Origin of the sequence: Nonomuraea sp. NPDC049419 (assembly GCF_040676995.1) — a bacterium.
GTDB classification, from domain to species: domain Bacteria; phylum Actinomycetota; class Actinomycetes; order Streptosporangiales; family Streptosporangiaceae; genus Nonomuraea; species Nonomuraea salmonea.
The window spans coordinates 676,686-732,522 of the sequence record NZ_JBFAQB010000001.1; the positions used below are offsets into that span (position 1 = coordinate 676,686).

At 72.5% G+C, this 55,837-nt stretch carries 52 protein-coding genes and 1 pseudogene (2 of these 53 only partly in view); 27 read left to right on the top strand and 26 right to left on the bottom strand.

What is annotated here, in order from left to right:
- Window positions 1-164 carry the beginning of a LysE family translocator gene (locus AB0K12_RS03220; RefSeq protein ID WP_364555206.1) on the bottom strand. 463 nt of this gene lie to the left of the window's left edge, so the window shows 164 of its 627 coding nt (coding positions 1-164); it begins with the start codon at window positions 162-164; its stop codon lies beyond the left edge, outside the window.
- Between the two features lie 32 nt (window positions 165-196).
- The gene (locus tag AB0K12_RS03225) at window positions 197-1,057 is read right to left on the bottom strand and encodes a LysR family transcriptional regulator (protein WP_364555207.1); all 861 of its coding nucleotides are present in this window, start codon (window positions 1,055-1,057) and stop codon (window positions 197-199) included.
- Between the two features lie 217 nt (window positions 1,058-1,274).
- On the opposite strand from AB0K12_RS03225, the gene AB0K12_RS03230 reads away from it, so the two are divergent.
- Window positions 1,275-1,748 (top strand): cysteine dioxygenase family protein, encoded by a 474-nt coding sequence (locus AB0K12_RS03230; protein WP_364555208.1) that lies wholly within the window; start codon window positions 1,275-1,277, stop codon window positions 1,746-1,748.
- Here AB0K12_RS03230 and AB0K12_RS03235 read toward each other — a convergent pair.
- Window positions 1,745-3,100, bottom strand: a complete 1,356-nt coding sequence (locus AB0K12_RS03235) for a dipeptidase (protein WP_364555209.1) — start codon at window positions 3,098-3,100, stop codon at window positions 1,745-1,747. The genes AB0K12_RS03230 and AB0K12_RS03235 overlap by 4 nt on opposite strands.
- Before the next feature lie 275 nt (window positions 3,101-3,375).
- Between AB0K12_RS03235 and AB0K12_RS03240 the strand changes: the two genes are divergently transcribed.
- Complete coding sequence (locus tag AB0K12_RS03240; protein ID WP_364555210.1) at window positions 3,376-4,758, top strand: aspartate aminotransferase family protein; 1,383 nt, start codon at window positions 3,376-3,378, stop codon at window positions 4,756-4,758.
- A 52-nt stretch (window positions 4,759-4,810) separates the two neighbouring features.
- Window positions 4,811-5,920: an alanine dehydrogenase gene (gene ald, locus AB0K12_RS03245; RefSeq protein WP_364555211.1), complete on the top strand. Its 1,110-nt coding sequence runs from the start codon at window positions 4,811-4,813 to the stop codon at window positions 5,918-5,920.
- Between the two features lies 1 nt (window position 5,921).
- Here the strand turns inward: ald and AB0K12_RS03250 are convergent, their stop codons facing one another.
- The 7 genes from AB0K12_RS03250 to AB0K12_RS03280 all read right to left on the bottom strand — a co-directional run bounded on the left by AB0K12_RS03250 (window position 5,922) and on the right by AB0K12_RS03280 (window position 10,623).
- The gene (locus AB0K12_RS03250) at window positions 5,922-7,280 is read right to left on the bottom strand and encodes a sel1 repeat family protein (protein ID WP_364555212.1); all 1,359 of its coding nucleotides are present in this window, start codon (window positions 7,278-7,280) and stop codon (window positions 5,922-5,924) included.
- Window positions 7,281-7,352: 72 nt separating this feature from the next.
- Window positions 7,353-8,477 (bottom strand): sulfite exporter TauE/SafE family protein, encoded by a 1,125-nt coding sequence (locus AB0K12_RS03255; RefSeq protein WP_364555743.1) that lies wholly within the window; start codon window positions 8,475-8,477, stop codon window positions 7,353-7,355.
- The gene (locus AB0K12_RS03260) at window positions 8,420-8,620 is read right to left on the bottom strand and encodes a hypothetical protein (RefSeq protein WP_345396828.1); all 201 of its coding nucleotides are present in this window, start codon (window positions 8,618-8,620) and stop codon (window positions 8,420-8,422) included. Before AB0K12_RS03260 ends, AB0K12_RS03255 begins: the two co-directional genes overlap by 58 nt.
- A 90-nt stretch (window positions 8,621-8,710) precedes the next feature.
- Window positions 8,711-8,998 carry an SHOCT domain-containing protein gene (locus tag AB0K12_RS03265; protein ID WP_364555213.1) on the bottom strand — a complete coding sequence of 96 codons (288 nt, stop codon included), beginning with the start codon at window positions 8,996-8,998 and terminating at the stop codon, window positions 8,711-8,713.
- A 144-nt stretch (window positions 8,999-9,142) separates the two neighbouring features.
- The gene (locus AB0K12_RS03270; protein WP_364555214.1) at window positions 9,143-9,898 is read right to left on the bottom strand and encodes a class I SAM-dependent methyltransferase; all 756 of its coding nucleotides are present in this window, start codon (window positions 9,896-9,898) and stop codon (window positions 9,143-9,145) included.
- Between the two features lie 103 nt (window positions 9,899-10,001).
- On the bottom strand, window positions 10,002-10,457 hold the full coding sequence (locus tag AB0K12_RS03275) for a Clp protease N-terminal domain-containing protein (RefSeq protein ID WP_364555215.1): 456 nt from the start codon (window positions 10,455-10,457) through the stop codon (window positions 10,002-10,004).
- A gap of 10 nt (window positions 10,458-10,467) precedes the next feature.
- Window positions 10,468-10,623, bottom strand: a complete 156-nt coding sequence (locus AB0K12_RS03280) for a helix-turn-helix domain-containing protein (protein ID WP_091081925.1) — start codon at window positions 10,621-10,623, stop codon at window positions 10,468-10,470.
- A gap of 99 nt (window positions 10,624-10,722) precedes the next feature.
- Between AB0K12_RS03280 and AB0K12_RS03285 the strand changes: the two genes are divergently transcribed.
- A complete protein-coding gene (locus tag AB0K12_RS03285; RefSeq protein ID WP_364555216.1) occupies window positions 10,723-12,165 on the top strand; it encodes an FAD-dependent monooxygenase in 1,443 nt (480 codons plus the stop codon).
- On the opposite strand, the gene AB0K12_RS03290 is transcribed toward AB0K12_RS03285, so the two are convergent.
- Window positions 12,146-12,793: a response regulator transcription factor gene (locus AB0K12_RS03290; protein ID WP_364555217.1), complete on the bottom strand. Its 648-nt coding sequence runs from the start codon at window positions 12,791-12,793 to the stop codon at window positions 12,146-12,148. The two genes, AB0K12_RS03285 and AB0K12_RS03290, sit on opposite strands and share 20 nt — an antisense overlap.
- Window positions 12,790-13,896, bottom strand: a complete 1,107-nt coding sequence (locus tag AB0K12_RS03295) for a sensor histidine kinase (protein ID WP_345396843.1) — start codon at window positions 13,894-13,896, stop codon at window positions 12,790-12,792. Before AB0K12_RS03295 ends, AB0K12_RS03290 begins: the two co-directional genes overlap by 4 nt.
- Window positions 13,897-13,990: 94 nt before the next feature.
- Here AB0K12_RS03295 and ggt point away from each other — a divergent pair, with 94 nt between their 5' ends.
- Window positions 13,991-15,730 (top strand): gamma-glutamyltransferase, encoded by a 1,740-nt coding sequence (gene ggt, locus AB0K12_RS03300; RefSeq protein WP_364555218.1) that lies wholly within the window; start codon window positions 13,991-13,993, stop codon window positions 15,728-15,730.
- Between the two features lies 1 nt (window position 15,731).
- Here the strand turns inward: ggt and AB0K12_RS03305 are convergent, their stop codons facing one another.
- Both AB0K12_RS03305 and AB0K12_RS03310 read right to left on the bottom strand, forming a co-directional pair.
- Entirely contained in the window at window positions 15,732-17,186 is a 1,455-nt protein-coding gene (locus tag AB0K12_RS03305; RefSeq protein WP_364555219.1) for an NAD(P)/FAD-dependent oxidoreductase, read from the bottom strand.
- A gap of 141 nt (window positions 17,187-17,327) precedes the next feature.
- Window positions 17,328-17,501: a hypothetical protein gene (locus tag AB0K12_RS03310; protein ID WP_364555220.1), complete on the bottom strand. Its 174-nt coding sequence runs from the start codon at window positions 17,499-17,501 to the stop codon at window positions 17,328-17,330.
- Between the two features lie 104 nt (window positions 17,502-17,605).
- On the opposite strand from AB0K12_RS03310, the gene AB0K12_RS03315 reads away from it, so the two are divergent.
- Window positions 17,606-18,391, top strand: coding sequence for an SURF1 family protein (locus AB0K12_RS03315; protein ID WP_364555221.1), 786 nt, complete (start codon window positions 17,606-17,608; stop codon window positions 18,389-18,391).
- Window positions 18,392-18,393: 2 nt separating this feature from the next.
- On the top strand, window positions 18,394-18,705 hold the full coding sequence (locus tag AB0K12_RS03320; RefSeq protein ID WP_364555222.1) for a DUF3817 domain-containing protein: 312 nt from the start codon (window positions 18,394-18,396) through the stop codon (window positions 18,703-18,705).
- Between the two features lie 48 nt (window positions 18,706-18,753).
- On the opposite strand, the gene AB0K12_RS03325 is transcribed toward AB0K12_RS03320, so the two are convergent.
- The 3 genes from AB0K12_RS03325 to AB0K12_RS03335 form a co-directional block, all read right to left on the bottom strand.
- Window positions 18,754-18,945, bottom strand: coding sequence for a hypothetical protein (locus AB0K12_RS03325; RefSeq protein WP_355411560.1), 192 nt, complete (start codon window positions 18,943-18,945; stop codon window positions 18,754-18,756).
- A gap of 127 nt (window positions 18,946-19,072) precedes the next feature.
- Complete coding sequence (locus AB0K12_RS03330; RefSeq protein ID WP_364555223.1) at window positions 19,073-20,140, bottom strand: protein kinase; 1,068 nt, start codon at window positions 20,138-20,140, stop codon at window positions 19,073-19,075.
- Between the two features lie 39 nt (window positions 20,141-20,179).
- Window positions 20,180-21,034, bottom strand: a complete 855-nt coding sequence (locus AB0K12_RS03335; RefSeq protein WP_364555224.1) for an arylamine N-acetyltransferase — start codon at window positions 21,032-21,034, stop codon at window positions 20,180-20,182.
- A gap of 72 nt (window positions 21,035-21,106) precedes the next feature.
- Here AB0K12_RS03335 and AB0K12_RS03340 point away from each other — a divergent pair, with 72 nt between their 5' ends.
- Genes AB0K12_RS03340 through AB0K12_RS03365 form a run of 6 tightly spaced genes read left to right on the top strand, consistent with a single transcriptional unit; the run spans window position 21,107 to window position 29,512 of the window.
- Window positions 21,107-21,790, top strand: coding sequence for a response regulator transcription factor (locus AB0K12_RS03340; protein WP_364365500.1), 684 nt, complete (start codon window positions 21,107-21,109; stop codon window positions 21,788-21,790).
- Window positions 21,787-25,248: a DUF4153 domain-containing protein gene (locus tag AB0K12_RS03345; RefSeq protein ID WP_364555225.1), complete on the top strand. Its 3,462-nt coding sequence runs from the start codon at window positions 21,787-21,789 to the stop codon at window positions 25,246-25,248. Before AB0K12_RS03340 ends, AB0K12_RS03345 begins: the two co-directional genes overlap by 4 nt.
- An 8-nt stretch (window positions 25,249-25,256) precedes the next feature.
- On the top strand, window positions 25,257-26,783 hold the full coding sequence (locus AB0K12_RS03350) for an amidohydrolase family protein (RefSeq protein ID WP_364555226.1): 1,527 nt from the start codon (window positions 25,257-25,259) through the stop codon (window positions 26,781-26,783).
- A gap of 56 nt (window positions 26,784-26,839) precedes the next feature.
- Window positions 26,840-27,916, top strand: a complete 1,077-nt coding sequence (locus tag AB0K12_RS03355; protein WP_364555227.1) for an alanine racemase — start codon at window positions 26,840-26,842, stop codon at window positions 27,914-27,916.
- Between the two features lie 9 nt (window positions 27,917-27,925).
- A complete protein-coding gene (locus AB0K12_RS03360; protein ID WP_364365512.1) occupies window positions 27,926-28,306 on the top strand; it encodes a Rid family detoxifying hydrolase in 381 nt (126 codons plus the stop codon).
- A 9-nt stretch (window positions 28,307-28,315) separates the two neighbouring features.
- Complete coding sequence (locus AB0K12_RS03365; protein WP_364555228.1) at window positions 28,316-29,512, top strand: hypothetical protein; 1,197 nt, start codon at window positions 28,316-28,318, stop codon at window positions 29,510-29,512.
- A gap of 66 nt (window positions 29,513-29,578) precedes the next feature.
- On the opposite strand, the gene AB0K12_RS03370 is transcribed toward AB0K12_RS03365, so the two are convergent.
- The gene (locus AB0K12_RS03370) at window positions 29,579-30,643 is read right to left on the bottom strand and encodes an FAD-dependent monooxygenase (RefSeq protein ID WP_364555229.1); all 1,065 of its coding nucleotides are present in this window, start codon (window positions 30,641-30,643) and stop codon (window positions 29,579-29,581) included.
- Between the two features lie 73 nt (window positions 30,644-30,716).
- Here AB0K12_RS03370 and AB0K12_RS03375 point away from each other — a divergent pair, with 73 nt between their 5' ends.
- Window positions 30,717-31,205 carry a TetR family transcriptional regulator gene (locus AB0K12_RS03375; protein ID WP_364555230.1) on the top strand — a complete coding sequence of 163 codons (489 nt, stop codon included), beginning with the start codon at window positions 30,717-30,719 and terminating at the stop codon, window positions 31,203-31,205.
- 11 nt (window positions 31,206-31,216) lie between these two features.
- Here AB0K12_RS03375 and AB0K12_RS03380 read toward each other — a convergent pair whose 3' ends face one another.
- Together AB0K12_RS03380 and AB0K12_RS03385 are read right to left on the bottom strand one after the other, a co-directional pair.
- Window positions 31,217-31,771, bottom strand: coding sequence for a TetR/AcrR family transcriptional regulator (locus AB0K12_RS03380; RefSeq protein WP_364555231.1), 555 nt, complete (start codon window positions 31,769-31,771; stop codon window positions 31,217-31,219).
- A 5-nt stretch (window positions 31,772-31,776) separates the two neighbouring features.
- Window positions 31,777-32,391: a LysE family translocator gene (locus AB0K12_RS03385; protein WP_364555232.1), complete on the bottom strand. Its 615-nt coding sequence runs from the start codon at window positions 32,389-32,391 to the stop codon at window positions 31,777-31,779.
- A 103-nt stretch (window positions 32,392-32,494) separates the two neighbouring features.
- Between AB0K12_RS03385 and AB0K12_RS03390 the strand changes: the two genes are divergently transcribed.
- The gene (locus AB0K12_RS03390; RefSeq protein WP_364555233.1) at window positions 32,495-35,248 is read left to right on the top strand and encodes an AAA family ATPase; all 2,754 of its coding nucleotides are present in this window, start codon (window positions 32,495-32,497) and stop codon (window positions 35,246-35,248) included.
- Window positions 35,249-35,252: 4 nt separating this feature from the next.
- Here the strand turns inward: AB0K12_RS03390 and otnC are convergent, their stop codons facing one another.
- From otnC to AB0K12_RS03405, 3 genes are all read right to left on the bottom strand, one after another.
- Window positions 35,253-35,873, bottom strand: coding sequence for a 3-oxo-tetronate 4-phosphate decarboxylase (gene otnC / locus AB0K12_RS03395; RefSeq protein WP_364555234.1), 621 nt, complete (start codon window positions 35,871-35,873; stop codon window positions 35,253-35,255).
- On the bottom strand, window positions 35,870-37,102 hold the full coding sequence (gene otnK / locus AB0K12_RS03400; RefSeq protein ID WP_364555235.1) for a 3-oxo-tetronate kinase: 1,233 nt from the start codon (window positions 37,100-37,102) through the stop codon (window positions 35,870-35,872). Before otnK ends, otnC begins: the two co-directional genes overlap by 4 nt.
- An 87-nt stretch (window positions 37,103-37,189) precedes the next feature.
- Window positions 37,190-38,233 carry a hypothetical protein gene (locus AB0K12_RS03405; protein ID WP_364555236.1) on the bottom strand — a complete coding sequence of 348 codons (1,044 nt, stop codon included), beginning with the start codon at window positions 38,231-38,233 and terminating at the stop codon, window positions 37,190-37,192.
- A 306-nt stretch (window positions 38,234-38,539) separates the two neighbouring features.
- Between AB0K12_RS03405 and AB0K12_RS03410 the strand changes: the two genes are divergently transcribed.
- Window positions 38,540-39,688, top strand: coding sequence for a DUF418 domain-containing protein (locus tag AB0K12_RS03410; protein WP_364555237.1), 1,149 nt, complete (start codon window positions 38,540-38,542; stop codon window positions 39,686-39,688).
- Here the strand turns inward: AB0K12_RS03410 and AB0K12_RS03415 are convergent.
- Window positions 39,662-40,603: an AraC family transcriptional regulator gene (locus AB0K12_RS03415; protein WP_364555238.1), complete on the bottom strand. Its 942-nt coding sequence runs from the start codon at window positions 40,601-40,603 to the stop codon at window positions 39,662-39,664. The two genes, AB0K12_RS03410 and AB0K12_RS03415, sit on opposite strands and share 27 nt — an antisense overlap.
- Before the next feature lie 123 nt (window positions 40,604-40,726).
- Here AB0K12_RS03415 and AB0K12_RS03420 point away from each other — a divergent pair, with 123 nt between their 5' ends.
- The 5 genes and pseudogenes from AB0K12_RS03420 to AB0K12_RS03440 all read left to right on the top strand — a co-directional run bounded on the left by AB0K12_RS03420 (window position 40,727) and on the right by AB0K12_RS03440 (window position 45,201).
- Complete coding sequence (locus tag AB0K12_RS03420; protein WP_364555239.1) at window positions 40,727-41,284, top strand: NAD(P)H-dependent oxidoreductase; 558 nt, start codon at window positions 40,727-40,729, stop codon at window positions 41,282-41,284.
- Between the two features lie 292 nt (window positions 41,285-41,576).
- Entirely contained in the window at window positions 41,577-42,017 is a 441-nt protein-coding gene (locus AB0K12_RS03425; protein ID WP_364555240.1) for a MarR family transcriptional regulator, read from the top strand.
- Window positions 42,014-43,438 carry an MFS transporter gene (locus AB0K12_RS03430; protein WP_364555241.1) on the top strand — a complete coding sequence of 475 codons (1,425 nt, stop codon included), beginning with the start codon at window positions 42,014-42,016 and terminating at the stop codon, window positions 43,436-43,438. The genes AB0K12_RS03425 and AB0K12_RS03430 overlap by 4 nt, the downstream gene beginning before the upstream one ends.
- Before the next feature lie 2 nt (window positions 43,439-43,440).
- A pseudogene (locus AB0K12_RS03435) lies at window positions 43,441-44,027 on the top strand (isochorismatase family protein).
- A 301-nt stretch (window positions 44,028-44,328) separates the two neighbouring features.
- On the top strand, window positions 44,329-45,201 hold the full coding sequence (locus AB0K12_RS03440; RefSeq protein ID WP_364555242.1) for a helix-turn-helix transcriptional regulator: 873 nt from the start codon (window positions 44,329-44,331) through the stop codon (window positions 45,199-45,201).
- A gap of 74 nt (window positions 45,202-45,275) precedes the next feature.
- Here AB0K12_RS03440 and AB0K12_RS03445 read toward each other — a convergent pair whose 3' ends face one another.
- A complete protein-coding gene (locus tag AB0K12_RS03445) occupies window positions 45,276-45,488 on the bottom strand; it encodes a DUF397 domain-containing protein (RefSeq protein ID WP_364555243.1) in 213 nt (70 codons plus the stop codon).
- Between the two features lie 164 nt (window positions 45,489-45,652).
- On the opposite strand from AB0K12_RS03445, the gene AB0K12_RS03450 reads away from it, so the two are divergent.
- The 6 genes from AB0K12_RS03450 to AB0K12_RS03475 are packed head-to-tail and all read left to right on the top strand — an operon-like array spanning window position 45,653 to window position 53,061.
- Window positions 45,653-46,738, top strand: a complete 1,086-nt coding sequence (locus AB0K12_RS03450) for a bacterial transcriptional activator domain-containing protein (protein ID WP_364555244.1) — start codon at window positions 45,653-45,655, stop codon at window positions 46,736-46,738.
- Window positions 46,735-49,089, top strand: coding sequence for a hypothetical protein (locus AB0K12_RS03455; RefSeq protein WP_364555245.1), 2,355 nt, complete (start codon window positions 46,735-46,737; stop codon window positions 49,087-49,089). The genes AB0K12_RS03450 and AB0K12_RS03455 overlap by 4 nt, the downstream gene beginning before the upstream one ends.
- A 23-nt stretch (window positions 49,090-49,112) precedes the next feature.
- Window positions 49,113-50,333 (top strand): hypothetical protein, encoded by a 1,221-nt coding sequence (locus AB0K12_RS03460; protein ID WP_364555246.1) that lies wholly within the window; start codon window positions 49,113-49,115, stop codon window positions 50,331-50,333.
- Between the two features lie 7 nt (window positions 50,334-50,340).
- A complete protein-coding gene (locus tag AB0K12_RS03465; RefSeq protein WP_364555247.1) occupies window positions 50,341-51,219 on the top strand; it encodes a vWA domain-containing protein in 879 nt (292 codons plus the stop codon).
- Entirely contained in the window at window positions 51,219-52,652 is a 1,434-nt protein-coding gene (locus AB0K12_RS03470; RefSeq protein ID WP_364555248.1) for a hypothetical protein, read from the top strand. The genes AB0K12_RS03465 and AB0K12_RS03470 overlap by 1 nt, the downstream gene beginning before the upstream one ends.
- 4 nt (window positions 52,653-52,656) lie before the next feature.
- Window positions 52,657-53,061, top strand: coding sequence for a hypothetical protein (locus AB0K12_RS03475; RefSeq protein ID WP_364555249.1), 405 nt, complete (start codon window positions 52,657-52,659; stop codon window positions 53,059-53,061).
- 85 nt (window positions 53,062-53,146) lie between these two features.
- On the opposite strand, the gene dnaE is transcribed toward AB0K12_RS03475, so the two are convergent.
- Window positions 53,147-55,837: the 3' portion of a DNA polymerase III subunit alpha gene (gene dnaE / locus AB0K12_RS03480; RefSeq protein ID WP_364555250.1), read on the bottom strand. Its footprint extends 864 nt past the window's final position; 2,691 of the gene's 3,555 nt are visible here — the last part of the coding sequence; its start codon lies off the right edge, out of view; the stop codon is at window positions 53,147-53,149.

Sequence of the window (55,837 nt, forward strand, 5' to 3'; positions counted from 1 at the left end):
ACGTGGACGAGGGAGCCGGCGTGCACGCCGAGCACCGAGATGATGCCCGCGCCCCGGCCCTGGGCGACGCTCCTGGTGACGATGTAGAGCACCGCCGGTCCCGGGACGATCAGCAGCCCGAGGGTGGCCGCGCAGAAGAGGGCGAGGGTGGTGATGTCCGGCATGAGGCCATCGTAGAAACGGCGTCAACGACTTTTCAGAGGCTCTGGGTGAGGGCGGTGAGGAGGGCCTGGGTGGCGGGCGGGTGGGGTGGTTCGCCGTAGACGGCGGCGTACACGTGTCGCACCGAGCCGGGCACCTCGCGTACCCGCACCTCGGGATGGCGGTGGGCGGCGAGCGCGAGGCCGGGCAGCAGCGTCACGCCCAGGCCGGCGGCCACCAGCGCCTGTACGGCCACGATGTCGTCGCTGGTGAACCCGATCCGCGGCTCGAAGCCGGCCTTCGCGCACACGTCGAGCAGGTGGCTGCGGCACCGGTCGCAGCCCGCGATCCAGGACGACCCGGCGTGGCCGGCGGGCGCGCCGGGCTCGTCGGCGGCCAGCAGATAGCTGGGGTCGTCGAGCAGGTGGACGAGGTGGAGGCCGTTGTCCTCGGGCGCGGTGTCGTCGTACCGGAAGATGACGGCGACGTCGACCCGTCCGGCTCGCAGCAGCCGCAGGGCCTCGGGCGGCTCGACCTCGGTGAGCTGCAGCCGCAGCCCGGGATGGGCGTCGGCGAGCAGCGTGGCGGCCTTGGGGATGAACGTGCCGAGCGCGGAGGGGAAGGACGCCAGCCGGACCCGCCCGGACCGCAGCCCCACGTGCGCGGCCAGCTCCTCGGCGGTGGCGTCGAGGCGCTCGATGATGTCGGCGGCCCGCTCGGCGAGCAGCCGGCCCGCTTCGGTGAGCCGGATGCCGCGCCCGGCGCGCTGGATGAGCTTGGCGCCGGTCTCGGCCTCCAGCCTGGCCAGGTGATGGCTGACCGAGGGCTGGGAGTAGTGCAGCTCCTTGGCGGCCTCGGTCAGCGAGCCCTTGCGGGCGACCGCGAGGAGGACGCGCAGACGAGCGACATCCAGCATTCATCAAGCATATCTATCGATCAACCACAAGACATCTGTTGGACCTATCAGTCGAGGTGAGGGACCGTGGAAGGGAAGGCAGCGGACGGACCTCGGCAGGGGGTTCACCATGAAGACCGCCACCACCGGACCAGGCACCGGACCAGGCAGGGGACCAGGCGCCGGACCGGGCACCCGACCAGGCACCCGATCAGGGCTGGACGTCCTCGTGACGGGCGTGTCGCGCATCGTCGCCCGCGACCTCGGCGCAAGACCGACCGCCTTCGCGGTCGCCGACCTGCTCCGCGACCACCTGCCCGACCTCGACGTGCTCACGCCCCACGAGCGCGAGGGCTCGCCCGGCGGCTACGTCTCGCACGTCCTGCACGCCGAGGACCGCTTCTCGATCTGCGGCGTCGTCTGGCGCCCCGGCCAGGAGACCCCGGTGCACGACCACGTGTCGTGGTGCACGTTCGGCATCCTGAGCGGCATCGAGGACGAGATCCTCTACCGCGACATGGGCGACCACCTGATCGAGATCGGCCGGGCCGCGAACCACCCGGGCGAGGTCAGCGGGTTCGCCCCGCCCGGTGACATCCACAAGGTGCGCAACACCAGCGACGAGGTGGGGGTGTCGCTGCACGTGTACGGGGCGGACGTGGCCAGGCTGGGCAGCAGCGTCCGCCGCGTGTACGACCTTCCCGTGCGTTAGACCCCGAGCGCGGACGGCAGGCTCAGCTCGTGCAGGAACAACGCCTCAGTCGTGGCGACCCGGCGCAGCTCCTCAAGATCGACCCGCTCGTTGGGCGCGTGGATGGCGGCCTCCTCGTCCTCCGCGCCGAACAGCAGGATCTCGGCCGCGGGGAACTGCTTGAGCAGGGTGCTGACCAGCGGGATCGAGCCGCCGGCGCCGACGTCCCTGGGCGGGCGGCCGAAGGCGCGCTCCATGGCGCGGTTGAGCGCCGAGCGGGCCTTGCCGCCGGAGTCGGCCTGGAAGCCGGCGCCCACGGTGTGGTCGCCGAACGACACCTGCACGCCCCACGGCGCCACCTGGCGCAGGAAGTCGGCCACGGCGTCGATCGCGGTCTTGGGGTCGCTCGCCGGAGGCACGCGGACGGTCACCCTGGCCCGCGCGACGGGCTGGACGGCGTTGATGGCGCCGGAGACGGTCGGCACGTCGAGGCCGGTGACGGTGATCGCGTACGACGACCAGAGCCGGTCGGCCAGCGACCCCGACCCGACGAGCGAGACGCCGTCGAGCACCCCGGCGGTCCTCCTGAACTCCTCCTCCGACGGACCCTGCCCGAGGAACGACCCGCGGGGCAGGCCGGGCACGCGCACGTCGCCGTTCTCGTCGTGCAGCGCGGTCAGCATGCGCATGAGGGCGGCCAGCGCGTCGGGCGCGGCGCCGCCGAAGGAGCCGCTGTGCACGGGCTCGCGCAGCGTGCGCACCTCGATGGTGAACGCGGCCATGCCGCGCAGCGAGGTGGTGACCGCCGGGTCGGCGACGCGCGGATTGCCGGTGTCGGCGACCACGATGGTGTCGGCGCGCAGCAGCTCGGGGTTGCGCTCGACGAACGCCTCAAGCCGGTCGCCGGCGTATTCCTCCTGGCCCTCGATGATCACCTTGATGCCGACGGGGAAGCGCCCCTGGAAGGCGCGCAGGGCGGTGACGTGGGAGATGACGCCTGACTTGTCGTCGGCGGTGCCGCGGCCGTAGAGGCGGCCGTCGATCAGCGTCGGCTCGAACGGCGGTGTGCGCCACGCGGCGGGGTCGCCGGCGGGCTGCACGTCGTAGTGGGCGTACAGCAGCACGGTCGGCATGCCGGGCGGCGCGGGGGCCTCGCCGTAGACGGCCGGGAAGCTGCCTTCGACGGGCACCTGCTGCACGCGCGGCAGCCCGGTGGAGCGCAGCAGCTCCTCCGTCATCTTGGCGGCGGCGAACACCGGCTCTTCCGGGTGCCCGGGGAAGGCCACGGAGGGAATGGCGGCCAGCCGCTTGAGCTCCTCTACGGCCTGCGGCATCGCGGCGGAGACAGCGTTCTCGATCTGGTCAGGAGTCACGGGACGGTCCCCCGGGGGTCGTTCTCAACAGTCGCGCCCGTCGCCGGGCGCTCACGGCAGTTTCGGTCTCATTGGACCACAACCGGTCCTGTCCTGCGGAAACGGGACAGGTCGCGGTCCTGACCCGCGGGCTAATCTACCTGCGGATTTCGTCGTGGTTACATAAGGGTTCTGCGGATCCCGATTTTCCTGCATATTGCTGCGACCGATTCGCTTGGCAACCCCGCAGGTGAACGTGCAGACTGTGGGGAGTTCAGACACGAGGGAAGATAACCATGACGCAGCCGGAACTCGACGTCCTGAAAGCCGCGCAGGACAACCTGTGGTTGCACTTCACCCGACACAGCGCCTACGAGCAGTCCGAGATCCCCACCATCGTGCGCGGTGAGGGGTCCTACATCTACGACATCCACGGCAAGCGCTACCTCGACGGTCTGGCGGGGCTCTTCGTCGTCCAGGTGGGTCACGGCCGGCAGGAGCTGGCCGAGGCCGCCGCCAAGCAGGCGCAGGAGCTGGCGTTCTTCCCGCTCTGGTCCTACGCCCACCCCAAGGCGGCCGAGCTGGCCCAGCGGCTGGCCGCCCACACCCCCGGCGAGCTCAACCGCGTCTTCTTCACCACCGGCGGCGGCGAGGCGGTCGAGACCGCGTGGAAGCTCGCCAAGCAGTACTACAAGCTCGTCGGCAAGCCGCTCAAGCACAAGGTCATCAGCCGGCAGATCGCCTACCACGGCACCCCGCAGGGCGCGCTGTCGATCACCGGCATCCCGGCGTTCAAGCAGATGTTCGAGCCGCTCGTGCCGGGCTCGGTCAGGGTGCCCAACACCAACCACTACCGCGCCGACGAGATCACCGGCGTCCCCGGCATGACCCCCGAGCAGTACGGCCGGTGGGCCGCCGACCGGGTGGCCCGCGCCATCGAGATGGAGGGCCCCGACACGGTGGCCGCCGTCTTCGCCGAGCCCGTCCAGAACGCCGGCGGCTGCTTCCCGCCCCCTCCCGGCTACTTCCAGCGGCTGCGCGAGATCTGCGACGAGTACGACGTGCTGCTCGTCTCCGACGAGGTCATCTGCGCCTTCGGCCGCCTCGGCACCATGTTCGGCGGCGAGAAGTTCGACTACGTGCCCGACATCATCACCTGCGCCAAGGGCCTGACCAGCGGCTATTCCCCGATCGGCGCCATGATCGCGCACGAGCGGCTGTTCGAGCCGTTCAAGGACGGCGACACCATGTTCGCCCACGGCTACACCTTCGGCGGCCACCCCGTCTCCGCCGCCGTCGCGCTGGCCAACCTCGACATCTTCGAACGCGAAGACCTGCTCGGCCACGTCACCGCCAACGAGCCCCGCTTCCGCCAGACCCTCGACGACCTGCGCGACCTGCCGATCGTCGGCGACGTGCGCGGCTCCGGCTACTTCTGGGGCATCGAGCTGGTCAAGGACAAGGCGACGAAGGAGACGTTCGACGCCGAGGAGTCTGAGCGGCTGCTGCGCGGCTTCTTGTCGAAGGCGCTGTTCGACGCCGGCCTCTACTGCCGGGCCGACGACCGCGGCGACCCGGTCATCCAGCTCGCGCCGCCACTGATCGCCGGGCAGAAGGAGTTCGACGAGATCGGCGAGATCCTGCGCGGCGTGCTCACGGAGGCGTGGGCACGGCTATGACACCCTCCCATCCGGTACGACGACGTGCCGGTTCCCGAAAGGAACCACCGCAATGAAGATCGGCGTCCCAGCCGAGGTCAAAAACCACGAATACCGTGTCGCCGCCACTCCGGCGGGTGTGCACGAGCTGGTGCGCAACGGGCACGACGTCTCCGTACAGCGGGGCGCCGGCCTGGGTTCGCAGATCACCGACGAGGAGTATCTGGCCGCGGGCGCCAAGATCATCGACTCCGCCGACGCCGTGTGGGCCGAGTCCGACATGGTGCTCAAGGTGAAGGAGCCCATCGCCGAGGAGTACCACCGGCTGCGCGAGGGGCTGGTGCTGTTCACGTACCTGCACCTCGCCGCCTCCAAGCCGTGCACCGACGCGCTGCTCGATGCCCGCACGACCGGCATCGCGTACGAGACCGTGCAGGTGGGCAACGCCCTCCCGCTGCTCGCCCCGATGTCGGAGGTCGCCGGGCGGCTGGCGCCGCAGGTGGGGGCGTACAACCTGATGCGCTTCAACGGCGGCAGGGGCATCCTGCCGGGCGGCGTGCCCGGCGTCGCCCCCGCGAAGGTCGTCGTCATCGGCGGCGGCGTCTCGGGCCTGAACGCCGCGCAGATCGCCGTCGGCATGGGCGCCGACGTCACCGTGCTCGACACCAACATCGACCGGCTGCGCCAGATCGACGCCATCTACCAGGGCCGGCTCAAGACCGTCGTGTCCACCTCGTACGCGATCGAGCAGGAGGTCCTGCGGGCCGACCTCGTCATCGGCGCGGTGCTCATCCCCGGCGCCAAGGCCCCCACGCTGGTCTCCAACGACCTCGTCTCCCGCATGAAGCCGGGCTCCGTGCTCGTGGACATCGCCATCGACCAGGGCGGCTGCTTCGAGGACTCCCGGCCCACCACGCACGCCGAGCCCACCTACAAGGTGCACGAGTCGGTCTTCTACTGCGTGGCCAACATGCCCGGCTCGGTGGCCAACACCTCGACGTACGCGCTGACCAACGCGACCCTGCCGTACGCGGTCAAGCTGGCCAACCTGGGCTGGCGCGACGCGCTCAAGAGCGACGCGGGGCTCGCGGGCGGGCTCAACACGCACGGCGGGCGGCTCACGAACGAGCCGGTCGCGCAGGCGCTCGGCCTGCCGTACACGCCGGTCTCCGAGGTTCTCTAAGTCAGCGGACCCCGAGGCGGCGGCGCAGGTCGCGGGCCGTGGTCAGGACGTGCTGCAGCTCGCCCTGACCCGGCCACGGCGCGCTGCCGGGACGCAGCAGCGTGCCGCGCACCGACGCCAGGTGCTCCACCGCGCTGAGATGCACGCCGCTGCGCGCCACCAGCCAGGCCACCACGTCGGAGTGGTCGTGCAGCGGCCGGGTGACGACGTCCCACGTGCTCAGCACCTCGGCCAGGTCGGCCACGGCCGGCGGCTCACCGCCGCCCCGCCCGATCGCCGCGGCGGCCAGCTCGGCCCTGGCCGTCAGCTCAGGCTCGGCCGGTCGCGCCCACGCGGGCGGCGGCGGGTCCGACAGCCACGCCTGCGCCTCGCCGTGCTCGCCCGCCACCGACAGCAGGCCGCCCAGCTCGACGGCGGCCTCGTGGTGCCCCGCCTGCGCGGCCTGGCGGAACCAGTGTCGCCCGCCCGCCAGGTCGCCGAACTCGGCGATCAGCAGCAGCCCGTAGTTGTAGGCGGCCTCGGCGTCGCCGCCCGCCGCCGCACGGCCGAACCAGTGGCTGGCCGCCGCCGTGTCGCCCAGCTCCACGCAGACGAACCCGGCCATCCGCTGGTCGCACGCCCGCCCGGCGGCCGCCGCCTGCTCGAACCAGCCCCGCGCCGTGCGCAGGTCGCCCCGCGACAGCGCCACCCCGCCCAGGCGCGACGCCGCGCCGGGGTGCTCGCTGCGCGCGGCCAGCCGGTAGTACGCCTCCGCGCCCTCGGGGTCGCGGCTCGCGTCGAGATAGAGACCCAGGCAGTACGCCGACTCGGCGTGGCCGCCCCTGGCCGCGTACTCCCACCAGTGCAGGGTCTCGGCGTCGTCGCCCGCGCAGTAGGCCAGGAACCCCAGGTCGTGGGCCGAGGCCACGTCGCCGTCGGCCGCCGCCCTGCGATGCCACTCGCGGGCCGCGCCCAGCTCGCCCGTCTCCTCGCACATCAGCGCCAGCCGCCGGGCCGCCGCCCGGGACCCGGCCGTCGCCGCGCTCTCGAACCACACCCTCGCCGCCCCAGGGTCGCCGCGCTGCTCAAGCAGCAGGGTCGCGAGGTGCGTCGCTGCCTCGGCGTCGCCGGTGCTGGCCGCCGCCTCGTACCAGGTGACGGCCTCCTCCAGGCTGCCGTGCTTCTCGTGCCAGATGCCCAGGTTGTACGCGCTGTCGACGTTGCCGCCCGCGGCCGCCCGCTCCCACCAGTGCTTGGCCGCCGCCCGCTCGCCGTGCTGGGCGTAGAGCTTGCCCAGCCGGTGCGCGGCGCGGGCGTCGCCCGCCCGCGCGGCGGCCAGCAACTCGGGCTCGTCTCCTGCGCGCGGCGCTGGTACCGCCACCTCTCCTCGCCAGGCCATGGCGACAGACTGGCACGTGATCAGCCGATCGCGAACCGTAATCGCCCTAAGGCTTCACGAGAAGTTGATGAAGCCCGCGTACATGCCCATCCCGCAGACGTAGCGCAGGGTGCCCGGGGGCTGGGGCGGCAGGCGTACGGTGGCGGGCAGCGCCACGTCGCGCCCCTCGATGACGACGGTGCCGGTGCAGCCCTGGTCGAGTACCTTGAAGACCACCTCGACGGGGGCGTTCGCCCGGGCGTCGACCATGGCGGGGCGGTAGCCCTCGCGGGTCGCCCACACGGTCACCGACGTGGGCCTGCTGCCCTGCGAGGTGGCCTGGGCCGGGGCGGGGGCGGCCAGCCAGCCGCCGAGGTTGACGCCGGTCCCCGCCGTCCACAGGCCGGCGGCGATCGCCACCACCCCGGCCAGCCGGGCCAGGCGGGTCCTGGAGACGCGCCGCAGGACGTACCCGAGGAGCGCGAACGCCGGCGCGGTGCCCGCCACGAACCCCGCCATGACCGCCGCACCCGCGAGCGGCGAGCCGCTGGTGATCGCGACCATCTCCATGCTGAGCGTGACCCCGCAGGGCACGAGGACGGTGACCGCCCCCAGCAGCGACGCGCGCCGCCCGGAGGCGCGACGGGGCTCGGCGGTGGCAGGCCCGCACTCGCCGCAGACCGTCGGCTCCGCTTCGAGTTCCGCGCCCGCTTCGAGTTCCGCGCCCGCCTCAAGCGTCGCGCCCGCTTCGAGTTCCGCGCCCGCTTCAAGCGTCGTGTCCGCCGCCGGCTCCGCGTCGGCTGTGGGCGCCGCGTCTGACGGCGGGTTCGCGCAGGGTGTCCGGTCGCGTCGGATCAGGTGGACGGCGAAGGCGATGACCGTGAGGCCGGCCGCGACGAGCAGTACCGCCCGCGCCTGCGGCGGCAGGCTGACGGCCGAGCCGAGCAGCCCGAGCAGCGCCCCCGCCGCCGTGTGCGAGGCAAGACGCCCCGCGAGGAACCAGCCGACCAGCGCGGGATCACGCCCGCGGCGCCCGTCGGCGAGCCCGATGAGCAGCCCGCCCTGCGCCGCCGTACAGGTCGCGGTGCCCGCGAGCAGACCGGCGGCCGCCCCGCCGGCCAGCAGGGTCAGGACCTGCGCGCTCAGGGTACGAGCGCCAGGCTGTCCAGAGACCCGCTCTTGGCGGCCTCCACGATCGATTCGAACTGGTCGAGGCTCATCTCCACGCGCTGCCCGAAGTCGTCGACGATGACCACCTGGCGTTCCTCAGGCGCCGTGTGATCGACGAACAGCTCGGGGCAGCCGCAGCTGCACTGGCCGCAGAACTTGGCGATGGACCGCATTCTTGTCCCCACTTCCGATGAAGGCGTATACGAAACGTAACGCGACGCCATGAACGCGACCAGTGACAGTTCTTTGCCTCCGGGTGACGCTTATGCAGCTCCGCCGCGGAGCACGGACATCTTCTCGAAGTACTCGTCGTCCGTCATCTCCCCGCGGGCGTACCTCTCGGCGAGGATCCGCTCCGCGGTGGCGGTCGGCTCGGTGGGCGCGCCCGGGGTCGCTGCGGCCGCGCGCCTGGGCCCCCACCAGCCCTTGCGGAACCCCGTGACGGCGAGCGCGATGACCGCCACCCACAGCAGCCCCCAGGCGAGGGGGAAGATCGGCCAGAAACCCGCGGCGGGACCCCAGTGAGGCGCCGACATGGCGATGGTGTGCATGTTCTCCTCCTTCGAACGCTGTGATTCAAGGGTCCTGCGCAGGAGGCCGCGGCGAATCGCACGCCGGGCTCTGTCGCGACTGCGCCCGGGGGAGTGCGCAGGCCGCGGTCGCGTACGACGCCGGGGGTAGGCCGGGGGAGCGCCTCAACCGATCGGTTTGCGGGCGTCGATGAGGAAGCGGGCCGAGTGGGCCACGAACGGCCCCCGCGACTCGATCAGCTCGTGCAGCTCGCGCAGCCGGTCGTGGTAGCGCTCGGCGGAGAAGCCGGGCACGATCCAGATCACCTTGCGCAGGAAGTAGATCACCGCACCGACGTCGCGGAACTCCATGCGGAGCCGCTCGGAACGCAGGTCGACGACCTCCAGCCCGGCCGCCTCGGCCGCCGCCCTGGCCGCGCCGACGTCGCGGGTGTGGGAGTGCTGCGGGCCGAGGAAGAACTCCGTCAGCTCGCCGGCGGTGCGCGGGCCGATCTGCTGGGAGAAGTACGCGCCGCCGGGCCGGAGCACGCGGGCGATCTCCGTCCACCACGTCTGCACGGGGTGGCGGCTGACGACCAGGTCGAAGACGGCGTCGGCGAACGGCAGGCGCGGCTCGTCGTCGTCGTGCACCACCCACGCGCCGCGCGGGCGCAGCCGGGAGGCGGCCAGCTTGAGGTTGGGCGGCCACGACTCGGTGGCCACGGTCACCGGCGGCAGGGTGGGCACGCCGGCCAGCACCTCGCCGCCGCCGGTCTGGACGTCGAGCACGCTCCGAACCTTGGCCATGCGCTCGCCGAGCAGCTGCGAGTAGCCCCAGGACGGCCGTTCTTCGCTGGCCCTGCCGTCGAGCCAGGAGAAGTCCCACCCGGCGACGGAGACGGATCCGGCTTCCTGCACCAAGTCGTCAAAGCTGCGCCCCATCCCTCGACCTTCTCAACGCCCCGGCCCTCGCTCAACCGAATATCTCCACCCGCGCGGGCGGCCGCCGCCGGAGGAGATCTGGTCGCGGGCCGCGCAGGGGCTGTCAGGTGAGCTTGGCGCGGAGGGCGGGGCGGTCCAGGGCCAGGTGGTCGATGAGGTGCGCCACCGGGTCGGGGTGGCGCTGGTCGAGCAGGGTGAGCGCCAGGTGGCGGGGCATCTCCGCGTTCCTGGCCTTCGCGGTCGTGGCCTTGATGGCCTGGTTGAGCGCGGCGCGGGCGCTCGACGTGAGCGCCGTGGCGGGGACGGCCGGGTGCTTGCGCGGCGTCGCGGGCAGGTCGCCGACCTCCAGGCCGAGCATCCGCAGCGCCGCCCGGTCGAGCTCGTCGAGCGCGGCGCGGGCGGCGGCGAGGTCGACGCCGAGCGCCCGCGCGGACTGCTCGTGGTGGAGCAGGCCGAGCAGCAGGTGCTCGGTGCCGAGCCGCCGGTCGCCGCGCAGCCGCGCCTCCTCGAACGCGGCCTTGACGATGACCGTCACCGCGCCTTTCTGCTTGCCGAACATCGTCAGCTCCTCACTTGCCGTATTTGGCGTGCACGGACTGCCGTGACATGCCGAGCGCGTCGCCGATCTGCTCCCAGGTCCAGCCCTGCTCCCTGGCCAGGGCCACGGACACCGCCTCGACCTGCTCGGCCAGCCGGTGCAGCGCCCCGACCGCGCGCAGCCCCATGGCCGGGTCATTGGCCCTGATCCGCTCGGACAGCTCTGTAACGTCCACGCTGTCAGGCTAGATTGACAAGCGGAGATATGTCAACCTAGCCTGACAGGCATGAAGGATGTGCTGATCGTAGGAGCGGGCCCCGTGGGGCTGATGCTCGCGTGCGAGCTGCGGCTGGCCGGCGCCCGCCCGATCGTGCTGGAGAAGCGGGCCGAGCCCGGCGAGCTGCCCAAGGCCAACGGCCTCGGCGGGCAGATCGTCGAGTTACTCGACCACAGAGGGCTGCTGGAGCGCTTCAGCGCGGGCAGCCCGTTCGCCTGGCGCGCGCCCGGCTTCCCGTTCGGCGGGGTGCCGCTGCGCTTCGCCGGCATCGACGACATCCCGCTGCGGCTGCTGCTCATCCAGCAGCCACAGCTCGAACGGCTGCTCGCCGAGCGGGCGCGCGAGCTGGGCGCCGAGATCAGGCGTGGCTGCGAGGTGCGCGCGCTCGCGCAGGACGAGGAAGGGGTGACGCTCGACACCTCGCAGGGGCCGATCAGGGCGAGGTACGCGGTCGGCTGCGACGGCGCCGGCAGCCTCGTACGCGACCAGGCCGGCATCGCCTTCCCCGGCGGCACCGACGACGAGGGCCTGCTGATCGGCCACTTCACGGCGGGCCCCGAGGTGTTCGCCGCGCTGGAGGCCGCGGGGCTGCAGCAGGGCTGGAACCGCCGCCCGCACGGCCGCGTGCTGTTCACCTCGCTGCGCGAGGGCGTGCTCATCGCGGGGGTGCGGGAGGGCCGCGCATCCGGGTACGACCCCGTGAGCCTCGCCGACTTCCAGGCCGCCGTACGCCGGGTGCTCGGCCGCGACCTGCCGCTGGGCGAGCCGATCTGGCTGTCCCGCACGGCCGCGCAGGCCAGGCTGGCCGAGCGCTACCGAGCGGGGCGGGTGTTCCTGGCGGGCGACGCGGCCCACCTGTTCCCCGCGGGCGGCTCGGCGCTCAACGCCGGCATGACCGACGCCGCGAACCTCGCGTGGAAGCTGGCGGGACGGCTGCGCGGGCGGGTGACGGACGAGGTGCTGGACACCTACGAGAGCGAGCGCAGGGCGGTAGGGGAGCGCACGCTGCTGCAGACCAGGGCGCAGGCCGCCATCGACAGGGCGGAGGGCGAGGCGGGCGAGGCGCTGCGGGCGCTGCTCACCGAGGTCTTCGCCTTCGAGGCGCCGGCCCGCCACCTGGCGACCCTGCTCCACGACGCCGGCGTCCGCTACCCGAGCCCGCCGGACGCGCATCCCCTGGTGGGGCGGTTCGTGCCGGACCTGGCGCTGCACGGCGGCACGCGGGTGGCCGAGCTGATGCACGAGGCTCGGCCGGTGCTGCTCGACCTGGGCGGCGGCGCCACAGTGGAGGCCGACTGGGTCCGCGTGATCAAGGCGACCTGCGCCGACCCGCCCGCCGACACGCTGCTCATCCGCCCCGACGGCTACGTGGCCTGGGCGGGCGCCGACGGGGCCGAGGAGGCGGCCGAGCGCTGGTTCGGGGGCAGCGCCGTCAGAGCCAGCCGGGTTTGACCAGGCCGGACTCGTAGGCGATCACCACGAGCTGGGCCCGGTCGCGGGCGTGCAGCTTCATCATGGCCCGGCTCACGTGCGTCTTGGCCGTCGCGGGCGACATGAACAGCTTGGCCGCGATCTCGTCGTTCGTCATGCCGGTGCCGACGAGGGCGAGCACCTCGCGTTCGCGCTCGGTGAGCTGGTCGAGGCCGTCGGCGACGACCGGCTCCTTGGCCCGGGAGGCGTACTCGGCGATGAGCCGGCGGGTCACGCTGGGCGACAGCAGCGCCTCGCCGGCCGCCACCACCCGCACGGCCTGGATCAGCTCGGCGGGCTCGGTGTCCTTGACCAGGAAGCCGCTCGCGCCGCCGCGCAGCGCCTCGAAGACGTACTCGTCCAGCTCGAACGTGGTCAGGATGATGATGCGCGGCCCCTGCGGCATGCGGCGGGTGGCGGTCAGGCCGTCGGTGCCGGGCATGCGGATGTCCATGAGCACCACGTCGGGGCGGTGCTCGGCGGCCAGGCCGACGGCCTCCGCGCCGTCGGACGCCTCGGCCACCACGGTCATGTCGGGCTGGGCGTCGAGCAGCGCCTTGAAACCCGCGCGGACCAGCGCCTGGTCGTCCGCCAGCAGCACCTTGATCATGAACTCTCCTCGGGTAGGGGCAGCCGGGCCTCGACCTGGAACCCGGCTCCGCTGGGACCGGCGACGAGGGTGCCGCCGAGCGCGGAGGCCCGCTCGCGCATGCCGGGGATGCCGTTGCCGCTGCCCTCGTCGGACAGCGGGGCGGGGCTGGTGGCGCCGGTGTCGGTGACCCGGATGACCAGCTCGTCCTGACCGTATTCGAGCCGCACCCGCACGTCGGCGCCGGGCGCGTGCCGGCCCGCGTTGGTGAGCGACTCCTGCACGATCCGGTACGCCGCCCGCTCCACCTGCGGAGGCAGCGGCCTGGCGCCGTCACGTTCGAGCGTCACCCGCTGTCCCGAGCGCTCCACCAGCTCGTCGAGCCGGTCGAGCCCGGCGGTGGGCGAGCGGGGCGCGCCCTCGCGCAGCACGTTCAGCACCGAGCGCATCTCGCCGAGCACCTCCTTGGAGGCCGTCTTGATCGTGGCCAGCGCGGTCCTCGCCTGCTCGGGGTTGGCGTCGATGAGGTGCAGCGCGGTGCTGGCCTGGACGTGGATGAGCGAGATGTTGTGCGCGAGCACGTCGTGCAGCTCCTGCGCCATGGTCAGGCGCTCCTCGCTGGCCTGCCGCCTGGCCTCCTCCTCGGCGGTGCGCTCGCGTTCGAGCCGGCGCTCGTTCACGATCCTGACCAGCTCGGCCACGACCATCAGCAGCATGACCGCGGTGATGATGGCGCCGCTGTGGAAGAAGTCCCTGGTGCCGGTCGTCCAGGCGTAGCCGATGAAGGACAGCAGCGTCAGCCCTGCCATGCTCCAGGCCATCGTCCGCCGGCCCCGTACGACGAGGAGGAACAGCAGGACGGACGGGCTGATGAAGGTCGGCCCGTAGGCGTAACCGGCGACGAGGAACGCGTCGCACGCCGCCAGCGCGCCGATCGTGGTGAGCAGCGGGAAACGGCGGTGCAGCAACACCATCACGGGACCGACCGCGAGCAGCGCGAACGCGCGGCCGTCGAGCGGCTCGCGCCAGCCGGCCTGCCCCCAGGACGCGCCCCTGGCGATCACCATCTGGGCCACGGCCACGATCAGGGCGAGATAGGGGTCGAAGCCGGACTTCCTACGCACGGGACCACGCTAAGTCAAGCTTCTGACCAGCGCATCACCCTGATGTGTGACCAGGCCCTACCACAACGGGCGTAGCTGGGTCATCGTGGGAACCATGCGCCGTGCGATCTTCTCCGCAGCAGCAGTCCTCCTCTCCCTCGCGTCCGCGCCCGCCGCGGCGGCTCAACAGCAGCCCCACCAGCCCCAGAAGGCGCCCGTCGCCGAGGGGTACGGCGGCGCCGTCGCGACCGTCGACCTCGACGCCACCAAGGCCGCCATCTCCGTGCTCAGGAAGGGCGGCAACGCGGTGGACGCCGCGGTCGCCGCGGGCGCCGTGCTGGGCGTCACGGAGCCGTACTCGGCGGGCCTGGCCGGCGGCGGCTTCATGGTCTATTACGACGCCGGCAAACGTAAGGTCTTCACCATCGACGGCCGGGAGACCGCGCCGCGCGCCATGACCAGCAGGTCGCTGGAGGGCATCCCGTTCGACGAGGCCGTCACGAGCGGCCTGTCGGCGGGCGTGCCCGGCACGGTGGCCAACTGGGACGTCGCACTCAAGAAGTTCGGCACGCTCTCGCTCAAGCAGGCGCTGCAGCCGGCCATCGAGGTCGCGTCCAAGGGCTTCGTGGTCGACCAGACCTTCCACGACCAGACGGCGGCCAACGCCGGCCGCTTCAAGGACTTCACCTCCACCGCCCGCCTCTACCTGCCGAACGGCGCCCCGCCGCCGGTCGGCTCGGTGTTCAGGAACCCCGAGCTGGCCGCCACCTACCGGGAGCTGGGCAGGCGGGGCCCCGGCTGGCTGTACGGCGGCAGGCTGGGCCAGGAGATCGTGGCCACGGTCAAGAAGCCGCCCGTCACGCCGGGCAGCACCCGTAACGTCAGGCCCGGCCTGATGGAGCTGTCGGACCTGCGCGCCTACCGGGCGCCCCTGCGCGAGCCGACGAAGGTCTCGTACAAGGGCCTGGACGTGTACGGCATGGCGCCGCCGTCCTCGGGCGGCTCGACGGTCGGTGAGGCGCTCAACATCCTGGAGGCGCTGCCGCAGGTCGGCCTGCACGAATACCTGGAGGCGTCGCGGCTGGCCTTCGCCGACCGCGGCGCGTACGTCGGCGACATCCCCCGCGTCCCGCTCAAGGAACTGCTGTCGGACGGCTTCGCCAAGGAGCGCGCCTGCCTGATCGGCCAGACCGCGATGGCCCACCCGGCCGCGCCGGGCAACCCCGACGGCCGCTACGGCGCCTGCGAGCAGCCGACCGGCGCCGCGACCCCGATAGCCAAGGAGGGCCCCGAGACCACCCACCTGGTGGTGGCCGACCGCTGGGGCAACGTGCTCGCCTACAACCTCACCATCGAGTCCACCGGCGGCAACGGCATCGTGGTGCCCGGCCGCGGCGTGCTGCTCAACAACGAGCTGACCGACTTCACCTTCGGCCCCGCACCCGGCGACCCCAACCTGCCCGGCCCCGGCAAGCGGCCGCGCTCGTCGATGGCGCCGACGCTGGTGTTCGACGACGGCAGGCCGGTGCTGGCGGTCGGCTCGCCCGGCGGCTCCACGATCATCACGACCGTGCTGCAGATCCTGCTCAACCGCTACGACTTCGGCATGAGCCTGCCCGAGGCGCTGGCCGCGCCGCGCGCCACCCAGCGCAACACCGAGCAGACCCAGGCCGAGCCCGCGTTCCTGGCCGCGCACCAGGCCGAGCTGGAGGCTCAGGGACACACGTTCGCGCCGAACCCGGAGATCGGGGCCGCCACGGCGCTCGAATTCCTCGGCAGGGGCCGCGTCCAGGCGGTGGCCGAGCCGACCAGGCGCGGCGGCGGCAGCGCGATGGTGGTCTCCACACGCCGCTGAGTCACGGGATGAGCTGGAAAGCGCCGGGTTTCATCCGCTTCGTACGCGCCCAGTACTCGAAGCTGAAACCCGGCCAGATCGTCCGGTTCACCCCGTGCTCGTCCAGGTACCAGGAGCGGCAGCCGCCGGCGTTCCAGACCAGGGGGTCGAGCCGGCGGCGCAGCCGCTCGTTGAAGGCGCGCTGCGCCTCAGGCCGCACCTCGATGGCCCTGGCGCCGGTGCGGGAGAGCAGGCGCAGGCACTCCAGCACGTAGCGGACCTGCGCCTCGATCATGAAGACCACCGAGTTGTGTCCGAGCCCGGTGTTGGGGCCGAGCAGGAAGAACAGGTTCGGGAACCCGGCGGTGGCGACACCCAGATACGCTTCCACGCCGTCCTTCCACGCGTCCTGGATGCTCACCCCGTCGCGGCCGGTGATGTGCTGCTCGGTCAGCGCGTCCACCACCTTGAAGCCGGTGCCGTAGACGATCGCGTCGGCCGGGTGCTCGACGCCGGCCGCGTCCACCAGCGAGCGCGGCCTGATCTCGGTGATGGCGTCGGTGACCAGGGAGACGTCCGGCCTGGTCAGGGCCGGGTAATAGTCGCCGGCGAGCAGGATGCGCTTGCAGCCGATCACGTAGTCGGGGGTGAGGGCGCGGCGCAGCTCGGGGTCGGGGACCTGCTCGCGCAGGTGGCGCAGCGCGAGCCGCTCCTGCGCCTTCATCAGGCGCGGGTGCACGGCGAAGCCGAGCGCCCTGGTCTCCAGGGCCCAGTAGATGGCGTACCGCAGGGCCCTGGCGGCTCCTGGCAGGCGCAGCAGGCGGCGGGCGGCGGGTGGGAAGGCGAAGTCGGGCTTGGGGTGCACCCAGGGGGCCGTGCGCTGGAAGACGGTGAGGTGGCGGGCGGTGCCGGCGAGCTTGGGGACGAACTGGACGGCTGAGGCGCCGGTGCCGATGACGGCGACGCGCTTGCCGGTCAGGTCGATCGAGTGGTCCCATTGGGCGGAGTGGAAGGCGGGGCCGGTGAAGGACGCGCGCCCGGGGATGTCCGGAAATTTCGGGATATGGAGGGCGCCGATGGCGGAGACGACCGCGTGCGGGCGCAGCGTCTCGCCGTCCTCCATGGTGACCGTCCAGGTGCGGGTGGCGTCGTCGTACTCCAGGGAGGTGACGCGCCGGCCATGGCGGATGTGCGGGGTGACGCCGTACGCGGCGGCGCAGGCGCGCAGGTAGCGGCGGATCTCCTCCTGCGGCGAGAACATCCGCGACCAGCCCGGATTGAGGGCGAAGGAGTAGGAGTACATGTGCGACGGGACGTCGCACGCGCAGCCCGGGTACGTGTTGTCGCGCCAGGTGCCGCCCAGTTCGCCGGCCTTCTCCAGGATGACGAAGTCGTGGTAGCCGGCCTCTTTGAGCTTGATGGCCATGCAGATCCCGGCGAAGCCGGAACCGACGATGACGATGCCTGGTCCACTCATTGGCCCTCCCGGCGGGTCCGCCTATTGGACTGTGCATCCAACATAGAGAGGATGTCCTGGCCGGGTCCAGACTACGGGCCGAACGTCCGGGAACGACGAATCCCCGCCACGGCCTCCGCGGCGGGTGATGCGGTCGGCTGACTACTGGAGCAGCAGGAAGGCGACGACGCCGACGACGACGATGGCGGCGACGACCGCGATGACGGGGACGAGCGGCGACTTCTTCGGCTTGGCTGCGGCCTCCTGCTCGCGCGCGTTCGCGAACGCGCGGAAGGCCTGGGTGTTGCCCGCCGGATCGATGTGCTGGTCAGACATGGGCAGCAGCCTAGCGTGATCCCCTGCGTCGTTTGCGGCTTTTGGTGGGATCCATCGGCCAGCCTGATTACGGGACCGCCCCACTCGGCAGATAGCTTTGAAGCATGCTGCGGACCCTGCTGTCGCCCCGTCTCCTGGGGTTGCACCTGCTCACCATCGGGGTCCTCGTCGCGTTCATCCTGCTCGGGCGCTGGCAGCTCGGCGTGTTCCAGGACTCCGGCAAGCCGCAGTCCGCCATCGACCCCGCACCCGTCGCGGTCGCCACGCTCGCCCAGGTGGGCGCCCAGATGAGCGGCGAGTCGGTGGGCCGCAAGGTCACCGCCGAGGGCGTCTACGAGGCCGGCAGGCAGCTCCTGGTCGCCGACCGGCGAGCCGACGTCGACGCGCCGGGCGGCAACGTCTCGCGCGGCCACGGCTACTGGGTGCTGACGCCGCTCAGGCTCGATGACGGCACGCTCATGCCCGTCGTACGCGGCTGGGTGGCCAAGGACAGCGATCCCGCGATCGCGTCCGTGCCGGAGGGCCGGGTCACGGTGTCCGGGCGGCTGCGCCCCCAGCAGGGCACCGACAGTGTGCAGCGGCGGGCCGAGGGGCTGCCGCAGGGCCAGGTGCAGACGGTCTCCACGGGCGAGCTGGTCAACCTGTGGTCAGGCCAGCAGGTCCGCACCGGCTACGTCGTGGCCCAGCCACCCTCGGGCCCGCTCACCCAGGTCAAGGTCGATCCGCCGGTGGTCGGAGGAGAGCTGACCTGGCGTAATCTGGCTTATGCCGCCAACTGGTGGATCTTCGCTGGATTCGCCGTCTTCATGTGGTTCCACTTCGTGCGCGACGCGGTGCGGCGCGACAGGGACCGCGGCACGTCGTCCCCTGAGATGGTTCTGGAAGGTTAACGGTGGAATCGGCTCTCAAACCCTTCCGGGTGCTCGCCTACATCGTCGGCGTCATGCTGCTCGTGCTCTGCGTCGGCATGGTCCTGCGCTACGGCTTCGGCCAGGAGGCCATGTCGAAGATCATCGCCCCCATTCACGGCGGGCTCTACATGATCTACCTCGTCGCCGCGATGAACCTGGGCATGAAGGCCCGCTGGTCGTGGCCGTACCTGCTGGGCGTCATGCTCGGCGGCACGGTGCCGTTCCTTTCCTTCTACGTGGAGCGAAGGGTGACCCAGCGCGTGCTGAACGCGCCGGCCGCGGCGGAGGCGTGACGGCCTCCGCCGCCCGGCGGTGACTGCGCAGGTGGCTGCGCAGGTGACTCAGCGGCCGATGCCGCGCCTGCGTGCCCTCTTGAGGCGCTCGCGCTGCGACGGGTCGAGCATCAGGTAGCCCACCACCGGGGCGGCGACCAGGCCGAGGAGGACCAGCAGGGTGACCCATCCCGGCAGGAGCCACCACGAGAGCAGGACAGCGGCACCCGCGCCGATCAGATACTTCTGGATTGGCGACATCCTCGAAACCCTCCGAACGCGGAGCGCGCGCTCCGCCTCTTTCCACATTCTGCGTCGCCTGTCCAACGTGTGAACCAGGCGCCTTGGTTCCGTCTCGCGATGTATCTCAATCGTTGCACAACGGTCATCACGGGCGGGCGCCGGTGATCTCGCGCAGGTCGCGGCGCAGCTCGTCCAGTGTGGGACGTTCCAACGGGTTGCCGGCGAGCAGCCGGAACAGCACGGGAGCCAGCGGTCCCGCGCGGGTCAGCGCCGCGCCGGGCGCGGGCGGCGCGCCCTCGACGGCCATGAACAGCGTCGCGCCGAGCGACCACAGATCCGCCGCCTGGGTCGCCGCGCCCTCGGGAGCCGAGTACGCCGGGAGCGTTCCCGCCCGCAGCAACGGCATCAGCCTGGCCCGGCCGAACGCGTCGACCAGCACGTTGCCCGGCTGCACCCCGCCGTGGAACTCGCCCCACGCCGCCAGCCGGTCGAGCACGTCGAGCCCGATCGCCGCGACCTGGACAGGCGGCAGCGGGCCCGAGGCGGCGACCACGACGTCCAGCGGGCGATCGACCGCCAGCCGGTCGAGCGTCTCGCGCACCACCTCCATGGACGGCGGCCCCGACGGGTGCAGCATGGCCCGCAGCAGCGACCTGAACGGGTCGGCGCCCTCCGCCGGCACCTGGCCGGGCGGGCGGCCCTCCACCGCGAAGTGCAGCGTGGCCGCCAGCGACCACAGGTCCGCCGACGGCAGCATGCTGAGGCTGGGATGGCCGAACCCGCTCAGCACCGCCCGCCCCGTCGTGGTGAGCAGCACGTTGCCGGGATCGACCCGGCCGTGCACGATGCCGGCCGCGTGGGCGGCGGTCAGCGCCGACAGCAGGCACACGCCCGCCCTGGCCGCCTGGGCGACGGGGAGCGGGCGGCGGGAGCGTACGACCTGCTCCAGCGACGTGCCGGAGACGAACTCCATGACCAGCCACGGCACGCCGTCCTCGATCAGCACGTCGAGCACCCGCACCACGAAGGGGTGCCGCAACCCGCTCGCCCTGCGCGCCTCGAACAGGGCGGCCTCGCGCAGCTCCGGCGGCACCCGCAACTGCCTGACCGCGACGTCGCGGTGCTCCGCCTCGTCGAAGGCCAGGCGCAGGGAGCCCGTGCCAAGCGGATTGAGCAGGCGGTAGCGACCGTTCAGCTTCCTGGTCTCACCCATGTCTAGGTGCACGATAGCGCCAGGAGCAGGGCTCGGCCATCATGAGGCGCCAGCCGACAGCCAGGCCTCCTGCGCGGCGTGCACCCTGCTCCACAGGGCGTCCTTCTCCTGCGCGCTCACGTCGTCGAGCGGCAGGCCGAAGATGTCGGACAGCGCCGCGTAGTAGTCGCGCGCCGAGTCGAGCGTCACCGACAGCGACGTGTTGCCGTAGCGGGTCAGGGTGAGGCCGCGCAGGCAGTCCACTCCGTACGCGTCGCGCCGCTGCACCACCGCGACCCGCACGAACCCGGACGTCGGTGACGTCGTCAAATGCTCGTGCATCGCAGCGAACGCCGACATCTCCGCCGGTTCCGGCGCCAAATCCATGCCCTGGAACGAGCCACTCGGATCGTGGTCCAGCCGCCACCCGCCGGGCGCCACCTCCGAACGCCGCAGCCCGTACGTGAAAGGCCCCTGCTTGTACGAGCCCTCGATCAGCGGCAGCGGCTCGTGCAGAGCGTCACCCAACCCCACGTCCACCAGCCACGCGCCGCCCGGATTGTCCACAGAGGGCAGGTCGCTCACGGTCAGCACCAGATGGTTGGCGGTGATCCCCGGCTCGGAGTTCCGCATCTGCACCCCGCCGACGTGCCGCGTCACCCGGTAGCCCAGCGCCGCGAGCAGCGCCGAGAACGCGCCGTTCAAGTGGTAGCAGTAGCCGCCGCGCCCCCTGAGGATGCGCGCGGCCGAATCAAGGGGATCGACCGTCGTGGGCCGGCCCAGCCAGATCTCCAAAGCCTCATACGGCACCCGCTCGACGTGCGCGGCGTGCAACGCCCGCAGCGCCTCGGCGCTGGGGGGAGCGCCGAGCGACGAGGGCAGGCCGAGACGGGCGAGGTAAGCGGTGGTGTCCATCCGGCAATTCTGCACGGATTGTGCACGACTTCGGCAGTGTCGTCTGCACAGCCCGCTTCTAGGCTTTCGTACGTGGCAGAGCAGCGACGCATCCTCGTGGTCGAGGACGACGTGACGATCGCGCTGGCCGTACGGAACAGGCTGGCCGCCGAGGGGTTCGACGTCAGGGTGGCGGGCGACGGGCAGGACGCCCTCATCCAGTACGGCAGGGCGGAACCCGACCTGGTCATCCTCGACCGGCTGTTGCCCGGGCTCGACGGGCTGGAGGTGTGCCGCCGCATGCAGGCCGCGCGGCCCGTGCCCGTGCTGATGCTCACCGCTCTCGGCGAGGAGACCGACGTGCTCGTCGGGCTCGGCGTCGGCGCCGACGACTACCTGGCCAAGCCGTTCAGCATGCGCGAGCTCGTCGCCCGCATCCACGCCCTGCTGCGCCGCGTCGAACGCGCCGCCCAGCTCGCCGCCGAGGACACCGTGATCAGGGTCGGCGAGGTCGAGATCGACACCGCCGCCCGCCGCGTCTTCGTGCGCGGCGCCGAGGCCCAGCTCACCAGGACCGAGTTCGACCTGCTGCGCCGCCTCGCCGAGCGGCCGGGGCACGTCTTCGAGCGCGACCGGCTGCTGTCGGACGTCTGGGGCTTCTCCGAGGCCGCCGCCACCAGGACCGTGGACAGCCACGTCCGCGCCCTGCGCCGCAAACTCGGCTCCGACGTCGTGCGCACCGTGCACGGCGTCGGCTACGCCCTGGTCGGCCGATGAACCCCCTCGACTTCCTCGGCCGCATCAAGGTCAAGCTCGGCATCGTGATCGTGCTGGCCGTCGGCACCGCGTTCGTCGTGAACGAGGTCGGCATCAACTCCGGGCTCTCCCGCGAGCTGCGCATCGCCGTCGCCGTCGTCCTCGCCCTCATCATGGTGCAGGTCCTCGCCATGGGGATGACCAAGCCGCTGCGCCAGATGGCCCGTGCCGCCCAGACCATCGCCAAGGGCGGCTACAGCCTGCGCGTCAGCGCCACCTCACGGGACGAGGTCGGGGAGCTGGCCCGCGCGTTCAACGCGATGGCCGCCGACCTCGGCGAGGTCGACCGGCAGCGGCGCGAGCTGGTCGCCAACGTCAGCCACGAGCTGCGCACGCCCATCACCGGGCTGCGGGCCGTGCTCGAGAACGTCGTGGACGGCGTCTCCGCCGCCGACCCCGTCACCATGCGCACCGCGCTCGCCCAGACCGAGCGGCTCGGCCGCCTCGTCGCCCAGCTCCTCGACCTGTCGCGGCTCGACTCCGGCGTGCGCCTCATCGAAGCCGAGGCCGTCGCCCTCGCGCCCCTCGTCGAGCAGGCCGTGCGCGAGGCGGCGCTGGCCCGCGAGGACGTCTCCATCCGGCCGTCCGTCCCTGACGACCTCGTCCTGCGGGCCGACCCCGACCTGCTGGCGCAGGTGCTGGCCAATCTCCTCGACAACGCCGTACGGCACAGCCCGTCCGGCGGGACGGTCACCGTACGCGGGGCCGCCGTCGGGCCCGGCGTCCGGCTCGCCGTCGAGGACCAGGGGCCCGGCATCCCCGCCTCCGCCCGTGCACGCGTCTTCGAACGCTTCTCCCGCCTCGACACCGGCCGCGCCGCCGACTCCGGGGGCGCGGGGCTGGGGCTGGCCATCGTCAAGGAGATCGTCGAGCTGCACGGGGGCACCATCCGCATCGACGACTGCGCGGGCTGCCGCATGGTCGTCGACTTACCAGGGAGAACCACGATGGTCCACACCCCCCTGCCTTCCGACGCCCCTGACCTCCCCCGGGGCGTCGCACCGGCGCCCGGTCAGGCGCTCCCGGCCACCGGGGGCGGAGACGGCCCGCTGATGGGCGGTCCGCAGCCGGCTGACGCACCGGCCGCGCATGCCGATGGCCTGGCCGCAGGGGACGGCGAGGTGGATGTGCGTGCCGTCGGCACCGGTGCCAGGACCCCCGATGCGGGCGGGGCCGTGAGCGAGTCCGCGCAGGACGCGGTCCCGGCCGGAGCGGGACTGCCGGCGGCAGGAGACCGCGCTGACACCGCTGTTCGCGCTGAGGCGGGCTTGGGCGGGCGGGAGGCGCATGCGGAAGGCACACGTGCTGATGCCGAGGGGGCGGTGCCCGTGAAGGGGGTCGGTGGTGCGGCGGGGGCCGATGCCGGTGGGCCGTACTCGGGGGTGGGGGCCCTGGCGGCGGGGTTCGGGGGCGGGGCCGGTGGGCTGGCGCGGATGATCGCGGGTGGGGTCGTCGGGGTGCTGGTCGGGTTCATGGTGGGGATGTTCGCCGCCGTGCTGGCCAGTGTGGCCATGGGTGACATGGCGGCGCTGGTCACGCTCATCGGCTGTACTGCGCTGTCGGGCGCTGTCGGTGCGGCCCTGGGTGCGGGGTCGGGGCGGCGTGCGGCGGTGGCGGAGTATCACCGGCGTCAGGTCGCCTACCACCAGAGCACCGCACAGCCCCCGGCCTCCTCGAGCCGGTCGGCCGCGACGGCCGGTGCGACGCGTCAGTCCGATGCGGGGGGTGCGCAGGACGCGACCCAACCCGGCGCGGAGGGCCAGAAGGACGCGATCCAGTCCGGCGCGGGAGGTCAGGACGCGGCACAACCCGGCGTGGGGAGCCGGCAGGGTGCGGGGGCGTCTGGCGGCATGGGGCAGGCGGGTGGGCGGGAGTTGGCGCAGGGGCAGGTTGTGGCGGGGCAGGTGCTGGTGGGGCAGGGTGGGGGGCCGCCTCATGTGCCGCCGTACGTGCCGCCGCCGCTGTTCCCGCGGCCCGAGCTGCCCGAGCCGCCCGGCTGGATGGTGCCGGCGGCGGCCGGGGCCGGGGTGTTCGCGGCGGTGGCGTTGCCCGAGGCGCAGGTGGGGCTGGGGCTGGTGCTGGTGTCGGTCGTGCTGGGCGGGGCGGCGCTGCCGGCGATGCTGCGGCGGATGACGCCGTGGACGGTGGCGTTCGGCGTGACGGCGTACTGGCTGATCTCCATGGCGGCGGTGCGCGACGCGGACTGGCTGGTCGCGCTCCTGCTGATCGCGGGCGCGGGGCTGGGCGCGCTGGCCGTGTCGGGCGCGGGAGCGGGCTGGCTGGGCGTGATCAGGGGCGGCTTCTCGGTGCTGCTGGCGCTGGGCCCGGTGCCGTGGTTCCTGGCGGTGCCGATGAAACGGCTGACGGCGCGGCGCAGGGTGCTGCCGATGCTGGCCGCGCTGGGCATCACGGCGGTGCTGCTGCTGGTGTTCGGGCTGCTGTTCGCGTCGGCCGACGCGGTGTTCGCCTCGTACGTGGACCGCCTGACCGCCACCCCGGCCTGGGCCGAGACGATCCCGCTGCGGATCTTCCTGTTCGCGCTGTTCGGCGTGCTGCTGGCCGCGGTCGTGCTGGTGGCGCTGCGGCCGGTGGCGGACCCGGTGGGGCCGGGGACCAAGTTCCGGGTCAGCACGAGCATCTGGCTGGTGCCGCTGACGGCGGTGAACCTGCTGTTCGCGGCGTTCGTGGCGGTGCAGATCAGGGTCCTGTTCGGCGGCGACACGCTGGTGCTGCGGACGGCGGGGCTGACCTACGCCGAGTACGCCAGGCAGGGCTTCTTCCAGCTCGTGGTGGTCAGCGTGTTCGTGCTGGGCATCGTGGCCGTGGCGGCGGGCCTGCTGAAGGTGGACCGGCGCGAGCGCTGGATGCTGGCGGCGCTGCTCGGCGTGCTGTGCGGGCTGACCATGGTGGTGCTGGCCTCGGCGCTGCACCGGATGAACCTCTACACCGACGCGTACGGCCTGTCCCGGCTGCGGCTGTCGGTGCAGGCGACGGTGTACTGGCTGGGCGCGCTGTTCGCGCTGGTGCTGGTGGCGGGCGCGGCGCGGCTGGCGGGCCGCAGGTCGGGCTGGCTGCCCCGGACGATCGTGCTGGTCACGGGCCTGAGCCTGGGCCTGTTCTCGCTCGCGAACCCCGACCTTCAGGTGGCGCGTACGCAGGTCGAGATCCGCGGCGTCACCAACCTCGACTCCGACTACCTGGGCGACCTGGGCGCGGAGGCGGTGCCGGCGCTGGACCGGCTGCCCGAGCCGCAGCGCAGCTGCGTGCTGCACGACGTCGTCCAGGCCAACGGCCTGTACTACCCCGAACCGTGGAACGGCTGGAACCTGGCCCGCTCCCAGGCGCGGGCCCTGCTGGCCGAGCGCCCTGTGCGGTACCACCCGGACTGCGGAGCGGTGCGGGCCGGCGGCTCTGATTGAATCCTGGAGTGACCTTCGACGTAGTGATCAGCGGCGGCCGGGTGCTCGACGGCACGGGCGCCCCGCCGTTCCGCGCGGACGTGGCGATCTCGGGTGATCGCGTCGCGGCGGTCGGCAGGATCGACCCGGCAGGGGCGGGCGCGGTGATCGACGCGACCGGGCGCTTCGTGGCGCCGGGGTTCGTCGACTGCCACGCCCACGGCGACGCGGCGGTGTTCGATCCGGCGGTGCAGCGGGCGGCGTTGCGGCAGGGGGTGACGACGTTCGTGCTGGGCCAGGACGGGCTGTCGTTCGCGCCAGGCTCGGCGGCCACGGTGGCCTACGCCTCGCGTTACTTCGCCGCGGTCAACGGGGCGCTGACCGACGGGCCGCTGAGCGTGCGCGAGCTGCTCGACGGCTATGACGGGGCGGTGGCGCTGAACACCGCCTACCTGCTGCCGCACGGCACGATCCGCTACGACGTCATGGGACCGTCGCCCGACAAGGCCGCGCCCGCCGACCTCGACGCGATGGTGCGCCGCGTCGAGCAGGGCCTGTCGGAGGGCGCGGTGGGGCTGTCCAGCGGCCTCGAATACCTGCCGGGCCGCTACGCCGACGCAGCGGAGCTGGCCGCGCTGTGCGCGCCGCTGGGCGGGCTCCCGTACGTCACCCACATGCGCGCCTACGGCGAGCGCGCCGAGACGGGCATGACGGAGGTGATGGAGATCGCCGAGCTGTCGGGGGCCGCGGTGCACGTCTCCCACCTGCACGGACCCGCGGACGTGCTGCTGCCGCTGGTCGAGCAGGCGCTCGGCAAGGGCGTCGACCTCACCTTCGACACCTACCCCTACCTGCGCGGCAACACGATCCTGGCGATGGTCGTGCTGCCGCCGTCGGTGCCGGGCGCGGAGCCCGAGGCGGCGATGGAGATGATCGGCTCGGGCGTGCTGGACGACTGGTGGCCGACGCTGGACGCCGTCTGGCCGCGCCTGACCGTCTCGCACGCGCCGGGGCTGGAGTGGGCCGAGGGCCTGACGATGGTCGCGGCGGCCGAGCGGGCGGAGGTCTCGCCGGCGGAGTTCTGCCGGCGGCTGCTGACGGAGACGCGGCTGGAGGCGGGCGTGGTCACGGCCCGCCCCGACGAGGGCCCGCAGGGCGAGCAGTCCGTACGCCGCATGCTCCGCCACCCCTCGCAGACCGGCGGCTCCGACGGCATCTACGTGGGCGGCCACCCGCATCCGCGCGGCCACGGCGCGTTCGCCAGGTTCCTGGCCAGGCACGTCAGGGAGCTGGGCGACTGGACGTGGGAGCAGGCGGTGACGCACCTGTCGGCCCATCCGGCGCGCCGCTTCGGCCTGCTCGACCGGGGTTTGCTGCGGCAGGGCTGCGCGGCGGACGTCGTGGTGTTCGACCCGGCCACGGTGACCGACCTCGCCACCTACCCGGCGCCGCGCACGCTCGCCGAGGGCGTGGACGACGTGCTGGTCTCCGGCGTGCCCGTGCTGGCGCGCGGCGAGCTGACCGGGGCCACCCCCGGCCGGGCGCTGCGCCCGTGAGCGCGCGGCCGGAGAGCCTGGTTGGGATAGGGTCGGACCCGGACGAAGGGGGTGTGGTGCCGGCGATCCTCGGTCAGTCGGTCTTCGACGGCGGCCTCGAGTTTCCCGCGATGGTGGTGCACCGCGACGCGCTGGAGCACAACGTCGCCACGATGGCGGCCTTCGCCCGCGATCACGGCATGGAGCTGGCGCCACACGCCAAGACGCACATGTCGGCGGAGATCGCCGCGATGCAGCTGGCCGCAGGCGCGTGGGGGCTCACGGTGGCGACGCTGCGGCAGGCCGCGACCGTCAGGGGCTTCGGCGTGGGCCGCGTCATGGTGGCCAACCAGGTGGTCGATCCCGCGGGGCTCGCCTGGGCGGCGGCCGAGCTGGACCGCGACCCCGAGTTCGAGCTGCTGAGCTTCGCCGACTCCGAGGCGGGGCTCGACCTGCTCGCCGGGCACGCGGGGAAACGGCCTTTCCGGGTGCTGGCCGAGCTGGGCCACGAGGGCGGGCGGGCCGGCTGCCGGTCGCTGGAGCGGCTGCTTGAGGTGGCCGCGTACGCGCAGCGCACGCCAGGCGTGGAGCTGGCCGGGGTGGCGGGCTACGAGGGCGGGCTGAAGAGCGCGGAAGACGTCCGGAAATATCTGGCGGCGCTGCAGGACGCCGTCGAGCACGTCCGGCTCAAGCGTCCCATCCTGACCGTCGGCGGCAGCCAGTGGTTCGACGTGATCGGCCGCGAGCTGGTCGCCACCCAGGCGCGGATCCTGCTGCGCAGCGGCGCGTACGTCACCCACGACGACGGCTTCTACCGCGAGCGCACTCCGTTCAACCGCATCGACGGCGAGCTGCGCCCGGCGCTGGAGGTGTGGGCGCACGTGCTGTCCACCCCCGAGCCCGGCCTGGCGATCGTCGGCATGGGCAAGCGCGACGCCCCCTACGACGAGGGCCTGCCGATCCCGCGCCGCGGCGGCGTCACCCTCATGAAGATGCAGGACCAGCACACCGTGGTCCGCGCCGCCGGGCTCAAGCCGGGCGACCTGCTGGCCTTCGGCATCTCCCACCCCTGCACCGCCTTCGACAAGTGGCGCGTGCTGCCGCTGGTCGACCGGGATTACCGTGTCGTTGGCACGATACGCACCAACTTCTAGGGAGATCTCGTGAAAAAGGAGCTCAGGACCACAGAGGGCGCCGCTCCGGTCGGCGCCTACTCCCAGGGGCTCGTGGTCGGCGACTTCGTCTTCACCTCCGGCATGGGCCCGCTCGACCCTCACACCGGCGAACTCGTCGGCGACGACGTCGCCACCCAGACCCACCAGGTGATGCGCAACCTCGGCGCCATCCTCGCCGCCCACGGGCTCGGCTACGACGACGTCATCAAGGCGACCGTGCACCTCCAGCACGTCAAGCGCGACTTCGCCGCCTACAACGAGGTCTACAAGTCCTACTTCAACCAGCCCTACCCGGTGCGCACCACCGTGGGCTCCGAGCTGATGGACATCCTGGTCGAGATCGACTTCGTCGCGCACAAGAGCGCCTGAGGTGCGGCTGTGGACAGTTCGGTGTACGTCTTCGTCGAGGACCTGCGCGGCGAGGGCGTCGAGCGGGTGCTCGACAGGCTCAGCGGCTACGGCGTGTCCGGCGTCACCGTCGGCGCCGTCCACCACGCCTCACGCGACGTCACCCCCCACGGGCTGTCCCGGCTGACCCTGCGCCACGACGGCGCCCACTTCACGCCGCCGCCCGAGCTGTTCGACGGGCTGCGGCTGCGGCCCGTGCCCGGCTACACCGACGCGCTCGACGGGCTGGCCGAGGCGTGCGCGAAGCGGTCGATGAAGCTGCACGCCTGGACGGTCTTCCTGCGCAACGCCACCCTCGGCACCGCCCATCCCGACGTGACCGTACGCGACTGCTTCGGCGACCGCGGCTCGCTCACCGACCTGTGCCCGGCGCACCCCGACGTGCGCGACTACGCCGTGGCGCTGGCCAGGGCGGTGGCGCGGCTCGGGGCCGACAGCGTGGTCGCCGAGTCGCTGCACTTCAGGCCGCTCAAGCCGCAGCGCTCGTTCGTGCCGCTCGGGCCGATGGACGCCTACCTGTTCGGGCTCTGCTTCTGCGACTACTGCCTGCGCCGGGCCACCGACCTGGGCGTGGACGCCGAGGTGGCGCGGGAGGAGTGCGCCCGCATCGTGGGCGGCGTCTTCGACGGCGACCCTCCCGCGCAGGGCGAGGTCACCAGGGCGGCGCTCACCGCGTACGCGGGGCCCGACGTGGTGGCCTACGCCCGCGCCCGCTCCGAGACCGTCACCACGCTGGTCTCCGAGGTGGCGTCGGCGGTGGCCGACGAGGGCTCGAAGCTGGTGTTCATCGACTCGACGGGGGCGGTCAAGGGATACACCGACGGGCTGCCCACCCCCGGCCTGGCCGCCCACGACGCCTGGCAGTTCGGCGTCGACCTGGTGGCGCTCGGCGACCTCGTGCCGGCGTTCGGGGTGCTGGCGTACGCGCGGGACGCGGCGCGGGTGGCCGACGACGTGGGCGCCTACCTGCGGTCCGTGGGCAAGGACCGCGAGGTGCGTGCGGTGCTGCGGCCCGGTCACCCCGACAGCGACTCCACCGACCGGCTGGTGGCCAAGGCGCGCGGCGCGAAGGCGGCGGGGGCGATGGCGGTCGACTTCTACGCGTACGGGCTGGTGCCGTACCCGGTGCTCGACCGCATCCCGTCCGCGCTGGCCGAAGCGCCCTGACCGGGCTCACTCCACCGCGCCTCACTCCACCGCGCCTCACTCCACCGCGCCTCACTCCACCGCGCCTCACTCCACCGGGGCGGCCTGTGCGCCGAACATCGCCGCGGCCTCCCTGCCCCTCTCCTGGTTCTCCTCGACGTAGGGGCGCAGCTCCGTCTCGTAGGCGGCGAAGGCCGCCTCGTGGTCGCCGCCCGACTCGGTCAGGCACCGGGCCAGGGTCCACGCGCCGATGAGGGCCTGCGAGGTGCCCATGCCGCTGGTGGGCGCCGCGCAGTAGCCGGCGTCGCCGATCAGCGCCACCCGGCCGCGAGACCAGCCGTCCAGGACGACCTGGCAAGAGGAGGCGAAGTACAGGTCGTCGGCCGCGCTCATCGCGTCCAGCAGCCTCGGCACCTCCCAGCCGCGTCCGGCGAACGCGTCGCGTACGGCCTGTTCCTGCGCACGGCGGTCGCGGCGGTCGAGGTCGGGGCTGGAGGTGGCGAAGGAGAGGCTGACCATGAGCGGGGTCGCCGCGTCGTAGCCGAACAGCAGCACCGCCGAGCCGGGTGAGGTCTGGATCACCGAGCGGTGATCCAGACCGAGGTGGTTGGGGGCGCTGAAGCCGACGCCCGACATGCCGAGGTGGCGCAGCGCGCCGGGCCGCGGGCCGAAGGCCAGCCGCCGGACGATGGAGTGCACGCCGTCGGCGCCGATCACCAGGTCGAAGTCGCGGGTCCCGGCGCGCTCGAACGCGACGGTGACGCCGTCGTCGTGCTGGGTCATCGCGGTGATGGAGTCGTCGAAGACGTACGTCACGTCGTCCGCGGTGCGGCGGTGCAGGATCTTCGTCAGCTCGCGCTTCGGCACCTCCAGCTCGCCGGCGAACGTCTCGTTCGGCAACTCGGCGAGCACCTCGCCGTGCTCGTCCACCACCGTCGTGCCGCGCATCATCGTCTCGTGCTCGCGGACCTCGTCGAGCACGCCCATCTCCGCGAGCACGTCGAGCGCCCGGCCGCGGAAGTCCACCCCGTAGCCGCTGTCGCGCAGGTGCGGGGCGCGCTCGACCACGGTCACGGACCAGCCGTGGTGGTGCAGGAAGTACGCGAGTGCGGGGCCGGCCACGCTGGCGCCCGAGATCAGAACCGTCGTCATGAGGCCCGACCGTACGCGCTTCTTGTCCATTTGGTCAAACCATTTGGGCAAATGTCTCGGTATGCTGCTCGGTATGGGAAACCGGGAGGATCTGCTGGCCGGCGCCAAGCGCTGCCTGATCGAGCGCGGGTGGGCCCGTACGACTGTGCGCGACATCGCCGCGGCCGCCGGCGTCAGCCACGCCGCCATCGGCTACCACTTCGGCTCGAAGGAGGCGCTGCTCACCCAGGCCCTGGTCGAGGCCGTGGACGAGCTCGCGGAAGAGCTGGCCCGCCGGGCCCCGGCGGACCGGTCTGAGGAGCACTGGCAGGCGCTGATCGGCAGCTTCACCACGCACCGGGCGCTGTGGGTGGCTCAGCTCGAAGCCGCGGTGCAGGCCGAACGCTCACCCGAGGTTCGCGAGCACCTCGCGAAGGGCCAGCGGCTGGGACGGGAGGGGATGGGCGGCTCGGTCCCGCTCGCCCTGGTGAGCGGCCTGATGCTGCAGTGGCTCGTGGACCCCGACCATGCACCGTCCGCCGCGGACGTGGTCAGCGAGCTGCGCACACTCCAGGGGCCGTGACCTGCTCCCGATCACCTGCCTGGACGGTGCACGCCGTCGAGCACCAGGGCGACGGCTTCGGCGGCGAAGCCGTCGCCGACCTTCATGCCGCGCAGGACGGCCCGCATCCACACCGCCCCGGCCAGCAGGTCCATGATGAGCAGCGGGTCGGCGGAGCCGGGCAGCTCGCCCCTGCGCGCCGCGCGTTCGAAGACCGTGCGCTCCCTGGCGAACCGGTCGGCGAAGAACCGCCGCCCGTCCAGCTCGGGATGGCGTACGGCGGCGGCCAGCGCGGCCACCGCGATGTCGCTGCCCGGCGGCTCGGTCAGCAGCCGCCGCACCCCCTCGACCAGCGCGACCAGGTCACCCCGCAGGCTCCCGGTGTCGTGCACGGTGAAGCCCAGCACGTCGGACTCCACCAGCGCCGCCCCCAGCAGCGCCGCCTTCGACGGCCACCACCGGTAGATCGTGGTCTTGTTGACCCCCGACCGCTCGGCGACCCCCTCGACGGTCAGCCCGTCGTAGCCCCGCTCGGCCACCAGCCGCAGCGTCGCGTCGAAGATCTCCCGCTGTTTCCTGGGCGCCATGGAGGTCATTCTCTCGCCGCGAACGCGGTGAGGACGCCCAGGGCCAGGTAGACGGTGCCGCTGACGTACTTCAAGGTCCTGGCGGCGCGGGTGAGGCGGCGGGCGAGGGCGCCGGCGGTGACGGCGTACAGGAGGTCGGAGATCAGGCCGAGCAGCAGCAGCGTGAGGCCGAACACCACCACCTGGAGTGCGGGCGAGCCGGCGTCCGGGTCCACGAAGTGCGGCAGGAACGCCAGGAAGAACAGCGCCACCTTGGGGTTCAGCACGTTGACCAGCACGCCTTCGAGGAACACCTTGCGCAGCGGCTGCGGCTCAGGCGGGCCGGCCTGCTGGTCCTTGGCGGTGAACGCGCGGATGCCCAGGTAGACGAGGTAGGCGACGCCGGCCCACTTGATCACGGCGAACAGCGTGGCGGACTGCGCGATGACGTACGACAGGCCCAGGGCGGCGGCCGCGATGTGCACGAGCGTGCCGGCCTCCACGCCGAACGCGCTGGCCAGGCCGGCCGCCCGGCCCTGGGAGAGGCCGCGCGCGGTGATGTAGAGGTGGTTGGGGCCGGGGATGAGGACCAGGGCGAGGCTGGCCGTCACGAAGATGGCGAACGTGGAGGGAGCTATCACGGAAGAGCAATCTAGGCCGGGTTTGGTCCGTCCAGGAGGGCCAATCCCGTGGACGTTCCGTGGACCAATTTGTTGTCGGGCGAGCGTGGCATAGTTTGCAGACGTGAATGGTCTACTCGTCGGGCGCTCTGCTGAGCTGGCCGGACTCCTGCGGGCGCTGAGCTCCGCCGCCGATGGCGTGGCCGGCGTGGCGCTCGTCGGTGGAGACGCCGGCATCGGCAAGACCCGGCTCGCCGGCGAGCTGGCCGCCGAGGCCCGCACGCGCGGTTTCAACGTCCTGGTCGGCCAGTGCGCCGAGCTGGGCGACGCGCTGCCCTACCTGCCGCTGGCCGACGCGCTGCGCGTCGCCGAGCCCGGCGTGCGCGAGGCCGCCGCCGCCCACCCCATGCTGGGCCAGCTGCTGCCCGGCACGGAGAGCGCGCCGTCCGCCGGGCTCACCCAGCAGCGGCTGTTCGGCTCGCTGCTCGGGCTGCTGGCCGACGTGCAGCCGGTGCTGTTCGTCATCGAGGACCTTCACTGGGCCGACCGCTCCACACGTGACCTGCTGGTCTTCCTCAGCCGCATGCTGCAGAGCGAGCGGGTCTGCGTGGTCGGCACCTACCGCACCGACGACCTGCACCGCCGCCACCCGCTCAGGCCCGTCCTCGCCGAGCTCAAGCGGCTGCCCACGGTGACGAGCGTGGAGCTGGGGCCGCTGGGCGCGGGCGAGATGGCCGACTACGTCGCCACGCTGGGCGAGATCGACGCGCAGAGCCTCGGGCTCATCGTCTCCCGCGCCGACGGCAACCCGTTCTACGCCGAAGAGCTGCACGCCGCGATGGCCGAGGGCGACAGCCTGCCCGACGAGCTGGCCAGCCTGCTGCTGTCCAGGGTCGAGGTGCTGTCGGAGGCCGGGCAGCAGGTGCTGCGGGCCGCCGCCGTGGCCGGCCGCCGGGTCGAGGACGACCTGCTGCGCGAGGTGTCGGGGCTGCCGCTCGCCGAGTTCGAGGAGGCGGTCAGGGAGATCGTCTCGCGCGGCCTGCTCAAAGTGCGCGGCCACGGCTACACCTTCCGTCACGCCCTGCTCCAGGAGGCCGTCTACACCGACCTGCTGCCGGGCGAGCGCACCCGGCTGCACGCCGCGTTCGCCCGCCTGCTCACCTCGCCGGCCGAGCTGGCCCACCACCACCTGGCCAGCCACGACCTGGCGGGCGCGTTCGCCGCCTCGATCGAGGCGGGCAGGGCGGCAGAGCGGGTCGGCGCGCCCGCAGAAGCCCACAGCCACTACGACCGCGCGCTGTCCCTGTGGGAGCGGGTCGACGACGCCGCGCGGCTGGCCGGGGCGAGCCGGGCCGAGCTGGCCTTCCGCAGCGCGGTCATGGCCGCCGACAGCGGCGACAAGCACCGCGCCGTGGCGCAGCTCCGGGTGCTGCCGCAGACGTCCGAGGTGAGCGAGCGGCTCGCCTACTACCTCTACGAGATGGACGACGAGGCGGCCGCGGCCGAGGTGGCCGGGCGCGCGGTCGAGAGCGCGGTCGAGCCGGCGGCGCTCTCCCGTGCCATGGCCACCCACGCCCGCACGCTGCTGTGGGGCCCGCGCCACCAAGAGGTCGAAGAGCTGGCCACGAAGGCGCTCGAGCTGGCCCGCACGGCCGGCGCCAGAGACGCCGAGGTCGGGGCGCTGCTCACGCTGGCCACGTCCGTCGAGCTGCGCGGCGACATGCACCGCGCGCACGAGCTGGTCGAGAAGGCCATGGCAGGGCCGACCGGCGACCTCGCGATGGACCTGCGGGCCCGCTTCCACCACGCCCGCATCCACTACGAGCAGGGCGTGCTCGTACACGCCGCCGAGGTGGCCGACGACGGCATCCGCCTGGCCTCCGACGCCGGGCTCATGTGGAGCACCTACGGCACCGACCTGCGGTTCCTGCGCTTCCTCATCCACTACGTCGCCGGCGAGTGGGACGCGGCGGAGACGATGGCGGCCGGATTCGGCGCCAGGGTGGGCACGGTGCCGGAGGCGATCCTGTCGTCGTTCGCGCTGTTCATCGAGGTGGCACGCGGCCTGCCCGTGGTCGAGTCGCGGCTGAGCTGGCTGCGGCCGTTCTGGTCCGACCCCCTCGCCTCCTACATGTCGCGGGGGCTCGCGGCCGAGCACGCGCTGTGGCACGGCGACCCCGCCACGGCGCTCGACCACGTACGCGCGGTCCTCGCGGCGCAGGTGCCCGGCGAGTCGGGCAACGTCCGCATGGCCGCCATCGGCCTGTGGGCCCTGGCCGAGCTCGGCACCACCGAGGGCGCCGACGACCTGCGCGCCCAGGCCAGGCTGGCCGTCGAGTCGGGCCCCACCGGCGGAGGCGGCCACCTCGGGCCCGAGGGTCGCGCGTGGGCGCTGCGCGTCGAGGCCGAGTGGCACCGCGTGCACGGCCGGCTCGACGTCGAGCTGTGCCGGCGCGTGACCGAGGCGTTCGACTACGGCTTCGTCTACGAGGCCGCGCGGGCCCGCTGGCGGCTGGCCGAGGCGCTGCTCGCGGCAGGCGAGCGCGACGCGGCCCACACGGAGTGGGAGCAGGCCAGGGAGGCGGCGGGCAAGCTGCGAGCCGTGCCGCTGGAGAGCGCGCTGCTCGACTTCGGGCGCCGCGCCCGCTTCGGCTCATCCGGCGGGCAGACCTCCGCCCCGCAGGGTGAGCTGACGGCCCGCGAGGCCGAGGTGCTGCGGCTGGTGGCCGAGGGGCTGACCAACAGGGAGGTCGCCGAGCGGCTGTTCATCGCCCAGAAGACGGTCAGCGTCCACGTGTCCAACATCCTCGGCAAGCTCGGCGTCTCCACCCGCACCCAGGCCGCCGCCACCGCCCGCCGCCTCGGCCTGCTGCCCTAGACGGTCACCCGCCCAGTGCCGCGCGCTGCTCCGGGGTGAGCGGGCGGGTCGGCACACCGCGCAGGAGGAGGAAGAGCTTGGCGGTCTCCTCCAGCTCCTCCACGGCGTCCAGGGCCGCGCCGAGGCTCGCGCCCGCCACGACCGGGCCGTGGTTGCTGAGCAGCAGCGCCCGGTGCGTGCGCGCCTTCTCCTCCGCGGCCGGGCCCAGCGCCGCGTCGCCGGGCGCGTAGTAGGGCAGCAGCGGCAGCCGGCCGACCCGCATCGCGAAGTACGCGGTCAGCGGCGGCAGCGCGTCGTCCGGGTCGAGGCCGTCCATGCAGGACACGGCGGCCGCGTACGTGGAGTGCGTGTGCACCACCGCGTGCGCGTCCGGCCTGGCCCGCAGCAGCGCGGCGTGCAGGAACGCCTCCTTCGACGGCTTCGGCCCGCCCACGTGCGCGCCGGTCAGGTCGATCAGCGACAGGTCGGCGGCCTCGACTGTGCCCAGGCTGGAGCCGGTGGGGGTGACGAGGACGCGGTCGCCGACGCGTACGGACAGGTTGCCGGTGCTGCCGTGGGTCAGGCCGCGCGCGAACAGCGAGCGGGCGGCGGCCACGATGCTCAGGCGTTCCTTCTCGAAGGTCATCTGGACGCCTCCAGCAGCAGGCCGGGCTCGCCGAAGTTGCCGGACTTCAGCAGCAGCGAGAAACCGTGCGGGGAGTGGATCCAGGGCACGCCGCGCGCCGCCTCCGCGCCGATCACGCCGCCCGGCACGCCGAGTGCGCTCACCACGGCGCCCGAGGTCTCGCCGCCGGCCGAGATCACCCGGGTGACGCCCCGCTCCACCAGGCCGCGGGCGACGGCGCCGAGCGCGTGCTCCAGGATGCCGGCCGAGCGTTCTGTGCCGAGCGTCTGCTGGACGCGGCGCAGCGCCACCGGCTCAAGCGAGGAGTAGATGAGGGGCGCGCCCGTGCCGGCCGGCAGCCGGTCGTACCAGGCCAGGGCGCCGCGGGCCAGCGAGGCCGGGTCGCGGTCGGCCAGCGCGTCCAGCCGGTACGCCGGCCTGCCCGACTCGATCATGACGGCGACCTGCTCCAGCGTACGGGCCGAGCAGCTGCCGGCGAGCACCGCGGCCGGCCCGGAAGGATCAGGCGCGGGCGGCTCGCCGCCCTCGGCACGCGCGTGCGCCGCCGCCAGCCCGCCGGCCAGGCCCGCAGCGCCCGCCACCAGCCGCGCCCCCGCCAGCGCCCGCCCCGACACCTCCAGGTCGGAGTCCTCCAGGGCGTCCACGAAGACGTAGCGCACGCCGTGCTCGCGCAGCTCGGCCAGCCGCTGCTCGACCGCGTGGCCGCGTACCTGGCCGAGCGTCACCACCCCCGCCCGGTACGCGCTCTGCGCCTCCAGCAGCCGCGGCAGGTACGAGTCGGTCATCGGCGTGAGCGGGTGATCGCGCATGTGCGACTCGCCCAGCAGCACGTCACCGACGAACAGGTAGCCGTTGTACTGCGTGCGGCCGTGCTCGGGCGAGCTGGGCGTCATCGCGACCAGCGGCACCTCCATGGCGTCGGCCAGCGCGTCCAGCACCGGCCCGATGTTGCCGTCGCGGGTGGAGTCGAACGTCGAGCAGTACTTGAAGTAGACCTGCCGCGCCGCGCCGTGCGCCCGCAGCCACCGCAGCGCGCGCAGCGACCGCGCCACCGCGTCGGCCTTGGGGATCGTACGGGTCTTGAGCGCGATCACGACGGCGTCGTGCTCGGGCGGCTCGCTGCCCTGGGGCGGCAGCCCGAAGTAAAGGACGGTACGCAGGCCGCGGCGGCGCATCGCCACGGCCACGTCGGTGGCGCCGGTGAAGTCGTCGGCGATGGCGCCGATCATGGACGCCCCTCGGTGCGAGGGAGGTGGTCGAACATGAAACCGACGTTATCGGCGCGAAAGTGGATCTATGACGACGGGGCTGAGTCGTCAGCTCGTGATCGTGGCGTCACGGATCCTGAAGTAGGACGTGTGGTCGGTCTGCAGGTACGCGTGGAAGCCCGGCGCCTTCTCCCCGGCCGTCTTGTCGGCGGTGACGATGGTCACCACCACGTACTTCCTGGACGCGCCCGAGAGGATCTTGCCGTACACGTAGTCGGAGTGCGCCTTGTCCTGGCGCCACGTGACCGCGTCCGACGAGAGCTTCGACAGGCGGTCGGCCGTGGTCTTGGCGGCCTGGTCGCTGGGGAACTCCATGATCAGCTGGACCGCCTTGAGGTGGCCGCTGTAGGCCGAGTACGCGAGCTGGACCGCGCGCTCGCACTTGTTCTTGCGCAGCACGCCGCCCCTGCCGTCCACCGGGGTGCAGGTGTCGTAGGTCCAGCCGGCGACCTTGTTCGCCTTGAACTTGACCGTGCCCATCGCGAAGTTCCAGTCGTCGAACTCGTCGTCCGTGATGGGGGAGCCGGGCTGGGCCTGCCTCTTGGAGGAGGACGTGGTGGGGGACGGGCTGGGGGTCGTCTCCGGGGCCTCGGTCTTGGAGGGCGTGGGGGTGGACGAGCCGGTGGGCAGGGCCACGTTGTCCGACGGGTCGTCGCGGTTGATGTAGAGGTACGTCCCGATGCCCGCCAGCGCCAGCACGATGAGGCTGACCAGGCTCAGCACGGCGATGAGGACGCCCTTGCCGCTGCCGCCCGCCTGCCGGCCGTCGTAGGGAGGGCCGGGCTGGTTGTAGGGCTGGCCGTAGCCCGGCTGCTGGTAGCCGGGCTGGGTGTAGGCGCCCTGGTTGTGGCCGGGCTGGTGGCCGGGCTGGGTGGCCCCCTGACCCGGCTGCCCGTAACCGGGCTGGCCGTAACCGGGCTGGCCGTAACCGGGCTGGCCGTAACCGGGCTGGGGCTGACTGGGCTGCCCCTGACTGGGCTGCCCCTGACCGGGCTGGCCGTAGCCGGGTTGACCGTGACCGGGCTGCCCGTGACCTAGCTGGGGCCCTCCCTGCGGAGGGCCCTGCGGAGGGCCCTGTGGGGGACCGTACAAGGGCCGGCCGTGGTTCGGCTGACCCGGCTGGTTCGGGTGCGGGGGGCCGGAGGGCGGCTGGGGCGGGCCGTAGGACTGCGGCGGGCCGTACCCTTGCGGCGCGCCCTGGCCTGGCGCGCCGCCCCACGGGCCAGGCTGTGGGGGCTGCGGCTGTGGAGGGTATGCCATCCCCCCATTGTGGGGCAGCCCCTCACCTTCTGCCCCAAAGACCCCACCAATTGTGATGCCACGGGATGCTTTGGTCGGCGAAGCGGCCGACCAAGGTCGGATGCCCGGCACGTACGCCGGAACCTAGCGTGGCCGGGTATGACGGACGTGAGCACCCCGGCCACCCGCCGAGTCCACGAGGTGGACGTCGTACGCGGGTTCGCCCTGGCGGGCATCCTGGTCGCCAACATCGGCTATTTCTCCGACCCCGGCTACGCCCAGGCGGGCACCATGCCGATCCCCGACGGCCCGGTGGCCATGGCCATCACCGCGCTGGTGCTGACGAAGTTCTACATCGTCTTCTCGTTCCTGTTCGGCTACTCCTTCACCCTCCAGATGCGCGCGGCCGAGCGGGCGGGCGCGAGCGTGACGGCGCGGACGATGCGCAGGTGCCTGGCGCTGCTGGTGATCGGCGTGCTGCACGGGATCCTGCTGTGGGTCGGCGACATCCTCACCCTGTACGCCGTACTCGGCCTGATCCTGCTCGCCCTGCGCAACCTCAAGCCCCGCACGGCCGTGATCACCGGATCGGTCATCATCGGCGTGCTCACCCTGCTGATGGGGGCGCTGGCGGCGCTGTCCACGCTCGACCCATCGGCCGCCGAGCCGCCCGCGGCCGGCCCGGGGGCGGCCGGGCGCGCGCTCGCGCTGGCCACCGGCGGCCCGCTCGACTTCCTGACCCTGCAGGTGGAGACCTATCCGGCGATGGTCGGGCTGATCTGGGCGTTCCAGGGGCCGGTGGCGCTGGCGATGTTCCTGTTCGGCCTGGCGGCGGGCAAGGCCAGGCTGCTGGAGGAGACCGACCGGTGGTGGCACCTGCTGCCGCGCGTCCAGGCCGTGGGCTTCGGCGTGGGCCTGCCCGGCGGCGTGCTGCTCGCCTGGACGGCGAACGAGCCGGGCCCGCTGGAGCTGGTCGGCATCACCACGAACGTCCTCACCTCGCTCCTGCTGGCTTCCGCGTACGTCGCCACCCTGCTCAGGACCGTGCGGCGCTTTCCCGCCGCCGGCCGCGCACTGGCGCCGGCCGGACGCGTGGCCGCCTCCAACTACGTCGGCCAGTCGCTGCTGGCCTGCCTGATCTTCACCGGGTACGGCCTGTCGCTCGCGGGCACACTGCCGCCGATCGCCGTGATGGGCGTCGCCCTGGTGATCTACACGGTGCTGCTCTGGGCGAGCGCCCGCTGGCTGCGCACCCACCGCCACGGCCCCGTCGAGCACGTCCTACGCCGCGTCACCACCTGGAGCTAGCGCCTGGCGGCGGAACCTGCCTGGCGCGACGCCGTACTCGCGCTTGAAGGCGTTGCCGAAGGCGAACTCCGAGCCGTAACCGACCCGCTCGGCCACCTCGGAGACCGGCGCGTCCGACTCGAGCAGCAGCCGCGCCGCCGTCGCGAGCCGCCACGACGTCAGGTACGCCAGCGGCGGCTGCCCCACCAGTTCGGTGAAGCGGCGGGCGAAGCCGGCTCGCGACAGGCCCGCCTGGGCGCCGAGCGACTCGACCGTCCAGCGGCGGTCGGGGGCGCGGTGCATGGCGTCGAGCGCGGGCCCGATGGCCGGGTCGGAGAGCGCGGCGGCCCAGCCTCCGCACGTGCAGAGGTCGTTGGAGCTGAACCAGGCGCGCAGGACGTAGAGCTGCACGGCGTCGAGCAGGGACGTCACGATCGTGTCGGCGCCGGGGCGCGGGTTGTCGATCTCGCCGGCCAGCAGTTCGACGGCCGCGCGCAGCTCGGGGTGGCAGCCGAGGGTCGCGGGCAGGTGGATCACGGGCGGCAGCGAGCGCAGGATGGGGTGCGACACGCGGACGTCGAGCCGGTAGCCGCAGGTCAGGGTGACGGTCTCGGCGCCCGTGCCGCCCATGCCCGCCGAGGTGAACAGCTCGGGGTCGTCGTGGCTGCAGCCGCCGGGCGGTGGCAGCGGCTTGTCCGGGTCGTCGGTCAGCCCGTAGGCGTCGCCGTGCGGAAGGAACACCACGTCGCCCACGCTGAGCGGGATGGGCTCGCCCGTGCTCGGGACGAACCAGCAGGAGCCGCGCAGCACGATCTGGAAGCTGGCCGAGCGGGGGGCCGAAGGGAACGCGTGGCTCCAGGGGGCGCGCCAGGAGATGCGGGCCGAGATAGGGCGGCCGGTCCGCATGAGGGCGACGACGTCGCTCAGGAGATCCATGCATGCAGTCTAAAGGCGTAGACGCTGACGTATAAAACGTGGACACCAGCGCATTCACCATCTCAGTACTAGTGCCTACGGTGGTCAGCGGACTGAAAAACCCTTTGAGAGAGGAACGTGGACATGCCGAAGGTGGGCATCATCCTGGGCAGCACCCGTCCCGGACGCAACGGCGAGGCGGTGGCGGGCTGGGTGCACGAGCTGGCGGCCAAGCGCGGCGACGCCGAGTACCAGGTGCTCGATCTGCAGGACTACGACCTGCGTCACCTGGACGAGCCGATCCCCGCGGCCGCCGGGGTCTACCACCACGACCACACCAAGAGCTGGTCGGCGGCCGTGGCGCCGCTGGACGCGTTCGTGTTCGTGACGCCCGAGTACAACCACTCGATCCCTGGCGTGCTCAAGGACGCGATCGACTTTCTGTACGAGGAGTGGGCGAACAAGGCGGCCGGGTTCGTCAGCTATGGGGTGGACGGTGGGGTGCGGTCCGTCGGGCACCTGCGGGACATCCTGGCGACGCTGCGGGTGGCGACCGTACAGATGTACGTCGCGCTCTCGGTCGCCACCGACTTCGAGAACTTCTCCGACTTCAGGCCCGCCGCCGCGCACGAGGAACGGCTGAACACCATGCTCGACCAGTTGCTGGAGTGGGATGCCGCGCTGCAGCCGCTCAGAGGATGACCCAAAAGAGGTATTTCTCCGGACAGTCGCCCCCTCTACGAGAGCACGATCCTGAGCACGGGACCGCGCCCTCACGAGCGGGGGCGACCGCGCCCGCCCGCAGGATCACCGTGGCCCCCGCCGGGCCGGGCGCGGTCTAGCTGCGGGACGACGTCCTGCCCGGCGGGCACGCGGCACGTCACCCCCACAATCTCAGCGGCGGCCGTCCTTCCTGGTTGAGACGCATCCCACAGCCTGAACTGTTCACCCTGAGTTGCGCAGTTCAGACTGTCCTTTTTAGGGTGAAAAGGTGATGGATGAGGACGAAGCACTCCTGGCGACGCGGGCCGCGACCGAGACCTGGGTGGTGCTGGGCCGGCTGCGCCGCAGGCTGGAGTCCCTGCCGTCGGAGGGCGGGCTGTCCCCGGCGCAGGCGTCCGTGCTCACCCGGCTCGGCAAGCACGGCCCCGCCTCCGCCAGCGAACTCGCCGCCGCGGAACGCGTCAGGCCACAGTCGATGGCCAAGATCGTCGTCTCGCTGGAGCAGGCCGGGCTCGTCGAACGCAACCCCGACCCCGAGGACGGCCGCCGCCAGGTCATCACGCTGACCGAGCAGGGCGCGGCCCGCCGCCAGGGTGACCGCGAGGCCCGGCAGGCCTGGCTCGCCGCGACCCTGCGCGAGCGGGGCAGCGAGGAGCAGATCCGCGCGGTGATCACAGCCATGGCCCTCCTGGACGAGGTCGCACACTCGTGACCCGCCCCACCGACTGGCTCCGCCGCCGCTCACAGAACTCACGGGGCGGTGCCGGGCGGCGGCGGGCGGAGGGGTTCGATCGGCGGCTGATCGCGCCGATGATCCTCGGGTCCATCCTGAATCCGATCAACTCATCGATGCTCGCGGTCGCGCTGATCCCGATCGGTGCGGCGTTCGGCGCCCCGCCGTCGGAGACGGCCTGGCTGGTGTCCGGGCTCTACCTGGCCACCGCCGTCGGCCAGCCGGTGATCGGGCGGCTGGTGGACATGTACGGCCCGCGCCTGCTCTACCTGCTGGGCACGGCGCTGGTCGGCGTCGCAGGGGCGATGGCGTTGTTCGCGCCCGACCTCGGCCTGCTGATCGTCTCCCGGGTGCTGCTCGGCTTCGGCACGTGCGCGGCGTACCCGGCCTCGATGTTCCTGCTGCGCAGCGAGTCCGAGCGGACCGGGATGCGCAACCCCGGCGGCGTGCTGGCGCTGCTGTCCATCTCCAACCAGGTCATCGCGGTCGTCGGGCCGACGTTCGGCGGGCTGCTGATCGGGCTGGGCGGCTGGCATCTGATCTTCGCCGTCAACGTGCCGCTGGCCCTCGCCTGCCTGGTCCTGGGCGCGCTGCGGCTGCCCCGCCGCTCCACGTTGCGCACCCAGCCGGGCGGGGGCGTGGACCTGCCGGGAATGCTGTCGTTCGCGGGCATGCTCACCGCGTTCATGCTGTTCCTGATGGAGCCGGGCGTCGGCCACCTCTACCTGGTCGGGGTCGCGGCCGTGCTGGGCGCCGCGTTCGCCTGGTGGGAGCTGCGGCGCCCGGAGCCGTTCATCGACCTGCGGGTGCTGAGGGGCAACGCCGCGCTGCTGGCCACGTACGGACGCCAGGTGCTGGCCTTCACCACCAGCTACGCCTTCCTCTACGCCTTCAGCCAGTGGCTGGAGGAGAGCCGGGAGCTGAGCCCGTCGCAGGCGGGCCTGCTCCTGCTGCCCCTGTCGGTGACCGCGATCATCGCCACCGCCATCGCCAGCAGGAACGCGAGGGTGCGCGGCAAGCTCGTGGTCGGCGCCGCCGTGCAGGTGGCCGGCTGCGTCTCCATGCTGAGCCTACACGCCACGAGCCCGGTCTGGCTGCTCGTGCTCATCGGCGGCGTCCTCGGCATCTCGCAGGGCCTGATCGGCCTCGGCAACCAGAACGCGCTGTACGCCCAGGCCGATCCCGACCGCATGGGCTCGTCGGCCGGGCTGCTGCGCACCTTCATGTACATCGGCGCGCTGCTGGCCGCCGCCGCCAACGCCGCCTTCTTCCGTGACGGCGCCACCACCGCAGGGCTGCACGGCCTGAGCGTGCTGCTCGCGGTGGTCGCCGTCCTGCTGCTCGCACTCACCCTCGCCGACCGGTCACTACGCCGCGTCGGCAGCACGGAAAGGCAATGACCATGGCCGTCACCACCATCGACCCGCGTACCGCGCTGGTCGTCATCGACCTGCAGCAGGGCGTCCTCGCCCTGCCCGGCACCCCGTACACCGGGGCCGACGTGCTGGCGCGCACGGTCGAGCTGGCCGACGCGTTCCGGGCGAGAAACCTCCCGGTCCTGGTACGCGTCTCGTTCGCCGCCGACGGCGCCGACGCCGCCCCGGGCCGCACGGAGGCCGGCGGCGCCGCCGGTCCGCGACCCGACGGCTGGGACGTCCTGGCGCCCGAGCTGACCGGCCATCCGGAGGACGTGGTGGTGACCAAGCGGACTGGGGCGCCTTCTACGGCACCGACCTCGACCTGCAGCTCCGCCGCCGGGGCGTGACGCAGGTCGTGCTCACGGGCGTGGCCACGAGCATCGGCGTGGAGTCGACGGCGCGGGTGGCGTACGAGCACGGCTACCACGTCACGCCGGTCGTGGACGCGATGACCGACATGAACGCCGACGCCCACCGCAACAGCGTGGAGCGCATCTTCCCCCGCCTCGGAGAAACGGGCACCACCGCCGACCTCCTCGCTCTCCTGGCGAGGACCGGCGGCAGCGCATAGACACGCGGAAGAAGCTCGTCTCTTCCGTCGCATCAGTCACAACTCTGGCCATCCGTGCCGCTCGGCACCAGGAATCATGCTAGGTCGGTATAACTCAGGAATTTCCGACTTTCCGGCTCTGGCCTGGTGGCCCCTTGCCTGTACCGTGATTGACTGCGCACGCCACTCACCCCATACTCGCATCATAGTGAATCACGCTGAATCAAACTAAATCAGCAGACCGTGATGCGGAGGCATGTTCCCTGTGGTGCTGGACGACGGCGCGGATCCCCAGGTCAGGCGTCAGGTGCTTGGAGCAGAGTTGAGACGGTTGCGCGACATGGCCGGCATCTCCGGGCGCGAGCTGGCGGACCTGATCGGCATCAGCCAGTCGAAGGTGTCCCGCATCGAGGCCGGCACGGCGATGCCCTCGGCCGTGCAGGTGGCCGACTGGGCGGAGGCGGTCAACGCGCCGCGCGACGCGCGGCAGGTGCTCGACTCGCTGGTGCAGGCCGCGTTCACCGATGTCCGCGCGTGGCGGGTGGCCACGCGGACCGGGCCGCACGTCCAGGGCGACATCCAGCTCCTGGAACAGGGGGCCGGCCGCGTCCGCGTGTTCCAGCACTCGCTCGTCCCCGGGCTGCTGCAGACGGCCGAGTACGCCAAGCGGGTGCTCGCCCTGTTCCAGCCCGGCTACCCGGAGTCCGGCCGCGCGGAGGTGCTGGCCGCCCGCCTCGACCGCCAGCTCGTCCTGTACGACGAGAGCAAGCGGTTCGAGTTCCTGATCACGGAGGCGGCGCTGCGCTGGCGGCCGGGGCCGCCCCGGCTGCTGCTGGCCCAGCTCGACCGGATCGCCTCGCTGGGCACCTTGGAGAACGTCTCGATCGGCGTCATCCCCCAGGACGCCGAGGCCGTGATCAGCATGGCGCACCCGTTCGTGATGTACGAGCAGGACGCCGACCAGGCCGCCGAGGAGGAGGGGGGCGACGAGGTCGGCGGCACCGGCGACGGCGACGCCCATGAGGGCACGGTCGTCACGGTCGAGACGGTGCACGCCAACCTCGTCGTCAAGGGCGCGGAGAGCGTCGGCCTCTACGACACGCGCTGGTCGCTGCTGCGGCGGATGGCCGTCTTCGACGACGCGGCCAGGGCCTTCCTGACCGAGGTCGCCGCCGCCGTCAGAGCGGGAGGCTGAACCATGCCGGCATGCCGCTCATCCGAACAGGTGGCGTGGCGCCGGGGCACGACGGCCCCGGCGCCCCGCCCGGCTCAGCCGGCCGCGGGCCACTCGGCCGGCACGTCGAGCTTGCCGGCCTTCGCGGCCTCGATGTGCGCGTGCCACTCGTCGAGGGTGTACACCTGCACCGGGCCGTCCGGGTCCTTCGAGTCGCGGACCAGGATCACCATGGCGGTCTCGACGCAGGAGCCGCCGTCGCACGCGCTGCGGAACTCGACCGAGCCGCTCAGCTTGATCTCGTACATTGTTGTTTTTCCTTTCTTGGTGGTTGGTTCTTTCGTGCTGAAATCAGCTTCGCGCAGCCTTGTGGGAAGAATTCAGGACGACCTCCGGGTGGATTCCGGAAGTTATCTGGGTGCCTTTTCCGGGTTGCGCGGAGAATTCTCGGAGAAAGCGCAGAGGGAGAGAGATGACGGTAGAGGTAGCGGGCCCGGTCAGCCTGTTGCGGCTGCTCGGTCCCGTGGAGGTCCGCGAGGGCCGGCAACGCCGGCCGCTGGGCCGGCCGCAGGAGAAGTGCCTGATCGCGGCCCTGATCGCGGCGGAGGGCGGCACGCTCGACCTGGTCGAGATAAGGCCGTGGATCTGGGACGACGACGACGGCGACGACGACCGCGCCGACGCGGTTCACAAGCTCGCCAGCAATGTCCGGCGTCATTTACGCGAGGCCGGGATACCCGTGCTTCTGCCGTGCGAGGGAAAGGCGTACCGGCTTGAGATCGACGACGGCCGGGTGGACGTCCGGCTGCTGGAGAATTACACCGCGCGGGCGGAGGAACTGGCGGCCGACGGCCACGAACGCCAGGCGGCCGAGCTGCTCGCTCCGGCCCTCGAATGGTGCCAGGGAATGCCGCTCACCGGCCTCACCGGTACGCGGATCGAGACCTACCGCAGGGCGCTGACCGAGGAGGTGCGCCGGGCGCGGCTGCTGGTGTCGGCCATCGACGTCAGAGCCGGGCGGCACGCGCGGCAGGTCGGCCCGCTGACGACGCTGCTGGCGGAGGACCCGGGCAACGTCAGGGCGGCGGAGCTGCTCATGTTCGCCCACCACCGCCAGGGCCGGGTCGACCTGGTGCAGGAGGTGCAGCAGCGGGTCGATGCCCACCTGGGCGAGGCGGCGGGGACGGGCAGCCGGCGGCTCCGGGAGCTCGGGCAGCGGATGTTCGAAGCGGACCCCGCGCTGCTGCGGCCCGAGGCGGTCGAGCTACCGGGCGCGGGCCGGCCGAGGCTAACGGTCCTCGGTGCGGAACGGGTGCGGGAACGGGGGGACGAGCAGGCCGGGCATCCTGGTACCGAGGGATCCGCCGCCGTGGAGGAGGCGGCGGCGGGCCCACGGGACCAGGCGGGTCCACGCGAGCAGGACGGCACGCCTGAGCAGGAGAACGCCGAGGACCGGCGCGGAACCCGCGCAGGCGCGCCGCGCGACAAGGTGACGAACCGCGGCAAGCGCGTCAGCAGCTACCACGCCGACATCATGTACTTCGGGGAACGGCCGTGACCGCCCACGAGGTGGAGCCCGCCCCAGCCGGCCCTGAGCACGGCGGCGGCAAGGAGCCGGAACCCGGGCCCGGGCCGGCGGCGGAGACGACGCCCCAGGAGGCGGAGCCGAAGAAGAGCACGACCCCGCCTCCGCCTCCGCCTCCGGACGAGCCCGGCAGCGAGGAGGAGCAGCGCCGGGTCGACACCGAACGTGACCGGCGGGCGCGCGGCCTGCGGTTCTTCCTCGGCCCCGCCTACTACGCCGGCACGGCGGGAGCCGGCTCCCACCAGAGGGGTCCCGGCCGGGACAGCACGACATCGTCGGCGATGCGCGACGCGCACAGTTACCACGCCGACGACATGCACGTCCATCACACGTACAACTACTACGCCGCCTCCGACTTCGACACGCCGCCCCGCTTCGGCGGCCTGACCTGGGACCGGCTCGACCTGCGGCAGAAGCTGCACGTCCGCACCCGCTCGGACGAGCGGCTGCGGGACCGCCTGTGGGCCGAGCGGGTGGTGATCCTCTGCGGCGGCGACGGCACCGGCAGGCGCGACAGCGCGCTCTGGGCCCTGGCGGAGTTCGTCCCGGTCACCGGCAAGGAGGGCGCGGCGCACGAGTTCCCGGTGGAGATCACCGAGGTGGACACCATCGCCGCGCTCTTTCCCCGGGCGCAGGGCTGGCAGGCGGAGCCGGGACGCGGGTACGTGCTCGACGCCTCGGGGCTGCGGGCCAGGATCAACCGTACCCAGCTTGACGGGCTGCGCGGGGCGGCCGGCGCGGACGCCTGGGTGGTCGTCCTGGCGGCGGACTTCGCGCTGGCCGACGACCTGTACGGCGAGCCGGAGGTGATCGCGCACGAGCCGCCGGCCGTGCTCGACGTCCTGGACCGGCATCTGTGGACCCGTCTCGAAGACGCCCCACCCGCCGTCGTACGCGAGGCGCAGAGGCTGCTCGACGAGCCCGGCCTGGCCGACGAGCTGGGCAGGCTGAGGCATCCGGCACAGGCCGTCCGGCTGGCCGGCGACCTCGCGCTCCAGCTCCTCGACGGCATGACCGCGGCCGAGGTGCTCTCCTGGCTGCCAGGCAGGCGCAGGGAGGAACTGCGCGAGAAGTTCCTGGACGACGAACTCCGCCACCAGGCGCTGCCGCTGGTCGCCGCGGCCGTGTTCCAGGGGCAGCCCGTGGGCAAGGTGGTGCGGGCCAGCGAGCGGCTGCTGCGCCTGGTGCCGCCCAGATGGGTGCGTCCCGACCCGTTCGAGCACGTGATCCCGCCGGAACTGGACGGGTTCGTCAGAGGCTTCGGCGGGCTGAACGAGCCGGAGGCGCAGCAGGGCGCCGATCCGCCGGTGATCCTCCGGCCCGAGTCGCTGGGCCGCGACGTGCTGACCGTGGTCTGGCGGGACCGGCCGGGGCTGCGGGGCCCGCTGCTCGCCTGGCTGGAGTCCATGGCCGAGGACGGCGACCCGGCGCTGCGCATCCAGGCGTCGCAGGCGGTCGGCATGTTCGCGGTGCTCGACTTCGACCACCTCGCCGACACGACGCTGCGTCGCTGGCGCGACTCCGGCGAGCATCCGCACAAGCAGGCGTTCCGGTGGGCGCTGGAGGCCGCGGCGGGCGCCGACGAGCGCACCGCCGAGCGGGTCCGCCGCCTGCTCAGGGCCGGTGGGTCGCTGGTGACCAGGGGCACCCTGGTCGACGCGTACGGCACCCGCATCGGCGCCCTGTTCCCCGGCGACGCCCTGCGCGCCATCGACGAGCTGCTGCGCGACGCCGCTCGGCGAGCCGACGCCCTGGAGGACTCCACGCTGAACGTGGACACCGTCGACCTCCTGATCGGTGACCGCCGCTACCGCTTCTCGACCACGTTCGACCTGCACCGGATCGCCGCCATCGTCACGGAGATCTTCGCCGGTGGCGCCAGCCGCCAGGTGCTCAACAGGTTGCACGACTGGGCCGGTGGGCCGCCGCGCCGGCGGGAGATGGCCGAGGTGTACGTCAAACGCATGGTGGCGACCAGGGCGATGGTCCGCGTGGCGCGGCTGCCCGCTCCCGGCGCCACCGGCCCCCGCTCGCCGGCCCTCCTGCTCATGCTCGCCAGGGACGAGGTGAGCGCGGAACGCCTGCATCCCATCTGGCGGGCCGCGCTCGCCGACCGGGACGTGGGCAGGCGCGCCTGGGACGTCCTGCGCCTCTGGCTGGAGGCCGCCGACGGCGACGAGCGGCTGATCGAGCCCGTACGCGACGTCGTGCAGCCCATGGCCACCGAGCACGGCGGCCTGGAGCGGCGCCGCTTCTACCACCAGATCCAGCAGTGGAAGCGACGCCGTGGCGGCGCCTCCTTCCGCGCCTTCCCCCTTATCTGACTCGATGGGAGTTCGAGCACACCATGACCGCAACAGCGACCGACGCCGGGCCCGCGCGGCCGGGCATCGGGTGGCGCCTGCTCCGGTTGTTCCGGCGCGGCACCCGGCCCGAGGTGCCGCCGGTGAACGTCCTCGACGGCTTCACCTTCATCACCCCCGCGCGGGACGACGCCTTCCCGTTCTCCGTGACCGTGAGCTGCTGCTGGTGCGCCAGCGGCGGGCACGACAGCACCGCGCTGAGGCAGCTCATCGACGAGCGCCGGCCGCTCGACGAGCGGGTCATCCGCCGCGTCATCCGCAGCGCCACCCGCGTGCACGAGCCGTACGACGCCAAGGGCGCCGAGGAGGCCGCCAACAAGGCGCTCCAGGACGAGGGCGACCGGGCGCTGAGCGTCGTCTCCAGGGACGGCCGGACCGCGACCTGCTCCGCCTGGGTGGAGATCGAGCTGACCGATCAGGTGCGGCTCTACCAGCAGCGCGAGTGGCGGGCCAGGCTGCGCCTGGAGGCACACCGGTCGGCCTCACGGCGCACCATTCAGACCCTCGCCGAGCTGCGCGACCACTGGCTGGTGTTCCTCGGCGCCGACCCGGCCGACCTCAAGAACGACTGGCGGGTGCCGTTCGCCATCCGGCTGGCCGAGCACGGCCAGCAGGTGACCGAGACGGTGGCCAGCATGCACTGGCGGCGCAGGCGTGACGTGACGTTCGCCGTCGGCTTCTACAACGACGTGATCAAGCAGTGCCGCAACGCCGGCCAGTACGACTTCGCCAGCGCGGTCGAGGACTCGCTGAACAAGATGGTCAAGGCGTACAACCTGCCCCGGTACGACCTCGTGGGGGAGATGCTCCAGAAGGAGCTCATGCCGTACACCGAGAGCGACCCCATGGCGCACGTGTTCGGCCTGCGGCCCGACCAGGAGTCGGCGGTGTCGGACCCCGGACCCGAGATGTTCGGCACCGGCGCGGGCGAGGCCGCCGGATACGACGGCGTCTACGACGGGCAGCGGTTCGCCGAGGAGCCGGAGGACTTCTGGCCCGATGAGGAGCCGCCCGTGGATCAGCGGGAGCAGGACGCCGACGAGCGTGGCGGGCCGGAACCGGGCGACTCCGAGGAGCCGCCCGAAGATCAGCGGGGGCAGGACGCCGCCGGGGGCGGCTCCTCCACCGGCCCGCCGCCCCCCTCGCCGAACGGGCATCCGGGCCACGGCGGCGTGCCGCGGCCCCGGCCGGACGAGAGCCTGTGAGGGGACGATGACCATGCGGAAGCCGGGCCGGGCCGCCGTGGCGGCCGTGACCGCGATGGCGGCGGCGCTCTCTCTCAGCGGCTGCCTGAGCACCGTGGACCCCACCGACGGCGGCGACCCCTGCTGGGCGATGGCCGAACCGTCCTCATCGGCCGCCAAGGCGACGACGGGCGCCACGCACGCCATCCTGATCGACCGCTCCGGCTCGACCGTGGCCGAGGACACCGCCGACTTCGTCCCCGACTGGGCGCGGAGCCTGCGGCTGCGCGTGCCGGTGGGCAGCGGTGACCGGTATCTCATCGCCCCCTTCGCCGGCGAGCGGTTCCTGTCCTGGCCGGACCAGGCGCTGGTGGCGCCGCCCATCAGGGGGACCGCCACGAAGCAGAACGAGCTGAAGCAGGCCGTGACCGACTGCATCGAGCACAGCGTGCGGGAGACGGCGCTGAAGAAGGGGGTCTCGCGGCGTACCGACGTGCTGGGGGCGCTGCACGCCGCGGGCGAGCAGCTCGCCGCCGAGCGAGGCGGTGCCAAGGACATCTACGTGGCCACCGACGGCTACGCGAGTGAGGGCTGCGCCCGCCTGAAGATCGGCCGGGAGCTGAGCGACGACGACATCACCCGCATCGTGGACGGCTGCCGCGCGGAGCTGCCGCGGAACCTGCGCGGCGTGCCCGTGCACATCGTCGGCATCGGCACCTCCTCCAGCAAGATGCGCGAAGCGTCGCCGGCCGCGATCGCCTCCGTCGGGCGGCTCTGGGAGGCCCTGTGCCGCCAGATGACGGAGACCTGCTCCGTACGGACCGGCGGGACCACCGACGACGCGGCCGGCCCGTCGCCCCAGGCCGCGCCCCGGACGTCCCGGCCCGAGCGCGAGAGGAACACCTGATGGTCATGACCGACGAGCAGCCGCGGAACGGGTCGCCCTGGAGGCGTCCCGGCCGCGCCGCTCCCGACTACTGCGGTGACGGCTGCCGCTGCGCGCTGTGGGAGCTGCCGCGCGAGGAGCCGTTCCCGGGCACCGAACCGCCGCCCGAGCCGCGCGAGTACCACCCCGATCCGGCCGTGCTCAGCTACGCCGAGACCTGCGCGCTGCTCGGCGGCACCCAGACCGGCCTGCACCGCCTGCTGGAGGCGGCCGAGGCGATGCGGGCGGGCAGGAACGCGCTCATCACGGCCCACCACGACGCCACCGCGGCGCTCAACGCGTACGAGACGTTCGTGACCGAGGGCCGGCACGCCCACCTCGTGGGCCGTGCCTGCCGTGCCGAGCGGGCCCGCACCGAGCAGGCCGCCGCCCCGCCGCTGTGGCTGCGGGTCCTGCGGTGGCCGGCGATCATCATGATCGGCGCGTTCGACGTCTGGTTCTTCCAGCAGTACTTCCTCGACATCGGCTACACCGGCACCGACGAGGACCCGGGCTGGATACACGGCGCGATCGCGCTGGTGCCCGGCATCGCGGTGGTGTTCATGATCCTGCTGGGCGCCACGCTGGTCGGCGGGCTGGTACGCGGCTGGACGCGCCGGCTTGACGGCGCCGGCCGCGTGCTGAAGCTGCTCCGGGTCATCGTCCCCATGGGCTATCTCGCCCTCGTCCTGAGCATGGTGGGGTACTTCGCCTACCTGCGGGCCTACGAATCGTTCGCCGAGCTCCGCCGCTCGATCGAGCCCGAGCAGCAGGTCCTGCTGGTCGCCGGGCTGATTGGGCTGCTGACGCTCACCTCCATCCTGATGAAGGTGAAGGGGGACGACCCCGAGGCCGACGCGGTGTTCGTGGCCCGGCTGCGACGGCGGCGTAGCGACCGGGCGTGTGCGAAGACGCAGGCCCAGGTCAAGGCGGCGCTGGCGCGGCTCGGCCAGGCGTACTCCGATCTGCGGGCCGTGCGCGACGAAGGGCTGAGCAGGTTCAGGGACGCGATGCTGGAGGCGTACCGGCGGGGGATCCTCGAACCCCGTGCGCAGCACCGGCCCGGCACCGAGGTGCCGCCGGCGCTCACCCTGCCGCCCAGCCTGCAGGAGTACGTGCCGGACGGCTCATACGAGGGCCGGCACGGAAGCGCGCCGGACAGCGCCGCCAACGGGTCGAGGCCGGAAAGGGGAGCCGCGGCCCGCGAGTACGCCAGGCTCCTGGACGACTCCCTGGTCGACGGGGCCGGGCCGCTGCTGCCCGAGTTCGAGGACATCCGGCAGCCCCGGCCCTCGCTCGGACCGCTCCCGGAGATCTGCCGCGTCCTGGCCGTCACCGACCCCGGGCCACTGAAAGAGCGATGGCGGGAGCTCGACGAGCGGCTCAACGACGACGTCACCCGGCTGTCGGGGTGACGACGTGACCGAGTGGGCGCGACTCATCGACTCCCTGGCCGGGCTCGTGACGGCCGTTGCCTGGCCGGTGACGGCCGTCATGGTGGCGCGCTTCCTGGCCGGGCGGCACCGGGCGGCGTTCGAGCGGCTGCTCGACCGGGTCACCGCCGTGTCGTATCCGGGCGGGCAGATCGACCTCGCCGTGGCCGAGCAGGAAGCGCAGGTGGAGGAGCTGGCCGGGCGGCTGGCCGGTGCCGGGACCGACCCGGCGGAACGGCTGCGGATGGTGCGGCGGGCGGTCGAGCGGGCCGAGCATCTGGGCCGCCTGCGCGAGGCGACCTGGTGGGGTGGGCGGTATCTGGAGGAGAGCGGCATGGCCCGGCGGGTCCGCCAGGCCGTCCGCACCGATCCCGGCCACCGCCCACCGTGACCTGGCCGCGCCGAAAGGGGAACGCCGCACCACTACGGCGGGGCCCGGGCGCCCCAGCAGGTGGCGGCCGGGCCCCGTGGTGCTGCTAGAGGGAGATGGCCTCGGGGCCGAGGAGGGCTTTGATGTCGGCGGCGAAGCTCGGTGCCGCGTTGACGGGCCACTCCGGCAGCGCCATCACCATGGTCTTGCCGGCCGGTCGGCGCAGGTTGATCTGCAGCGGGACCTGGCCCTGGTGGGTCTTCAGGACCTGGCGGAGCTCGTCGAGGAGGCTCGGGGTGATGCGTTCCTCGCGAAGCTGCAGGGTGATCGGGGCGCCGTTCTCGCTGTTGACGCCGGAGACGTCGATGAGCGTCATGTCCTGGGCGAAGATGCTGATCGCGCCGTCGCGGTTGTTGATCTGGCCGCGTACGGACACCACGATGTCGGGCCGCAGCTCGGGTCCGTACAGCTCGTAGTTGCGCGGGAAGAACAGGCACTCGACGGCGGCGTCCATGTCCTCGACGGTGATGATCGCCCAGGTGTTGCCGGCCTTGTTGACCCGCCGGTCGACCTTGGTGACGAGGCCCGCGACCTGCACGTCGCCGCGGTCCTCGCGGCCGCTGTCGAGCAGGTCGGCGATGGTGGTGTCGCGGTTGCGCGCGAGCAGGCGCTCGGTGCCGGCCAGCGGGTGGTCGGACACGTAGAGGCCGAGCATCTCGCGTTCGAAGTCGAGCTTGGTCTTCTTGTCCCACTCGCCCTCGGGCACGGCGATGGAGAACACCTCGTCGTCGCCGTCGTCGGCCAGGCCGCCGAACAGGGAGTCCTGGCCGTGGGCCTCGTTCTTCTTGATGTCGATGACGGACTCGACGGCCTGCTCGTGGATCATCAGCAGGCCCTTGCGCGGGTGGTCGAGTGAGTCGAACCCGCCCGCCTTGATCAGCGACTCGATGACCCTCTTGTTGCAGGCGGTCAGCGGCACCTTGGCGAGGAAGTCGTTGAAGTCGGTGAAGCGGCCCTTCTCGGTGCGGGCCTTGACGACGCCGTCCACGACGTTCTCGCCGACGTTGCGTACGGCGCCCATGCCGAAGCGGACCTGCGTGTCACCGACGGCGACGAAGTCGAGCTGGGAGTCGTTGACGTCGGGCGGCAGCACCTGGATGCCCATCTTGCGGCACTCGGCGAGGTAGACGGCCGCCTTGTCCTTGTCGTCGCCGACGGAGGTGAGCAGGGCGGCCATGTACTCGGCGGGGTAGTTGGCCTTGAGGTAGGCGGTCCAGTAGGCGACGAGGCCGTAGCCGGCGGTGTGGGACTTGTTGAAGGCGTAGCCGGAGAACGGCAGCATGACGTCCCAGAGCGCCTGGATGGCCTCGTCGGAGTAGCCGTTGCCGCGCATGCCGGCCTGGAAGTTCTCGAACTCCTTGGCCAGGATCTCGGGCTTCTTTTTACCCATGGCGCGGCGCAGCAGGTCGGCGCCGCCGAGCGAGTAGCCGGCCAGCTCGCGGGCCACCGCCATGATCTGCTCCTGGTAGACGAGCAGGTGGAAGGTGGGGCCGAGGATCGGCTCGAGCGCCTCTTTCAGCTCGGGGTGGATCGGCTCGATGTCCTGGCGGCCGTTCTTGCGGTGGGCGTAGTTGGTGTGGGCGTTGGCCGCCATCGGGCCCGGGCGGTAGAGGGCGAGGACTGCCGCGATGTCCTCGAACCGGGTCGGCTCCATGAGCTTGAGCAGCGAGCGCATGGGCCCGCCGTCGAGCTGGAACACGCCCAGCGTGTCGCCCCTGGCCATGAGCTGGTAGGTGGTGGCGTCGTCGAGCGGGATGGTGAGGGTGTCGAGCTCGATGCCGCGGTTCTGCTTGATGATTTTGATGGCGTGGTCGATGATGCCCAGGTTCCGCAGACCCAGGAAGTCCATCTTGACCAGGCCCATGTCCTCACACGACGGGTAGTCGAACCCGGTGATGACGACGCCGTCCTTGTCACGCATGTGCATGGGGATCAGGTCGAGCAGCGGCGTGGAGGACAGGATGACCGCCGCCGCGTGCACGCCGGTGCCGCGGATCAGGCCCTCGATGCCGCGCCCGGTGTCGATGACCTTGCGGACGTCGGGGTCGGAGTCATAGAGCGCGCGGATCTCGGTGCCCTCGACGTAGCGGGGGTGCTCCTCGTTGAACAGGTCGGCCAGCGGCACGCCCTTGCCCATGACGTCCGGCGGCATCGCCTTGGTGATCTTGTCGCCCATGGCGAAGGGGTAGCCGAGGATGCGGCTGGCGTCCTTCACGGCGGCCTTCGCCTTGATCGTGCCGAACGTGTTGACCTGGGCGGTGTACTCGCTGCCGTACTTCTGGGTGACGTAGGCCACCATGCGGTCGCGCTGGCGGTCGTCGAAGTCGAGGTCGATGTCGGGCGGGTTGATGCGCTCGGGGTTGAGGAACCGCTCGAACAGCAGGCCGTGCTCCAGCGGGTCGAGCTCGGTGATGCGGGTGGCGTAGGCGACGATCGAGCCGGTGGCGCTGCCTCGGCCGGGGCCGACCGGGATGCCGTTCTCGCGCGCGTAGCGGCAGATGTCGGCCACCACGAGGAAGTAGGAGGAGAAGCCCATCGGGCCGATGACCTTCATCTCCGTCTCGTAGCGCTCCGTCACCTCGGCGGGGACGGGCGTGCCGTAGCGCATCTCCAGGCCGCGCTCGACCTCCTTGCGCAGCCACGACTCCTGCGTCTCGCCCTCGGGCACGTCGGGGTAGTCGGGCATGCGGTCGACGTGGGCGAACACGTCGCCGTAGTCGCCGATCATCTCCGCGAC

What these genes read in the sequence shown, in the direction of transcription:
- AB0K12_RS03225 (WP_364555207.1), bottom strand. Translation starts at nt 1,057, where the DNA reads ATGCTGGATGTCGCTCGTCTGCGCGTCCTCCTCGCGGTCGCCCGCAAG.
- AB0K12_RS03240 (WP_364555210.1), top strand. Translation starts at nt 3,376, where the DNA reads ATGACGCAGCCGGAACTCGACGTCCTGAAAGCCGCGCAGGACAACCTG.
- ald (WP_364555211.1), top strand. Translation starts at nt 4,811, where the DNA reads ATGAAGATCGGCGTCCCAGCCGAGGTCAAAAACCACGAATACCGTGTC.
- AB0K12_RS03260 (WP_345396828.1), bottom strand. Translation starts at nt 8,620, where the DNA reads ATGCGGTCCATCGCCAAGTTCTGCGGCCAGTGCAGCTGCGGCTGCCCC.
- AB0K12_RS03265 (WP_364555213.1), bottom strand. Translation starts at nt 8,998, where the DNA reads ATGCACACCATCGCCATGTCGGCGCCTCACTGGGGTCCCGCCGCGGGT.
- AB0K12_RS03270 (WP_364555214.1), bottom strand. Translation starts at nt 9,898, where the DNA reads ATGGGGCGCAGCTTTGACGACTTGGTGCAGGAAGCCGGATCCGTCTCC.
- AB0K12_RS03275 (WP_364555215.1), bottom strand. Translation starts at nt 10,457, where the DNA reads ATGTTCGGCAAGCAGAAAGGCGCGGTGACGGTCATCGTCAAGGCCGCG.
- AB0K12_RS03280 (WP_091081925.1), bottom strand. Translation starts at nt 10,623, where the DNA reads ATGGGGCTGCGCGCGGTCGGGGCGCTGCACCGGCTGGCCGAGCAGGTC.
- AB0K12_RS03285 (WP_364555216.1), top strand. Translation starts at nt 10,723, where the DNA reads ATGAAGGATGTGCTGATCGTAGGAGCGGGCCCCGTGGGGCTGATGCTC.
- AB0K12_RS03290 (WP_364555217.1), bottom strand. Translation starts at nt 12,793, where the DNA reads ATGATCAAGGTGCTGCTGGCGGACGACCAGGCGCTGGTCCGCGCGGGT.
- ggt (WP_364555218.1), top strand. Translation starts at nt 13,991, where the DNA reads ATGCGCCGTGCGATCTTCTCCGCAGCAGCAGTCCTCCTCTCCCTCGCG.
- AB0K12_RS03305 (WP_364555219.1), bottom strand. Translation starts at nt 17,186, where the DNA reads ATGAGTGGACCAGGCATCGTCATCGTCGGTTCCGGCTTCGCCGGGATC.
- AB0K12_RS03310 (WP_364555220.1), bottom strand. Translation starts at nt 17,501, where the DNA reads ATGTCTGACCAGCACATCGATCCGGCGGGCAACACCCAGGCCTTCCGC.
- AB0K12_RS03315 (WP_364555221.1), top strand. Translation starts at nt 17,606, where the DNA reads ATGCTGCGGACCCTGCTGTCGCCCCGTCTCCTGGGGTTGCACCTGCTC.
- AB0K12_RS03325 (WP_355411560.1), bottom strand. Translation starts at nt 18,945, where the DNA reads ATGTCGCCAATCCAGAAGTATCTGATCGGCGCGGGTGCCGCTGTCCTG.
- AB0K12_RS03330 (WP_364555223.1), bottom strand. Translation starts at nt 20,140, where the DNA reads ATGGGTGAGACCAGGAAGCTGAACGGTCGCTACCGCCTGCTCAATCCG.
- AB0K12_RS03335 (WP_364555224.1), bottom strand. Translation starts at nt 21,034, where the DNA reads ATGGACACCACCGCTTACCTCGCCCGTCTCGGCCTGCCCTCGTCGCTC.
- AB0K12_RS03345 (WP_364555225.1), top strand. Translation starts at nt 21,787, where the DNA reads ATGAACCCCCTCGACTTCCTCGGCCGCATCAAGGTCAAGCTCGGCATC.
- AB0K12_RS03370 (WP_364555229.1), bottom strand. Translation starts at nt 30,643, where the DNA reads ATGACGACGGTTCTGATCTCGGGCGCCAGCGTGGCCGGCCCCGCACTC.
- AB0K12_RS03375 (WP_364555230.1), top strand. Translation starts at nt 30,717, where the DNA reads ATGGGAAACCGGGAGGATCTGCTGGCCGGCGCCAAGCGCTGCCTGATC.
- AB0K12_RS03380 (WP_364555231.1), bottom strand. Translation starts at nt 31,771, where the DNA reads ATGGCGCCCAGGAAACAGCGGGAGATCTTCGACGCGACGCTGCGGCTG.
- otnC (WP_364555234.1), bottom strand. Translation starts at nt 35,873, where the DNA reads ATGACCTTCGAGAAGGAACGCCTGAGCATCGTGGCCGCCGCCCGCTCG.
- otnK (WP_364555235.1), bottom strand. Translation starts at nt 37,102, where the DNA reads ATGATCGGCGCCATCGCCGACGACTTCACCGGCGCCACCGACGTGGCC.
- AB0K12_RS03410 (WP_364555237.1), top strand. Translation starts at nt 38,540, where the DNA reads ATGACGGACGTGAGCACCCCGGCCACCCGCCGAGTCCACGAGGTGGAC.
- AB0K12_RS03415 (WP_364555238.1), bottom strand. Translation starts at nt 40,603, where the DNA reads ATGGATCTCCTGAGCGACGTCGTCGCCCTCATGCGGACCGGCCGCCCT.
- AB0K12_RS03420 (WP_364555239.1), top strand. Translation starts at nt 40,727, where the DNA reads ATGCCGAAGGTGGGCATCATCCTGGGCAGCACCCGTCCCGGACGCAAC.
- AB0K12_RS03425 (WP_364555240.1), top strand. Translation starts at nt 41,577, where the DNA reads ATGGATGAGGACGAAGCACTCCTGGCGACGCGGGCCGCGACCGAGACC.
- AB0K12_RS03445 (WP_364555243.1), bottom strand. Translation starts at nt 45,488, where the DNA reads ATGTACGAGATCAAGCTGAGCGGCTCGGTCGAGTTCCGCAGCGCGTGC.
- AB0K12_RS03450 (WP_364555244.1), top strand. Translation starts at nt 45,653, where the DNA reads ATGACGGTAGAGGTAGCGGGCCCGGTCAGCCTGTTGCGGCTGCTCGGT.
- AB0K12_RS03460 (WP_364555246.1), top strand. Translation starts at nt 49,113, where the DNA reads ATGACCGCAACAGCGACCGACGCCGGGCCCGCGCGGCCGGGCATCGGG.
- AB0K12_RS03465 (WP_364555247.1), top strand. Translation starts at nt 50,341, where the DNA reads ATGACCATGCGGAAGCCGGGCCGGGCCGCCGTGGCGGCCGTGACCGCG.
- AB0K12_RS03470 (WP_364555248.1), top strand. Translation starts at nt 51,219, where the DNA reads ATGGTCATGACCGACGAGCAGCCGCGGAACGGGTCGCCCTGGAGGCGT.